The organism is Dyadobacter flavalbus, from assembly GCF_006149045.1.
In the GTDB taxonomy this organism is placed as follows: domain Bacteria; phylum Bacteroidota; class Bacteroidia; order Cytophagales; family Spirosomataceae; genus Dyadobacter; species Dyadobacter flavalbus.
Window position 1 is genome coordinate 1 of record NZ_VBSN01000029.1, and the last position, 57671, is coordinate 57671.

Here is a 57671-nt window from a genome sequence, read left to right on the forward strand (position 1 = left end):
GCAATTTCTTAATACCAATATACTACCTGAGTTATTGAGGGGTCAATCTGCTCTCATCCTTTTATCACTTTATCTTACAAATCTAACTTTTATACTTTCGACTAAGTTAAGTTTGTAAACATAGGAGCGGTTAAGGTCTGGGAATAGTAACAAATCAGATGTTGATGGAGGTGTCTTACAACAAAACAATATCCATATCGCTGTTTGTAATGTAGGGAATGTAACAGAGACACTAAATAAGTTAAAAGATAGCCAAGCTACTTTCAGAGGAAAAGTGAAGTTTATACTGGCAACAGATGGTAAGGAATTTCAAGCTGAAGATTTAATAAGTGGTGAAACCGTTGCGTGTGATTATCCTAGTTTTCATGATCACTTCGGTTTTTTTCTACCGCTGGCTGGGATAAGCACGGTTAAACAAATTCGTGAAAATGCGTTTGATATTAAGGCGACTAGCCGCTTAAATAAGCTATATATTGAACTACTGAACCATAATCCGGATTGGGCTAAAGCAGAGCGTCGTCAGGATATGAACCATTTTCTTGCAAGACTTATTTTTTGTTTTTTTGCCGAAGACACTGGTATATTTAAAGAGGATGGCCTGTTCACATCTACTGTGCAGACAATGAGTGCCGCAGATGCTCTTGATATTCATGAAATTATCGGGGAAATTTTCCGGGCTATGGATACCAAAAAAGATGAGCGCTCGGAAAAACAAATAAAAAACTGGGCTGCAAAGTTTCCTTATGTGAATGGGCAGCTGTTTTCCGGATCGGTTGATGTTCCCAAATTCACCAAAATAGCACGTTCTTATTTGCTCCACGTAGGCAACCTTGACTGGAAAAAAATCAATCCTGATATTTTTGGTTCGATGATTCAGGCAGTCGCAGATGATGAAGAACGTAGGGATCTGGGAATGCATTACACGTCAGTACCAAATATTTTAAAAGTATTAAACCCCCTTTTTCTTGAAGATCTGCGCACTCAATTAAAAGAGTCTGGTGAGAACTCTCGGAAACTGTTGAAGTTGCGTAACCGTATTGCCCATATTAGGGTGTTTGATCCCGCATGCGGATCTGGGAATTTCCTAGTGATTGCATACAAACAAATGCGTGAAATTGAAGCTGAAATCAACGAGAGAAGGGGGGAGAAACATCGCGAGAGCGAAATTCCTCTTACCAACTTCAGGGGTATAGAGCTCAAAGGATTTTCGGCAGAAATCGCGAGATTAGCCCTTATTATCGCCGAGTACCAATGTGATGTGCTTTATCGAGGGCAAAAACTCGCATTGGCAGACTTTCTCCCTCTTAGTGCAGAAAACTGGATTTTCTGCGGTAACGCATTACGTGTGGACTGGCTTTCTGTTTTCCCTCCTTCTGGAACCGGGGTAAAGCTTTTTGCCTATGATCTGTTTTCCACACCGTTAGACCAAAGTGAAATAAGTTTCGACAACGAAGGTGGCGAAAGATATATATGTGGCAATCCACCCTATAAAGGCTCGTCAGAACAGACGAAGCAAATGAAAAACGATTTGGAGCTTCTATTGGGATCTCGGTTGCCAAACTACAAATCATTGGACTACGTCGCAGGATGGTTAATCAAAGCATCAGATTATTGTTTGTCTGCTCATGCCAAAGTTGCTTTCGTGACGACGAATTCTATTTGCCAAGGATCTCACGTACCTATACTTTGGCCTTATTTATTCATGAAAGGCCAAAAGATTTTTTTTGCTCATACTTCGTTTAAGTGGAAAAATCTTGCTGCAAAAAATGCGGGTGTTATTGTTATAATCTTAGGAATTACTAACACCAACACCGACACTAATTATCGTCAGTTATTTTCCGAGAATGACGACGGGACAACTTCTGAAAAAAAGTGTTCATACATTGGTCCGTATCTGGTTCCTGAGGTTAATGTCATAGTGCAAAAGAGTACTAGACCCATTGATACGCAATTGTTAGAAATGGACTATGGAAGTAAAGCAGCGGACGGAAAGAATCTTAATTTTGATTCAATCGAAGCAGATATCATCAGAAATGCTAATCCTCGAAGTAACAAATTTATTTTCCCATACATAAGTGCTGACGATGCAATTTCAGGAAGGAAGAGGTATTGCCTGTGGATTGAGGAGCAGAATTCTGAGGAAGCTTACGAAATTAAACCGATTCGTAATCGTATTGATTTAGTCCGGTCTTTTAGACTAAATAGTACGAAAAAATCAACGAGAGTATTGGCTCAAAAACCATATGCTTTCGCAGAGCAACGATTTATAAGAGATAAACAAATTTTGGTGGTACCAAGTGTTTCTTCTCAGAACAGAAATTATCTTCCAATAACTTTAATACCGGAAAATACAGTCGTGACAAATGCCGCGTTTGCTTTCTACGGGGTACCGCTTTGGTGTATGGCGCTAATCGCGTCAAAAGTGCATATCGCTTGTGAACATTACCACGCAGGTGCACAAACCCAAAATGCCTGATTTAAATGCTGCATACAATTTCGATGCAGATTGGAGAAGCTATGCCAATACTCCCGGCCACGGCATGCAATTGACCGAAGGTGGAGAGCATCAAAAAGTGTGGGAGATTCATGCCGCTTCCCGGATGACGTCAGGATCTTTCACTGCTTTGATCGGCCTGAAATCCGGATACATCTTTCGAAAAGTACCTTCCCATTCGTTGTTCAATACTTTTGTTCGGACTTGAAGCAGCAAGTGTGCACCTTTTTTAGTCCACTGCATCGACTGTTTTTTAGAAAACCGTTTGGCAATTACATAATTGACTGTGGATTCCACAAAGCTGGTTGAAATAACTTCGCCGTAATTGTACCGCTCGGAGTAATTGACGATAAAATTTATATTGTTTGAAATGTATTTGTCGAAGTCGGTAACATATGTTTGGAACGGTTTAATCTTGTCATATTTTTTCTTTTGCGTCTTGTCTCCCAGGTGATCGATAAGGTGGAAGTCAAGGTCATCACAATGCTCAATTGCCCTTACAGCATTACCGTGCCATAAATTCCATTTTATACGGGTCAATAAATGTTGAAAAGATTTTCCTCTTTTTTCATCAACCTTTATCAACCCAAGTGCGCACTGGTGCAGAACTGTCAGTTTCATCGTAATATGAAACCAATCCAGAATGTGTGTGGATTCTGCATTAAGGTAGGTTTGTAGATTTCGTAAGTTATCAGCGCCATCTGAAAAGAATTCAAGCTGCTGGTGGGGCTGCATTCCTTGTGATACAAGATGGTTATAAAACCGGCGTTTGGATTTTAAATCATATGATCCCACGAATGCAAAGCATTTGGCTGGTTTTTCAGCCGGAATCGACTTGCCAGCGATAACTTCGAATATGCTTTTTTTATCTTTCCAGTCCCGGACATACCCGCCATCAATCCCAACAACCATTGTTCTTTCCGGCCTTGGCAACGCCTGCCGCTGGTTAATACTACCACAATCGCACATCCACTGCTCTTCTCCAATTTCTTGCTCCTGGGCTAAGGCCAAGTCATATAGATGGTTCTGGATCGTTGTTGCGTTAATCGTTTCTGCAACCGGCAGGACTTCTTTCAATAAATTCGCCGTTTTTTCAAAAGGGATTAAGCAGGCCCATTTTGTTTCAAGAAACAAAAGCTCAGGGGTAGTATGGTTTGGAAGTAGTTCATTTAGAGGGCTGAACGTTTTTTTATCTTCGCCATAATACCTGGGGCTTTCAAAAGTGATATCACCAAAAAGTGTTTTGAGTTTAACGGTATAGTTTCCTTTTTTACGAAGCTTTTGCAGCCCCTTGTTTTTGATAAAAGCTCCCAGTTGCTTTTCCACGATAGATTGCTGCAGATTTTTCAATAGCTGCTTTGATTCACAAAGGTTCATTCCAATGTTTTCAAAAGTGTCAAATGGCTTATCAAAGGTGAAAATCTCGTCAGTGCAAGCAGTTTCATTTTTCCCGGGTTCACATACTAATTGGAGTTTGAATTTCATGATTATTAAGGTTATCAGGAAATGTAATCTTTGACTTTTCTTACCGTATTGATAGAGGTATCACAAATTTTAGCGGTTTTACGCGCACTGATACCTAAACGTAGATTCCGAACCACCGAGGGATATTTTTTTAAAAAGACTACCTTATCCTCGCTGGATCCGTCAGGCCTGCCTAAGTGTTTACCTTTCCGACGTGCTTCGTCCATTCCTGACAGGATGCGTTCCCGCAATGTTTCCCTTTCCATCCGCGCAAATTCTGCCAGCAGCGTAAACATAAATTGGGCAATGGGGTTTCTCTTGCCATTTTTTAATGTTTCAATTCCAAAGTTTTGAACATACACAGTGATTTGAAGTTTAGTCAGCTCCTCCAATACATTTAAAACTTCAACCGTCGAGCGTCCCAAACGGGAAACTTCCTGAACCAGGACCGTATTGATCTCACGATTACGAGCCATGGTGAGCAGCTCCTGCAGCCCATCACGCTCCTGGTTATACTTTGCCCCGCTTACCTTTTCAGCTATTTCTGCAACAATCTGTAGGCTTTGATTTTGAGCCACCGCCCGTAAGTCTTCTATCTGCCGTTGGTAGTCCTGTTCTCTTTTTGATACCCGGACGAAAATCACTCCCTTTTCCATCACACCAAGTTACAAACTATAATCAAATTAACCACTAGGTTTTATTGATACAGAAAGTGCTACTCATCATCATCAAAATAAGCATCGTAACCGCCCAAGGTTCTCCAGAATTTACCGTCACCCTTATTTTGATACAGTTTGGCTAAGGCCTGATTCATTTTTTTCTTGTCGAAGACTTCACTGCGGTGTTTGAGATACCACCAAGGCGCATTATCCAGGTCAAGGTCCGGAAGTTCTCCGTTCTCAACACTTTCCAGTACGTTTGATAAGGTTTCCTGGATCCAACTGAACTGGCCTATCAAAGCATGCTGATAAGCATAAGGCCCGCCGACATCTTCCGGTGGGCAAGCCCTTCGTCCAGCTGTACAAATTGGGTGTCGGTATCCGGGTGTGATATTCTCAACCTTCTCGACACGGATTTCGTGTTTCCAGTAATCGCCAAAATCATAAACATATGAAAACTTATCACCAGCCCTCAAACCTAAATTTCCAATGTAAATCTCACTGGGATCATCCCGATAATACCCCCCGCCGTCATAAGCAATTCCATAATCCACTCCCCAGATATGAAAAACATGTAAATGCTGGTTTTCCCAACCCATCATCATCTGTATCAAATGATGGAGCTCAGCAATGTGTGTATTGCCGTCAATGATAAAGCGCCGGTAGATCATCGGCGAAATATTCAGGATGTGTACCTTCAAATGATACACGGCAGTTCGAGGATCAACAACAACTGGCTGGACGACATTTTTTGATTTCATGAGAAGATGGGGCCGCCTAGGTTTTCAAATCTTTCTCAAGTTATCAAACAATTAAATGCCCCACACTTTTTGATGCTCTCCAAGGTCTCTACAAAGGCAGGATTTACATTGCCGCCAACCATTCCGCAGGTAATCCCAAGCCAAAAGGCGCAGATTATCAGGCACATGCCTTTTACAGCGACGATCATGGCAAGACATTCAAACTAAGTGAAACAATTTCTTTTGAAGGTTCCAATGAATCCACAGCGGCAGAAATTTCAGGAGGCAGGGTCATGTTCAATGCGAGAAATCAGCAGGGCGATGTTCGCGCACGCATCGTGGCGGTGAGCAGTGATGGTGGGGTAAAATGGGATACTACTTATTTTGACCACAACCTGCCCGATCCTGTTTGCGAGGGAAGCATTCTGACCATTGGTAAAAACAAAACACACAATATCCTCGCATTCTCCAACGCAGCCGACACCAGAAACCGCGATAACCTCACATTAAGGATCAGCTTTGATGACGGAAAAACGTGGACGAAACAGTATCTCGTGGACAAAAGTAAGAATGGCGAAAAAGACTACACGGCCTACTCGGATCTGGTGCAGACAGGGAGGCATAGTGTTGGGGTTTTATATGAACTGAATGGGTATCAATCCATAGTGTTTAAAGAAATCATTTGGAAATATTAGATTAGCAAAGCATCGCATTAACCCGGAGATTAAATTGCACCGACGAGCCGGTCCTAGTCTAGGCAACATACGCTTTATAAAGCACTTAAAGAACTAGGTAGAATTTATAAAACGATTTATGTAGTCCAATATGGACGGACCTGCTATCCGGAAATCAGTTGAAAAGATTATAAGTAAAGTCGAAACAGTAATAAGCTCGTCAAAGCGATTTTAGTAATAATCAGCAGTTGATCGGGGCCACTTACCGGGAACAGCTTGCTGCAAAAGGTTGATTGCCAATTCTATTAACTGTTAGAACCTGCTTCATTTATCTGGTAGGTTAGCTATGCGATGCAGCAGGCGACCTACCAGATTGTGTTACCTATCCCGATGTCTTTTCTACCATACTCATTTTTCAGCTATAACGGTGATTCGTTGAGGGTGGCATTTAGGAAATATACTCGTGGCACTACCTTCGAAACCCCGGCTTTTTAAATTATAAACCTGTATCACTAACAGCCACGTCTTTGCCCACTATGTGATTACTTACCAGAATGAAACTTAGACCTGCCAGCGACAGGACAATGCCGGCAAAAAGTAAAGAAACGTTTTCGTTCAGCGTGGAGGCAATCAGTATCCACATAGCCCCGATTCCCATCGCCAATCCCGTAAATATCTTATAGAGAGCGATACTGGCTACGGGTTTGCGTTTTAGATTCAGGATTTGATAGGTGAAAGTCACTTCCATTAAGCCCAGAACCAGCAGGGAAAATCCCGTTATTTCCAAAAAATCGTTTAAATTTCTGGTAAAGAAGGCAACCGCCAGGCCATAGCCTATCCCCCCAAGACCCACGAGCCAACTGTAGGTGACAGAAATCATAGCACCTCGGCCTTTCATGGTAGCCAACAGGGTCAAAGCCCCCCCTAAAAACGAGCTAACTGCCACTACGTACTTAATGGTCGGCGAAGGCTGGTAGCTGAAGATTGCAATAAAAACCCCGGAAACAATCATGAAAATTCCGGTAAGTAAAGGGGCTGTTTTGGCATTCATAATTGTTTAATTTTAGGTTATTTTTCGGAAAAGAATTGAACTGGGTACGCTGATAGGAAGATGAATCGCCTGTATTAACCCTGTTACCAGGAACCAGTACCAGCGAAAATACAATACAATACAATACAATACAATACAATTTCTACTCCCTAGTATGCGCTAATAAATATTGAATATCCCTTTGGGTCCTCTCGCTATTGCTTCGCATTCGTATGAGTCCATTTTTCGAACGCCACCATAATACTGTTCGAGAAGTCGCTGGTACTATTAATACTTTTTTACCTTTGCGACCTGAGTATAGTGGAAATAATGCAGGTTACTAATTACAGTGAATCTACATTGATTTTCGTCAATGCTTGTTGTTGACCAAAATCAATGGAATTTCTTGCTTAGACGCATCGTTCCAAGGTATTCCTTCTTAGTAATTTTGTGTATCAGAATCGAAAGAAAAATGAACACAAAACAATCTATCGGAATTTCTGAGGACAAATAATCAATTAATTCCACGACATAAATCATTAAGACATGTATAAATCAGCAATTTTAGTAATACTTATTTTAGTAAATTTAGGAACAATGGATGTAAAAGCTCAGTCAATTGTAGATCCGGGAGTTTCAACTCATAATTATAAGCATCCGCAAAAAGCGGCCAAAGCGAAGGCTAACCAAAATGCAAGTCAGATAATCCGAGTTCCCAATCTGAAAACCATTGAAAGTGATTACAAAAGACATAACCAGGGAAGGTATGTGAATACAACACCTAAATATGCTCCGCGTCCTGCAGCTTTAATAGTTACAAGGAAATATCAAAAGGAAGGAGTTGATATTAATCCCCTGATTTCTCCAAGAAATTACAAAACACCAACTATTTCCGAGACAAAAAAGAAAAAATGAGGTTCTGGATTGCTACGATGGTCCATCTAATAACATCATTGCCTACTTTTGATTAGTAAATCTGGGCAGTAATGAGAGTGGCTGACTAGTCCTGAAGTAGCGTATAGGTCTTGAATAAATAAATGAGAAAACCGTTGCAAGACAACTTTTGCAACGGTTTTCTCATTTAGCGGTTACAAATTTGATTAGTTATCGCTCGCATATATTCGAAAGATAATAAAGCTTTCGCATACCTACCCGGGGTATTTTATCCTGACAACTGCACCAGGTCAGCTTCCTGCAATCGGTTTACTAAAGCGTCATCCTTGATTGTTTTCTGCGGTAATAAACCTATCTACTTATCTGTTCTGTTCTGAATCGGCTACCTACCCGGATGAGTTTTTTTGGATTATAATTTTGTATTTTGCTCGGCAAGATCGACCATCATATCAAAGATGATTGCCTTTTTAATCAGAAGTTTCCAACTGCTTTTCCAAAAAACTGACTTTCATACGAGCGCAAAGAGGTTTTGTTCTGGTGTTTTTTGGCATGTTTAATGGTATTTGAATTTTTCCAATTGCAGTTACTGTATTACGAAGCTATTGGTGAGCGTAATATGATTCACGGGTGAGGCAAGCCGTTTTTTTCTACCTCCTTTTCACTAATAAACTATTGTAAATTAACCAGTTAATTTACAATGTTAGCTTCCCGAATATGTTAATACCAAGCTTTAAGTGCTTAAATATTTTCTGCCTTGTGGTTTTAACTCAGATTAGGCTTATTATCTTTGATTATTGCATGTCTCAAATTTGATTGCCTATGTATGAGGTCTTTTTCCGCAAATTCAATGAGAAAGTTCAACTGACTGAATCAGAGATGAATTTTATTAAACAATATCTGACACCGAAAAAATTGCGTAAGCGTCAATACCTGCATCAGGAAGGGGACATCTGCAAGAACGTGGCTTTTATAGAAAAGGGGCTGATGCGTAGTTATGTTGTCGATTCTGACGGGCAAGAGCACATTATGGCATTTGCGCTGGAAGGATGGACCATGGGCGATTTGTATAGTTTCCTTAGTGAACAGATATCTTCACAGAACATCGATGCGCTGGAAGATTGTGAATTAGTGCTGTTCAGTAAGTCTGCACATGACGAGCTGCTCAGCACAATGCCTAAGTATGAAACTTACTTCCGAATATTAATGACGGATGCATATATGGCACTTCAAAAAAGAACATTAAATATTATCAGCCTTTCACTGGATGACCGTTACATGTTTTTTATTGAACAATTTCCCAATATCGTCCAGCGCGTTCCCCAGCACATGATCGCTTCTCACATGGGACTTTCTGCTGAAACCCTGAGCAGGATACGGAACAGGATCAATAAGAAGTAGCACCGGATACTAAGGGCGAACGTTGATGTGCCAGCTTCTACAAACTCTTGGTTTGACGTACATTCCACCGAAGTCAGAAGTCTGAAAGCGGATCCAGAATTTGAGAAAACGTACAATTAATAATACTCATAGAACTGAAATGGACAATATACACCTTCTTGTTATTTTGTATGCCGGAGTCGCACATGCGCTGGAAGCGGATCATATACTTGCCGTGTCAAATATCGTTTCTCGACGTAAAGCCGTTTTGCCTGCTCTCAAAGACGGCATTTTCTGGGGTTTGGGTCATACTTCTACAATTGTATTGATTGGGGTAATAGTATTGGTATTTAAGACGTCTATTTCAGAGAATACGTTTTCTTATTTCGAAGCCGGTGTGGGTTTAATGATGGTCATCGTAGCAGTTATGAGATTAACCAAGTTTTACAGTGAGAGGCAATTGACATATAGTGGGCAAATTATGCATGGTGCCGACGGGCCCGGAACTGAAGTATTCCTATCTTCCGGTATTGAAGATAGGAACTTGCATAAAGTTTCTTATGGGATAGGCCTTATACATGGTTTAGCAGGCAGTGGGGCTTTGGTTATGCTGGCTGTAACTCAATTTAATGAAGTAAACGCAGGAATGTTATACCTTTTATTATATGGATTAGGCTCTGTTGCCGGAATGGCATTGGTGTCGGGCTTATTTAGCATACCTTTTTCTAGAAGGCTGGTGAACAGTCCGATATTGCGAACCATATTGGTGATAATATCTTCCGGTATTTGTATTTTTTACGGAGCTTATGTGGTTTATGAAAATTTGAAATAGGGTTAAGTTGATTTTTAAGTAACTATGATAAATAGCCAGTGCCAGGGTATTAAATGTGCATTTATACTTGAATGAAAATCAGCGTTACACTTCAGAAAACGAATAATGCCTTGGTGGTTGTGGGCAGAAGCATTACTTCGAGGGAGTTAAGCCTTGGAAAAAATACATTAGAAAAATGAAAGCCGGAGGAGTGAGTGGCACCCCTATAAAATAGTGCATTTTATTTGTAGCCCTTATTGTAAAAAATTGGATGTGAAGATTTCCTGTACGATTCCTAGTTCCTCTTTTTGTAGATGAAACTAGTTATTTAATTGATAATCATCTTGTTGGGATACGGCGAAAAGGCTACCATTAGCTTCAAATGGTTATTAATCAATGACCTAATTCAAAAAGTAAAGTTCTTACTTTAATCAGCTTTTTTTTCTGAAAGTTTCAATCTATTGGCCGCCTTGACAATCATAAAAATCACCAATACAATAATAATGATCTGAATTAGAACCTGGATAAAGTTACCATATTTAATTGCAACCTCGGGAGTTTCGCCAACCGCTTCCTTTAAAACTATTTTAAGCTGCGTAAAATCTACTCCTCCAATCGGGACACCAAGAATAGAATGCAGCACCGATTACAACACCGACGGCAAGATCAAGTACATTACCCTGCGCAATGAAAGTTTTGAATTCTTTTAGCATAGAATTTCTTTTTAGGCACGTTTTGAATAAAATTAAAATAATTCTATTCAAAAGAAGACAAAAAACCTCCACTAAGCCCTTGAGCAAACTGCTTCTTGCTGGCTTGGCTTTTGTTATAGACCACAATCGCCGCTAATTTTATATTAAAATATTTTGCAATTTTCGCAATAATCGAGGCATTCAACTGATCATCGAGATTAAACTGTTTGCTGCAACATGCTTATTATCAAAGAATAAGCATGTTTAGACTCTCAATCAATCGAATTAGGCTATTGATTGAATACCACGATCATAAGACATTGTTAGACATAGGATCAATGTAATAGTCATGAGTATTATATGGAATTAAAATACATTAATAAAATACAAGATTCCCACAGCAAACAAATTTAAATTGGTTCTGGTATTTGCCATTTTGACCTCGCCTTTATAGTTGACTTTATTATGGTAATAGTACCCAAACATTTTCATTTGCTGACTGGCAATTGGTTGATATTCTATTCCCGCAAGTAGTCCGATATTTTCTCTGAAATTACGACCTATAACGCTGTTATTCTTCGTTTGGCTAGCGGCTTCAAATATCCCTTTGCCAGTAATAAACCATTTATCTACAAATTCGTAATCCACCCTCAAAATGGCGCTTTTGTAATTCAAATCATTTGCGAAAACCGGCTTTAAGCCGGAATTCATTCTAAGCCTATAATTATTAACAGAAGGTGAGGCGATGTTGGGGTGGTCTAATGCCAGATTAGCAGTTTGCAAATCAAGATACACTTCAAATCTATCTACTACCAGTTTATTCCCTAATGCTATTGAGTGGTTCCATTGCCCTGAGGCAAATTTAGATATATCGTAGCTCCAGAATGTCTGAAATTTATTATCGAACATTTTGCCTCGCCAGGTCGTGTAGACGCCCATTGGCGATTTTGAGGGCTTGTTGCCGTTGGTTGAATATCCTGCAATTGCATGTGCCTGAGTAAAATCTTCATTATAAGTATTGTGCAATTGCAGGTAAGCTGCATGATTTTCGTTTATCTGATATCCAAGTTTCATACCCATCATAAAGATATTTGCTTGAAAGTTCACAAACTCGGAGTATTGGTATTCAAATGTAGGATTCTTTTCAAACTCCCAACTGCCAACAAAGGCCGCCTGTTTCCCAACTTGGATGGACCACTTTTTTTCTTTCCCAAAAGCGTAATTGACAGAAGCGATGTCTATCGAGCCTGGTGAATTGTCAAGACTTTTTGGCGCCTGCGATCTGTTTAAGCGCCATCTTACCCGGAAGTCAAGATTAGGAACGATAGTACCTAGCACTTCAAAGCGAGCTTCGTTCTGCTTTAGCGCAGACTGCATTGAGCCATTCGGTATTTCCAGTGAACTCCGTAAAAGGAAATTCATATGAATACCTGCCAAGGCATCTGGCATGTTCTTAACTACTGTTGTAGGCAATTGAGTGGTATCTGCTGATAATGAGGAGCCCTCGATAATCTGTGCTATAGAAATAGCGTGTATGGAAACTAGCGAAGCTGTTATAACACCTTTCAAAATTTTATTCATACAATCCAAGTTTTGAAGCCATCTCGTAAATATCTATTTGAGTATTTACGCGGTAAAAGGTAATGGAACTTTTTCATTATTTACTATGGCGCATGAGACAATAATTCGGTCTGAGGGCATAAGTATCAATTCGCTGGGTCAAACATCCTGGAGATATCTATTCTGCTTGTCATTGTCTTCTTGTGCAATCAGTACCGTTATCCGGAAATTTTATCCAAGGTTAAATTCAGCAATGCAAACATGGTTTCCGTATTTTGAATAGTCAATAGGTCCTTCTCATTGTCTGCATGGTCTGGTATCTGTAGAATCATTTGGTTAATTTTGCGAAAGTGCAAATAAAACTGTTTTCTTGTACTAACATAGTTAAAGTATTATTTCCAAAATCCAGCGAAAATTGATCCTTTTGTTAAAAATTAATTGAGTCTTTGAATGTGCTAAGCTGTTGATACTCGAAAAACTTCAATTTGGTAATAATCCTAATTTATATAATATATTTCCACTTATAAAAGAAGTGCATTGAATATTAAACCAAGACTTCTGCTTAACAATGTTAGCTAAAATGGGCCGTCTTCCAATTGTTAATTATTGTTAATATTATATAAATACGAACCTTAAAATAGGAAAGTGATGTACTAATATTGTGCCAATATTAGGGTGAAAAAATTCAATACAAACAGGTGAACCTTAATCTTTTTTCTTTTATGACCAGTTCTCATTAAAATTTGGATTTTGTTTAAAAAAGTCGTAAAATGCACTTTTAAGACTTTTTTTATAATTAATCATCAGATGATACTATTGTTTGTTAAGGCTGCTTTATAGGGTCGGTGGGCACGGAAGGTAGCTGCGATCTAGTTCAAATATTTAAATAAAACGAATAAAGCCTAAAACTCTATGCATTTAAACCCAGTTGAGATCGAGAAACTTATGCTCCATGTGGCCGGAGACCTTGCAGCTAAGCGTCTAGCCCGAGGAGTTAAATTAAACTATCCGGAATCTATCGCTTATATCTGTACAATATTGATGGAAGAAGCGCGCGATGGGAAGAAAACTGTGGCACAGCTCATGGAATACGGTGCGAAGCTATTGAAAAAGAATCAGGTGATGGAGGGCGTTTCGGATATGGTGCACATGGTTCAGATCGAAGCCACTTTTCCTGATGGGGTAAAATTGATCACGGTTGACCATCCTATTCGATAAGTGTAAATCAAATATCAAACTAATTAACTTACAGATGATACCAGGTGAATATATTTTAAAGAAGGGTGAAATCAAGGCTAACGAGGGAATGAGAACGACTCGCATAGAGGTAGCCAATACCGGCGACCGTCCCATCCAGGTAGGCTCGCATTATCATTTTTTTGAAACCAATAAAGCCCTTGACTTTAACCGTAGGGAGGCCATTGGTATGCGTCTGAATATTCCAGCAAGTACTGCGGTACGGTTTGAACCGGGAGAAAAGAAAACTGTAATCCTCGTAGAAATAGCAGGAAATAAGATCATCAGAGGTTTTAATAACCTGACAGAAGGGGATGTTACTAAGGAAAGTGTAAGAGAAGAAGCTATTCTAAAAGCAGAGCGCCTTGGTTACAAGGGAGCAAGTGTCAAGAAATAAAGTTTTGATAATTAAATAAGATACTATGGCAAACTGGAATAGACGCGAATGGATTAAAGTAGTTGGCCTTTCAACCGCTGGCCTTGCTATGTTGGGATTAGAGGTAACAGGGAAAGATTCTGCATCGGTTAAATACATTGATGGTGAATTACATATCCCCAGAGACCGGTATGCAGCACTTTTTGGCCCTACAACCGGCGACAAAGTACGACTGGCGGATACCGAACTTTTCATAGAAATAGAAAAGGACTTCAATACTTACGGTGAAGAAAACAAATTTGGAGGCGGGAAAACCATTCGTGATGGGATGGGGCAGTCAACTTCCGCAACTCAGGATGAAGTATTGGATTTGTGTCTGACCAATGCAATTATTATCGACCATTGGGGTATCGTCAAAGCCGATATTGGTATAAAGAATGGTAAAATAGTTGGTATTGGAAAAGCAGGGAATCCAGATACCCAAGCCGGAGTAACAAAAGGAATGATTATTGGTGCCTCTACGGAGGTGCATGGATGTGCCGGAAAAATCGTTACTGCCGGAGCAATAGATACGCACATCCACTTTATTGCTCCACAGCAGATCGATGTTGCCCTTTTCAGCGGGACCACCACTATGATTGGTGGAGGAACAGGACCAGCTGATGGAACACTCGCTACGACTGTAACGCCTGGTAAGTACTGGATTGAGAGAATGCTTGAAGCATCCGAAACTATACCAATGAACCTGGGCTTTTTTGGGAAGGGAAATTCATCCTCATTTAAGGCTGTATCTGAACAGGTTGAAGCTGGCGCGCTCGGGCTTAAATTGCATGAGGACTGGGGTTCTACACCATCTACCATTGATATTGCCTTACAGGTTGCTGACAAGTATGACGTTCAGGTTGCGATTCACTCAGATACGCTGAATGAAGCAGGCTTTTTGGAAGATACCGTCAAGGCAATTAATGGACGAACGATACATACTTTTCATACCGAGGGAGCCGGTGGTGGCCATGCGCCCGATATTATAAAAATAGCCATGTATCCCAACGTACTACCTGCCTCTACCAATCCTACAAAGCCTTATACAATAAATACCGTTGACGAGCATTTAGACATGTTAATGTCTGTGCATCACCTGGATAAGAGCATACCCGAAGACGTTGCCTTTGCTGATTCCCGTATCAGGCCACAGACCATTGCGGCGGAAGATGTACTGCAGGACATGGGCGTATTTAGTATCATGTCATCAGATAGCCAGGCTATGGGACGGGTAGGGGAAGTGATCATGCGTACCTGGCAAACTGCGCACAAAATGAAAATACAGCGAGGAGCATTGACAGAGGATAATGGCAAAGAAGCCGATAATTATCGTGTGAAGCGCTATATTTCAAAGTATACCATCAACCCTGCCAAGGCGCACGGTATTTCTCAGTATGTCGGCTCAGTAGAGATAGGTAAATATGCAGACCTAGTTCTATGGGAGACCAGCTTATTTGGTGTCAAGCCAGACATGATTATCAAAGGTGGACTTATTGTTGGGGCGAAAATGGGAGATCCTAATGGTTCTATTTCATTGCCTCAGCCGGTAATTTATCGTCGTATGTTCGGTTATTACGGCAATGCAATTCAGAATTGTAGTTTTAACTTTGTATCTGCCATCTCTCTTAAAAATGGCAATATCAAAAGATTGAAGCTTAATAAAAAGTCACTTCCCGTAGTGAATTGCCGGAATATTGGCAAGAAAGATATGGTACATAATGATGCAATGCCAAATATTGAAGTAAATCCAGAAACTTATACAGTTACTGCTGATGGCAAGGAGCTTACATGTGAACCATTGAGTGTGGTACCAATGGCGCAAAGGTATTTTTTGTTTTAAGCTATCCTAAAAAAAGCATTACCGGTCCGGGCGGCAGCCAGCTTCGGTAATGCTTTATTAATGCTATGATTTTTACAAGCCAAATAGTGGGGAATGCGGCCAATTTATTTCTTGATAACAGGGAATTGGATATACTGGATCTGGACTGGTTTGATACAGGAAAAACAACACTTCGCAAAAAAACAAGAAGTGGTAAGGACATAGCAATAAGGAAGAATTTGATACCCCTCGTAGACGGGGATATTATTTATATGGATCAGCAGATAGCCATAGCAATTAATATTCTCCCTTGCTCCTGTATCGTCTTTAAACCTGGCAACTTTAAAGAAATGGCAACGATCTGTTTTGAGATCGGCAACAAGCATATTCCGCTTTTTATCAGCGAAGATGCTGAAATTATTGTGGAATTCGAACAACCATTGTTTAGACTGCTTGAACGGTCTGGCTTCAAGCCTGTCAAGGAAAACAGAAAACTTTTAAAAACCCATGCTCTGGCTGTCCAAAGACACGAGAAAAGTTATAATCGACCCATCAATATAAAATAAGGTACGAATGCAGCCATTGTTGACCCTTTTGCAAATTAACGATTCCATGTTTCCCATTGGTAGTTTCACTCACTCCTATGGTCTGGAATCCTATGTTAGTCAGGGTATTGTAAAGGATACGCCATCGGCAAAAGTGTATGCTCAGAATATGCTACGATATAGTATTCACTATAATGACGCAGCTTTTCTTCAAATGACGTGGAAACTGTTAGAGGGAAAAAAATCGGCATTACACTTTCAAAGGTTAGACGAGCTCATATCCGCTTTAAAATCTCCTCTTGAAATAAGGTTGGCGAGCAGAAAATTGGCGATCCGTTTTCTGAAGCTAACCAAAGAGTTATATCCAGTAACCAGGTGTAGCAACTATCTAAGCAAAATACAGCAGGGTAATATGCAGGGACATTATCCCGTAGCATTTGCCTTGTATGCACATGCCAGCGGAATATCCCTTAAAGATGCACTCACTGCATTTTATTATAATACATTGAATGGAATTGTTACCAACTGCGCCAAATTGATACCAATAGGCCAGGGAGATGCTCAGAAGATTCTTTTTGATTTGCAGGCAACGATTAACGAACTTGTTCAGAAGCAGGAAATGCTTGATGACTCGCTCGTTGGTTTATGTTGCATTGGTCAGGATATTCGCTGTATGCAACACGAAAAACAGTATTCCAGACTTTACATTTCCTGATAAAAATAGAGATAGATTTTATGGTAAATAGACACGTGAGAATAGGAATTGCCGGGCCGGTAGGATCTGGCAAAACAGCATTGATTGAACGACTTACCCGGATCATGCAAAAAGATTATAGTATCTGCGTTGTTACCAATGATATCTATACCCGCGAAGATGCCGAGTTTCTAATAAAGAATTCAAGCTTACCTGCAGACCGGATTGCAGGTGTGGAAACGGGCGGATGCCCGCATACGGCGATTCGGGAAGATGCGTCCATGAACCTGGAGGCGGTGGAAGAGTTGGTTGAACGCCATCCTGATACACAAATTGTTTTTGTTGAAAGTGGTGGAGATAATTTATCTGCTACTTTCAGTCCAGATCTTGCGGATGTGACCATTTTTGTCATTGATGTGGCGGAAGGAGATAAAATACCGCGTAAAGGCGGCCCTGGAATAACACGTTCGGACCTACTTATTATCAACAAGATTGACTTGGCTCCGTATGTTAACGCAGACCTGGATATGATGGAGCGAGATTCTAAAAGAATGCGTGGTGAACGCCCATTTATTTTCACAAATCTAATGAAATTGCAAGGTGTTGATAAAGTAATCAACTGGATTAAGACCTACGCACTGCTAGAAAGAGACGTCGAAAATGCTTAAAAGTACGATTAGGATAAACGCGGAAAGTGAAGGAGAGCATACGTTGTTGAAAGACAGCTTCCATAGTGCCCCATATAAAGTAATTCATTATGGAACCCGGCATCTGCATAAGCATCTGGAATTAATCATGATGAGTGCTTCGCCAGGGATTATGGATGAAGACGAAATATCCATTACCGTAGATGTTCATGAGAAGGCACATCTTAAGCTTTTTACCCAATCGTTTAGCAAATTACATCCGATGAAAAAAGGAGCCGTTCAGAAGACGGCTGTAAACGTTAAAAAGCACGGTGTTTTTAAATACATACCGCATCCGGTGACACCTTTTTCCAATGCAAAGTTCAAAACTGTAAACGAGATTCATTTAGATAAAAGTGCGACGCTTATATGGGGTGATATAATTGCCTCTGGACGCGTATATTCCGGTGAATCCTTTCAATTTACCAGTATTCACAGTATTACAAAGATATTTAGGGATAAAAAACTAGTATTGCTGGATAATCAATTGCTTGAACCAGCCTGGCAGCCGGTTTCTTCCATTTTGTTCTATGAAGATTATACTCATCAAGCCACCCTGATATTTGTCTCACCTTATGCTCGGGAATTAAAAAGTGAACTGGATGAAATTTTAATTGGCCAGTACGAACAAATTACCTTTGGATTTACAGAATGTGCTGCTGATGCTATTATGCTCCGGGCAATGGGCAATGAGGGAACGCTGTTACATGACTGGCTCACCACGATGGGGCAGCTTTGCTGGGAGTTTACCATGCACAAAAGCCAGGATGTTTTGACCGTAGTTGATCCCGAAAAACAGTCGGAAGCTCTACCACCGGTTATTTCAGACAGCGAAATTAGGAAGACGACAGATGCAATACAAAAGAACGCTGCATATATAGGTGTCGACGGTAAGAAAACGATAATAAAATTTCGAAAAAAAAAAGCAATCGAAGCAACATGCGCAAAGGCAGAAGTTTAGCCCAAGGTATGTAAGTATTTAAAGAGAAACCCTTGGTGTAAAAGAAAATGCATGAAATTTCAATAGTTAGGAATGTGTTTCAGACACTTGAACAAACTTATCCGGAAAAATTTGACCGCATCGTTAAAGTACAGGTTCAGGCAGGCCTATTGAGCAATGTCCAACCCATATTAATCCAAAATGCATTTGAGGCACTTATCCAGGAAGAGCCGTCTTTGTCTGACGTGGAACTGGAAGTACTGCTTTTACCGATCATTGCCCATTGTGATGCTTGTGACAAAGATTTTGAAGTAAAAAAGCATAGGTTCATTTGTGTCTGTGGGCTGCCATCAAAAAAAATTATCCAGGGGGAGGAGCTGCAAATCAGCGAGGTCCAATTTTCTGGCCAGTAAAAACTTTTAAGCTAAAAATTATAACAATGAATACGCCTATAAATCCAAAAAGTAATAGAATGCCCGTAGGGTCAGTGCAATGCGATAATACAACCCTAAACTTGCTTAAGGCCAATGATTTCGTTGCGAAGGCCATACGTGAAAGGTTACCCGATATGTTGGTAATCAATGTATGTTCATCTCCGGGTAGCGGTAAAACTAGCCTAATGCAGGAAACTGGTAGAAGACTGCGTGACAAGATTAATATGGCAGTCCTGGTTGGGGACCCGGAAACAGATCGTGATGCAATTCGAATGAAAGAAGTAGGTATTAATGCCCTTCAGATCGTAACGGGCGGTATGTGCCACATTGAAGCCCAGATGATCCTTCAGGCACTGGATCACATTGATTTGACTGGGGTAGATTTACTCTTCATTGAAAATGTTGGAAACCTTGTATGTCCGGCTGCATTTGATTTGGGGGAAGATATCCGCGTTACCCTGCTTGCGGCAACAGAGGGAGACGATAAACCTAAAAAATATCCCCGTATGTTCCTGACAAGTGAACTAATGGTAATTTCAAAGTCGGACTTGCTTCCTTATGTTCCTTTCTCGGTTGAAGCTGTGACCAAGGATGCCAGAGAAGTTAACCCAACCATTGAAGTGATATCAATCAGTAGTTTGAAAGGGGACGGAATGGATGAATGGTGCGAATGGCTAGTGACCAAGGTGAACGAAAAAAAAACGAGCCAGGTAGCCATATAGCCCGTCTGACTATGATGAGAGAACCTATTAAAATAACCCGCTCCCTGGGAAACGGTGTAGAGTTGGGGCAAAGAATAATAGATTTTCTAGAAGTGGAGTGGTATGAAACAACCAAGTCGCGAATTAGAAAAAAAACGATGGGGGGAATAGATGTTCTGGTAGACAAAGCTGACAGAACCACCTTTCAGAATGGCGATTTACTGTTTGTGTCGGAAGAACAGGCAATTATTCTAAAAATAAAGCCCTGTGACTGCATTGTACTTCGTCCTACTAATTTAATAAGCGTTGGTATAATTTGTTTCGAGATTGGAAACAAGCATATTCCTATATTCATGACGGAACAAAAAGAAGTATGTGTAGCGTATGATGCCAATTTATTTGTTATGTTGGATAGTGCAGGTTTTCAGCCATGCATTCAAGAAAGGATACTATTTCCGTTTCAAATGACTAAGGCTTTTGGAAACAAAAGTATGCGTTAACCAGTCTAAATAATCTCCATTATAAGATTCCAGCTTTCAGCGCAATCTTTGTAAAAATGTTCAGAGCACATTTATAATATTGTTTACGGCTTTATCTGCTTTTTTTGTTTCATGCGATATGAAGCCGCAGGCAGATCGCACACTTAACAATATGGATGTAAGATAAAGAAGTGGCGCTGAACACGGCGGAAAATCGTGTGGTTGTACTATTCCGAACATACCTTGGCCGGAATTTAGCATACAATTTGTACAAATCCTGAAGCCTTTATTTCAGTCGATAGACCCTCGCATTGCCCGTAAAGAGCTTCCGACTCCGTAACTCTGGGAAACCTCTACCAATATGGAGAGTGCAGTAGCCCTTAAGTTAGGTTTTGGTCATTATGGCATCCGGCCAAACTGATGCCATAGAGTTGCTCGGAATCAATGTGTTTGCCTAATCTGCACAAACCAATGAGCAACTCTTTAATGAGGTGAAACTTTGTTGACCGTTCTCAGTGAAAGACCAAAAGATAGGCATTCCAGATAAATTCAAAAGTAAGATATTTCCAAGGTTCATTTCAATAAATAACATCACACCAGGAAAAAATAATAATTATTATAAAAATCAAAATTGCTTTTATAACTAGATGAAAATAAGGATTTTACTATTGTTGGCGGTTTTTGGTGTGACAAAGTCATTTTCCCAATTTACGATCAAAGGAAAGGTAACTGACTCGGGTAGCAAACTTCCTATCACAGATGCCAGCATTATTAGCAGTAAATCGACAGGGACTCGCAGCAATTCGAACGGTCTATTTGAGCTTCAATCAAACGAGAAGATAGGAGAGATAAGGGTAAGTAGTTTAGGTTACGCGACACAGGTTGTCGAAATCACCAATAGTAATCAGTTTATTGAGGTTTTGTTGGTAGAATCCGCCGGTCAGGAATTAGGCGAAGTTAACATCACTTCCAAATACTACAAAGAGTATAATCTTAATACGGTTTCGAGCGCATTGCGCCTGCAAAGTCCGTTGATCAATCTTTCCCAAAACATTCAGGAAGTTGGCAGCGAGTTGATCTATGACCAAGCTGTGTTTAATATGACTGACGGCGTTTCACGAAATGTCAGCGGAGTGGTTCGACAGGAAGTGTCCAATAACCTGGGACCTTTTATGTTCATGCGTGGCGGACTGGTTTCCACGCTTCGGAACGGAATTGATCTTACGCCCATTTACCGTGGCCCGGTTCCCGAAGACGCCGCCATCATCGACCGTGTGGAGTTTATCAAAGGTCCTTCCGGCTTTATGAATAACATTGGCGATCCGGCGGGTACTTTCAATGTCATGACCAAGCAGCCTACCGGCAAGCCGCATTATACGATCAATGCGATGCTGGGCAACTGGGATTTTTACCGGGTGTCGGCCGACCTCGACGGGCTGCTGGACAAAAAAGGCAAGGTACAATACCGGTTCAATGTGATGGGTATGGCTTCCAATTCATTTGTCAAAACCGATTTTAACAAACGCCTGCTCGTAGCCCCCGTCATCAAATATGTCGCCAGTGACAAGACCACGGTGTCTGCTGAATATATGTACCAACAGTTCAGCTATGCGATGATGAGCCCGATCGTGATGACTCCGGTTGGATTCGGGACGTTACCGAATGATTTTACCATTAATGAAAAGAGCCTTGATCCTTATAATGTTTCGGATCACACCGGTTTTGTGACATTTAACCATGCGTTTAATAAAAACTGGAGTGTGACCGCTAGGGGGGCCTTTATGAGAAATCAGAAAGAGGGGATTTACATGTGGGTAACGGGTGCCAATTCCGCAAACCCCAACATCCTGCTCCGCAACCCGAAATACGACCTGGACCAGGCGACCGTTTTCTCTCAGCAGGCATTTGTAAATGGTAAACTTAGAACCGGTGCGATCGACCACCAGATACTGGCTGGCGTGGATTTAAACCAGAAGAAATTCACTGCCGACAGCTACGTTTCCTACGATACGCAGACAAACGATAACGGAACACTTATCTTAACATATTATCCGCTCGACATTACAAATCCGGTGCATGGTGCCCAAATACCGGATTACCAAACACCCGGAGGGATTCACAACGGTAATACCAGTCAGAAGATCCATTACTACTCCGTGTACGCCATGGACGAGCTGGTTTTTTTTCAAAACAAATTGCGACTGACACTGGGTGCCCGGTTTACCTCCGTCAAAACTAACAACATGGTGTTAAAAGTGGAAACAGGTTCTGAGGATCAAAAGGTAACACCCCGCATCGGTCTCAGTTACAGCCTCAAACCCGATTTTTCCGTTTATGCACTTTATGATAGGACCATCGTACCGCAAACCGGAGCGACAAGCACTGGTGGGGTGATCAAACCGCTTACAGGTGTGAACAATGAGATCGGGGTCAAAAAGAATTGGTTCGACAACCGCTGGAATACAACATTGGCGGTTTACAAGATCAAACGGTCCAATATCGTTTCCTCAGATCCCGACAATCCATCATACCGGATACAGGTGGGAGAAACGAGTTCGCAAGGTATTGATGTGGATGTCAAAGGGGAAATCGCCCGCGGTCTGAATGTTGTGGTTAACTATGCCTTTAGTGACGCGGAAGTGGAGCATGACGTAAATACAGCCCTGATCGGTCAGCGCACACCGATGTATGTCAAGCATATTCAAAATACCTGGCTGAATTATGAGTTGCCTTCCAATATCCTGAACGGTGTTTCGGTTTCGCTGGGTTACCAGTATCAGGCGGGCAGGGGAGAAAGATATGTAACGGCCGCGCCGCAGCCTGTTCCTGATTTTTTTCGTCTGGATGCGGGCACGGGTTACCGAATAAAAAAAATGAAAATCAATCTCATTATCAATAATTTATTAAACAAACACCTGATCGCTACGCCCTGGTACAGAGGAAATCTATACTACTGGGTGCCGCAGGCTTCGATCAATGGTCGGCTTAGTGTGAGCTATTCATTTTAATTGTCCATTGATATTTTAATACTCCAATTTTTATGCTGAAAGCAGAAAACCTGACCAAACAATTTGGCACGCATACCGCATTGAATAACCTCAATCTGGAAATCAAAAAAGGCGATATCTACTGTCTGCTAGGTTCAAACGGTGCTGGAAAATCGACCACCATCAATATTTTTCTGGGCTTTATCCCTGCCAACAGCGGCCGCGCATTAATTGACGGACATGAAGTGACGGTCAACAACCATACAACCCGCGATCTGGTGGCCTATATCCCCGAAGTGGTTAATCTGTATGGTACCCTGACCGGCATGGAAAACCTTGAATTTTTCAGCGGCCTTTCCGGGTACAACTATTCGAAAGAGGAACTTACCAGCTTTATGGAAACGGCCGGTCTGCAACATTCGGCGATCAATAAACGTGTCTCTTCTTATTCGAAGGGTATGCGGCAAAAGGTCGGTATCGCTATTGCACTGGTCAAAAAAGCCAAAGCGCTTTTCCTTGACGAGCCCACTTCCGGCTTGGATCCGCACGCCAGTAATGAGTTTTCGCAGATCATCACCCGTCTCAGCGATCAAGGAGTAAGTACATTAATGGCCACCCACGATATTCTGATGGCCAAAAATCTCGGTAACAGGATTGGGATCATGCACCAGGGCACATTGCATCACGACCTGCTTTCCGAGGAAATTTCACATTCCGACCTGACTAGGATTTACATTGACATTGTAAAACAAGACGTGTAGATGATCCGCTTACTTATTCAAAAAGAATTAAAGGAAATGTTCCGGACTTCGAGGGTCGTCTGGATGCTCGCGGCAATCCTTACGCTGACGATTCTGGCGCTCTACAATGGTTATTCTTCCTACCTAAGCTGTAGCCTCCTGCTGAGCGAGTCGCAGGAGGTTACGTATAATCAATTCATTTCCCAGGGCGACAAAAATCCGCATCTGGGTGCACATTTCGGGTTTTATGCCTACAAACCCACGGCTGATATGGCCATGATCGAGAATGGGATCGAGGATTATACTGGTAACTCTTTTTATTTGGAACCGCATAAACGGGGCGTAGTCAAGTTCAAGGAGATCAGCGACGCAACAGGGTTGAGAAGTTTCGGTTTTTTGAATATCGGCTACTTGGTGCAGTTCATTTTACCCCTTTTTATCTTTCTGATCTGCCACAATATTTTTTCCAAAGAATGGGAAAACGGCACGATCAAGCTGCTGCTCAGCTCCAAGGCAACCACCGCTCAGATTTTCGCAGGGAAGCTTTGTGCGTGTCTGGTACTGATACTTTCCATGATCTTTTTCATCGCGTTGATCTGTCTGATACTTTTATGGAAAGCAAACGATCAGGCAGGTTTTGCCCGAATACTGCCAGCTTACTGTATTTATATTTCAGGTCTTATCCTTTTTTCTACGCTGATCATGACCATAGGCGTCAGCGTTTCCCTGCTGACCAAAAGCTCGACCCTATCGCTGATCCTGCTCTCAGGCTTCTGGCTGATTGGTGTGTTTCTGCTACCCAGACTATCGGGGGAGATTTCCAAAAACCTGCATCCTGCTATTACCTCGCTGGAATTTGAAAACAAGACTTTCGATGAAAAACAATATGGCGTAGGTGATGAAGGGCACAAGGATGTGCGCCGCGAAGAGCTGCTTCAAAGCACGATGAAGCAATACTATGTAAGCAAAATCGAAGATCTGCCAGTCTATTTCATTCCGATCACGATTGAGTTTTTCGAAGAATCGGACGGTGTTGTCATGGACAGGGCGTATCAGGCTGTGGATAATAACGAGAGCTTGCAGGACGGTTTTGTGCTGGCCAGCGCCTGGCTTTCGCCCTTTCTGGCGTTCCGCGATTTTTCTATGCGCATCACGGCGACTGATATGAGCACGCATAATGATTTTTCACAAAAAGCAGAGCTGCACCGGCGAAAGGTTGGAGTCATCGTGGATGAATTTTACCAAAAAAACACGGTAGCCGGCAATGATTTCTGGAAAACGGTGCCGCAGTTTTCCTACAATGCCCCCGGCATTGGCTGGCGGCTCGGGAACGCAGTCCATTCTATGGTCATTCTCTTCGGCTGGACTATTTTCTCAGTATTTCTCATGGCTTTCAGTTGCCGGAAAATGACTGTTTAAGGTTGCCAAACCCGCATCGCCCGATTTAAAATCACTTTCATGAAATTACCGGTTATCCATATATTATTTAGACACGAAATCAAGATCCTTGCTCGAAACAAGGTTTTTGTCTCCCTTTTTACCCTGATCATTCTGATGCTGATTTCTTCGCTCTGGATCGGCAGCAGTATGCTTCACAAGCAGGAGGAAACAATCATTAAGATCCGGCAGTCGGAGGCGGAAATGACCGACAGCCTGAAAACCCGGATCAAAAGAGTTGAAGCCAACCAGATGACCTATCCTGGCTTTATCTGGGACGATCCTACTTTTGCCTACAACGTCGCGCGAAATGAAGGACCGAAATATGCGGTTAAACATCCATTTCCACTACAGGCACTGAATGTGGGACAAAGTGATGTGCAGCCATTTTATTACAAGGTTTATATCAATAAAAAGCAATATCTGACCTACGAGTCCGAAATCGAAAACAGTTTTTTACAGTTCATCGGCAATTTCGACTTCGCATTTGTGGTTATTTATCTTTTTCCGCTGCTGATCATTGTATTTAGCTACAATGTGTTGTCCTCTGAAAAGGAGCAGGGAACGTGGGTGCTGCTTAAAACCAGTAACCAGTCCATTGCCCAAATGATCCTCTGGCGCATAGGAATACGGTATGCCCTTTTCACGCTGTTCTTTTGGGCGGTTGTAACACCATTTCTGATCAGCCAAATCGGAACCGGATTTTTGGGCACGGGCAACTGGTTTTGGCTGGTAGCATTTGTCTCGCTGTATTTCGCATTTTGGTTTGGGATGTCGTTTCTGGTCAACAGCTTTTCGATGAGTTCCAATGTGAATGCAATGGTGCTCATATTTATCTGGCTTTTCACCGGAGTTATCGTTCCTAATCTTTTGCAGATTGGCCTTAATAAAGCATATCCCATCCCCAGCCGCATTGACATGCTCACCGAAGAGCGGAATGCGATAAATCAATACTTTGAAAAGGATGGACGGGATCTGACCAAAGATGTGTTTAGCAGTCCGCGCACGATGATCCGGCAAGCCTCCATTATTACGCCCGGAATGGTGTATGGTTACGGAGTGATCGTTTACAAGAGTCAGGAAATCAAGGATGTGGCTACCAATGTTGCGGAGGGCAAACTTTATGGCCAGATCCGCAAACAGCAGCAGGCAATCGGCCGTCTGAAAGTGCTAAGCCCGGCCCTGATGATGCAGGAAGAATTGTCAGCTTTAACCGGCACACATTGGGAGCAGTTTAACCGCTTCAGTATGGATGTTGATAGCTTCCGGAAAGAGACACAGCGATTTTATTATCCCAAAATGGCCCATGAAAATACTTACCGGACTTTCAATTTACAAAATGTAGATGCTATCCCTCAGTCTGCCTCCCGAGACTATCACGGTTATTCGTCGATAGACCTCAAGCAGACATTTGTTACATACGTTGCACTGATTTTAGTAGCCCTTTTAATGGCATACCAAAGGTTATTGAAAGCCGAAAAATAGAATTGCAGCCTCAACAAAGTTTGATCTGTCTCATAAATAACTGATTGTCCATAGTCAATGTAGGGGCTCCTGCCTGGCAGGCGGCCCTGGTTGCCTTGGATAGTCTCGAACTCAAATGGAATGGCAAATATTCCTATGCCATCAAAAGCTGGAGAGAAAACTGGGATGAGTTGACCGCCTTTTTTGATTTTCCCTTGGAGATCAGACAAATCATTTATACTACCAACTTGATTGAAACCTTAATGGGAAAATAAGAAAGTATATGAGAAACAAACTTTCCTTCCCTACTGATGAAGCGGTGATGAAATCGGTTTACCTAGCACTCAGGGAAGCTTCAAAGAAATGGACAATGCCCATCAGAAACTGGGGCATGATCTTGAGCCAATTTTAACTATTTTTGAAACCAGGGTCAGGCTGTAAGCCTTGCCCGACCCCGATTGAAAAGTTTACACAATTAATGCGATAGTCCCTTGTGCATATGAAGGCAGTAAATCCTTTACACTTACCCGCACTGCCCTGGTCGAATTCCTGGGCGAGCAGCACATGGCAGAGCACGTTTTGGTTCCTGCTGACGGTCAGGTCTACACGTTCTAATTTTACTGTCTTTGCTTTTGACAAATGATTTTTTCCTCAATATCTTTAAAATGAAGTTACCTTTACCCTGTCTCATATTTATATTGCTTGTCGTCGGATGCACTAAAAGTGTTTCACCGGATGAATACAACGCCAAAGCCGCCGATCCACAAATTTTTCATGAAACGGCCACGCATCTCACCGATGTGATTATTCATGATATTTTCAAAGCACCTGTTGCAAGCCGGATTTATAGCTACTCTTTTCTTGCAGCCTACGAAGCACTCGTGCCTGGACACCAAGATTATCAATCCCTTGGCGGGCAGCTGGTCAAGTTTACAGCCCCACCCAAACCTGATTCTGCTTTGGCTTATTGCTATCCGCTAGCAAGTATTAAAGCTTTCACCACAGTAGGGCGCACACTTACTTTCTCTGGTAACATGTGGGATGAATACGAGAAAGGCCTATTTGAAAAATATCGCAAAATGGGCATACCAGAGGATGTTTTTGAACGCTCTACTGCATATGGGGATTCAGTGGCTAAGCACGTGCTCGCATATTCTGCAAAGGACAATTATAAAGAGATTCGCGGGTATCGCTATACCGTTACCAATGAGCCGGGAACATGGGTGCCTACGCCGCCTGCTTATGCGGATGCATGTGAGCCTATGTGGAATACCGTACGGACTTTCGCGCTGGACTCGGTGACGCAGTTCCGCTGCCCACCACCTGCTAAATATGATTTGGGTGAAAAAAGTAAATTCATGGCACTTACAATGGAAGTTTATAACATGAGCAAAACATTAACCTCCGATCAAAAAGCAACCGCTTACTTTTGGGACGATAATGCATTTGTAACTAATGTGGTGGGCCACGCCATGTTTGCAAACAAGAAAATGTCTCCAGCCGGGCATTGGCTGGCGATTATCAGGACGGTTGCAACAGATAAAAAGCTGGATTTGATATGCTCCACGGAAGCTTACACTTTGGGCGCACTATCTCTTTTTGACGCATTTTCTGCTTGCTGGGATGAGAAATTCAGAACAGTAAGGGTGAGGCCTGAAACGGTAATCAACAATAACTGGGACCCTGACTGGCGACCTCTCCTGGAAACACCTGCTTTCCCAGAATATGTAAGTGGGGGTAAACTAAAGAAAGGGAGAAAAACCGTCACGACTTTCGTGTAGCAATTTCATTTGTAAGTAGCCCGGAATAATGAATTCTAAGGCGTTAGATTCAAATCCATGATCGAGCTCAAATCAAACGTTTTATAATCCTTACCATCGGAGAAGTCGTATTCTCCCACCAGGTTAATATGTGCCCAGCTATGGGTAGAAGTTGCAAGGATTTTTTTCAACAGGATCTGCCTGTCTTGTTCGGACTCCACAGCTACCAGTTTTTCAGATAACAACAACAGATTATAAGTGTTCACCGCATTTGCTATCAACCTTTTACATCCTTCCGCTGTCAGTTGTTCTTTTCTGGTAGCCCAGATCAATTCCTGGTTGTTGCCTACGGTAATGGCCTTGGAAAAGTTATTACTGTTCTCAATTTTCGAAAGTGAGCCAGACACCGATTTTCGGATTAATTCATCATCCATGTATTGATAAATGTATACTGTTTTGTAGAGCCTTCCCAAATCTTTGAGGGCTTTGTAAAGCGGGTGTTGTTTAGAATAGGAATTTAAACGTCTAAACAACGTTGATGCCTTAGCGTAACCCAACTTGATAGTACAAACAAGTCTTAGAATTTCATCCCAATAATTTTCCAGGTGAACCAAGTTAACTTTAAGACCGGGAACAATTTTATAATTCAGTTCACGGTATGTCCTGGCTTCATCAATTGAATACAGCTGCTGGTGATGAAACCTTGCGAACCTTGGACGAAATTCAATACCCAAAAGACCTGTTACTGCGAATACGGGTTCACTGAACCCATGCGTGTCTGTTGAATGCGCATTTGGGATGATCACCTCATTGTGGGTCAAACCATCCAAAACATAATGTGATTCGGGTTCAGCTGCACTAAATACTGTTGAGTAAAATAACTGTCCAGCTTCGTCCAGAAAGGAATACATGGTCACACCCCTTCCATTACCGAAGTATTTAAATGACGGAGAAGCTACCAATGAAGCAACGGAAACATCAAACTTTTGGCCGTCACTGGAAGTATGAATAAAGTCAGCATCTTTTCTAAAATGCTCGGTAAGTGGTAAAGAGTTGCTAAATGCAAGTACTTTATCATTTGCCTGTAATACTGTCTCTGGCGAAAAATACTGGAGTGCCGTTGTCTCCAAAGAACTTGTACGTATTCCTTTTGACATGAAAGAGAATTTCCGGATACCGATATTGCAACCAAAGCCAAGAATCGCTGCAAAAAACAGTTTTTCTTCCGGACGTTTGGGTATGTGATCAATTCCACTATGAATAAATGTAGATATAAAGCCAGTCGCATTCTGGACGGTTGAGAGCACTTCCACCAATGGAATTACATATTCTTGTGGGTAGAGCGATTCCAGATCAACGACTTCTTCTAATCGTTTATCTTTCATCAGGTGCCAGTCACCAGCCGGATCAAAGTATACTTGTTTGTTGCTTCCTTTTTCTATACGCTCATTTGTCAATTTTATCTGGGCATTCAACTTTTCATTTAATTTGAGGAGAGTTTTTCGGGAATCTGCAAAAGCTGTTAATCCAGCTTGTTCCATGAGCTTTTCCTTTTCTTTGTTCCAAACCGTTGCCGGTATTTGATACTCATCAAAACTACGGTAATCATAGGATGAATCGATTGGAAGTACTCCGGATTTGATACTATCCCTGATTTCCTGAAACAGGAATACTTTATATAAACCTGTCCTTAATTTTCCTTCCGTAGTCAATACCCGCTGCTGTTGTTCCATTCCTAAAAAATCAGTTGGTACAGCTGCGCGTGAAATAATAGAACCATTTTTTTCCTGGTAGTACCGGACCGCAGAAAGGATATCTTTTCCTGATGAAGTCGAACTAGGGATCAATGCTTTTACGATATCACTGACTTTACCATTCAATTTCGATGCATTTTTTTCAAGTATCTGATAGAAATCCTCCCGGTCATTTATTTTTTGGTTGGCTTCCTTTAATGCTTTAAGGCGCTTCTGGTCTTCTTGTAAGAGTTTTTGAGATAGCCGTTTGTTTTTAAAAAGCTGTTCAATCAATGTAACTTTGGATAAGGCTTCTATTGTAGTGTCAGCAATAATTTGTTCAATGGCACCCAAAACATCAATGTGCGTGCTGCTCCGGTGGGCAACGCTGCTAACCAGTTGCGCAGTCTGCATCCTGTTTTGATAAAGCTGCTGCTTAACCAGGTTCTCACAGCCATTGACATAATTGGTGACCGCACTATTCAAAGTCAGGATAAGTGCATCTCCCAGCATATAATACTGGTGGATAATGAATGAAATCAAAAGAAGATAGCGGTTAGTGCTACGTGTAGCTATTTGCGTTACCTGATTATTGATAACGTATTCTGCGTAAAATTGAACAGTGGTGTCAGATAATTTTAAGCGTTTCACTATGGGTAATAGCTGCAAATACATGATCTTCAAACTTTCAAAGTTGGTTACTCGCTCACGAATCTGTTTGGTTTCCATGGATTGCGAGATCCGCTTAAAGAATGTAATCTCATATCGTTTTACTTTCAAATGCTTCCTGCTGTCCTGCTGATAAGAAGTGTGTTCGACAAGAAGCTGCTCTAAAAGCAAAATATCGGCGGTAGTCAGGTACTTATTTAAAATAGATTCTAGATTTTGCTCGAAACTGGTAAGCGCTTTGTCTAAAATCGTTTTCAGGCTTTGATATGTTGGAATTTCGATATGGTGTGATTGGAGAAAATCTACCATACCTTCAAATATCAGATATGGCCTGGTCTGTACATGGGCTAGTCTCTTTGTTTCTTCAATCAATGTTTCAGTCGAAGATTTGTCAAAAGGTGCAAAACCGAAATATCCCAGAATATCTTCCCGGTGCCTCAGAGATGTCCGTCCTTCATATTTTTCCATTTGTACAGCGTTGACATCAACAGAAATTCTTGCTGCTACAAAATCTACATCACTTTGGTGAAAACGGTTCGATCCAAAAAAACGGCTGACTACCCGGAAGTATCCTACCTGTAATAGAAAACCAACTTTGTTGGAAGGTGTTTGTAAAGTCTTGACATATTCAGCTGCCCACTGAGGGGCTTCTAAGAAAATTATTTTCTGGTCAACACTTAAAACAGGTGGATTGTCAAATCGTTGCCGTGCTTCGGAAGTCAGGTATTCTTTTCTTGGCATGAGACGATTTGTTTGTATAAAAAAACGTTGCTCAAAATGTACAACCTTGTCATGCTCATAAAGAGTAAGGAATGACCGAAAACCGGGTGAATTTTATCAATTTAGTAAAATAAACTTGTATACCAATCTAAGTACATTAAATTTGACCTATCACATGGATTAAAGTAGACAAAAAGTGAAAATTGGATATGCACGGGTATCGACCCAGGATCAAAATTTGGAAATGCAATTGGATGCTTTGCAAAATGCCGGGTGTGAAAAAGTATTCCAGGAAAAAGCTTCCGGAATAAAATCCGACAGGCCACAGCTGGCCGCCATGCAGCAGATCCTACGGGAGGGTGATGTCATCTACATTTATAAACTTGACCGGCTGGGGCGTTCTTTAAAACATTTGATTGAAATGACTTCTGATTTTGAGAAACGGGGAATCGGCCTGGTTTCCATTAATGATCATATCGATACAACTACTGCCCAAGGCAGGCTGATCTTTAATATTTTTGCCTCACTGGCAGAATTTGAAAGAGACCTGATCAGGGAGCGAACAAAATCTGGATTGGAAGCCGCCCGTGCTCGTGGACGGAAAGGAGGACGTAGCCGTGGCCTTTCAAAAGAGGCTGAAAAAAAGGCGATGCTTGCGCAAACGTTATATAATGAACGTAAGTTAGGAGTAAACGAAATTGCTGCCGACCTAGAAATTTCTAAAATGACACTTTATAAGTACCTGAGACACCGAGGGATTCAAATCAACGGAAAATAATCTATCATTCCAATATCTGTAAGTTTAACTTCTGTTGGGGAATGTTTCAACGTTTTATATTAAATCACTAATACTTTCAGCAACTTTTACCATTATGAGTACAATAAACTTGAAATCATTTAGACAATTCTTCCAATCCAGTTCAACCGGAGGGATTATCTTAATCGCATGCGTATTTATTTCTTTACTGATAGCAAACACAGGAGTAGGTCCTTACTTCGAAGACATCCTTTCCTATCAGGTAGGCATGAATTTCAGTAATGTTCACCTTAAGTATTCCATTTCTCTATGGATTAATGACGGATTGATGGCCATATTTTTCCTACTGGTCGGACTTGAAATTAAAAGAGAACTCATTGAAGGCGAATTATCCTCAATAAAAAAAGCGGCTCTCCCTATTTTTGCTGCCCTTGGAGGCGTCTTAGCTCCGGCGATTATCTATTATATGATCAATACTGGAACAAATACTGCAAGTGGATGGGGGATTCCCATGGCAACAGATATTGCTTTCGCTTTGGCAATTCTATCTCTGCTAGGCAATAAGGTTCCGACTTCTTTAAAAATATTCCTCTCTGCCTTGGCTATTGTTGATGATCTGATGGCTATTTTAGTAATAGCTATTTTCTATTCATCAGAACTTCATTATACGTATCTTCTTTATGCTGGTGGCATTTTTATTTTTCTTCTTATTATCAATAAATTAGGTGTAAAGAACCTGGTTGCCTATCTTGTTCCTGGCTTGTTTATCTGGTACTTTATTCACCATTCCGGAGTGCATGCTACCATTGCCGGCGTATTAACGGCCTTTGCCATTCCTACCACCCCGGATGCTAAGGAATCACCACTCGAAAGGCTTGAACACATCATAGCAAACCCAGTCAACTTTATTATTATGCCGTTGTTCGCACTGGCCAATACCAATATAAAATTTGAAGCGGGCATGATGGAAGGCCTTACTACCGTACTTGGCATGGGTATTATTTTAGGATTATTGATCGGCAAGCCATTAGGGATAACCTTGTTTTCATGGATCATTGTAAAGATAGGGGCTGCAAAACTGCCTAGTGGTGCTAACTGGAAGCATATTTTTGGTGTGGGAATACTTGGGGGGATTGGATTTACCATGTCTATTTTTATTGCCCTGCTCTCATTTGAAGGGGAACACTTGATTCTTTCCGAAGCAAAATTCTCGATCCTTACCGCTTCGGTTTTGGCAGGATGCATAGGTTTCTTTTTTCTTAGTCAGTTATCAAAAAATAGTGCCCCTAACTTTTCAAAGCAGAAATGAATTACAACTTAAAATAATGCAATTTAATATATTGTCAATTTTTATACTATAACTAGTACACATGCGATCGTATATACTAATTTTGGCTCTTTATCAAAATGTTAAATCACGTATCATCAAAAAATGCAAATCGAACCATTATGAAAAGGATCATCAAATTGGGATTAGGTTTTGTAACAGTACTCGGGACAGCAAATGTATTTGCACAACATGCGCCGGGTCTGGACGAACTTGTCTCGGCAGCACTTCAAAAAGACCATGGTCTGGCTGTGAAGCAGCTGGATATAGACCTGACCCATATAGATCAACGTAAATTAGCAGAAACATACCTTCCGCATCTGGACTTGTCAGGTAAATACGCCTTTCTGGCTTCGGGAATAAATCTGGATGCACCCGCAAACGTGGTGCCTGAGCTGGGTATCGCTCTGCCGGCGGTGGATGGATCGTTCACCAACCGGGCGAATCTGATTACTGGCGGCCTGAAAGCGGAAATGATTTTGTACTCTGGAGGAAAAGTCCCTGCGCTTAAGAAGGCGTTGAGTGAAAAGCAGAAAGCGCAAACCGCTTTGCTGGAAACAGACAGACAACAGATTATAGCAGATGTAAGTACGGCTTATGACCAGCTTGCCTTACTAAAACAGGTGAAAAAAGTACTCACCGAAAGCAGCAAAAGACTTGAAGTGAATACTGCAATTGCCGACAAGGCCTTTGAATACGGACTGATCACAAAATTTGAACACCAGAAAATAGATGTAAGCAAAGCGCAACTGGATGCTAAACAGCAACAGTACGAAGGAAAGCGCACCATGCTGATACAACTTCTTCATAAATACACCGGTATTGAAACGCAAAGATTGGAACTAATTGACCATGATCTGAGCCCATTTTATAGAAGTCAACCCGATGCAGGTATTCATGGACGGGCAGAACTCGCTGCACTGGACGCAGGCATTATGGCTCAGCAATATAAAATTGAAGCTGCAAAGAGCTGGTGGAAGCCTAAAGTGGCAGCGTCTACCTCCCTTGGTTATTTAAACCTGTATGGTATTCAGTTGAAAGCGAAAGAGCCTTTCCCGACAGGAAATACGATGGCGCTAAAAACGAACAAACTGGAGCTGCTCCCGAACTTTAATGTAGGCGTTGGCTTCAAATGGGATTTATTCGACGGGAATAAAGGAAAAAGAGAAGTACAGCAATCTAAAATTGAGCTGCAGAAAACAAGGTTGGAAAAAGAGGAGGCAGTTGAGAAACTGGAACTTAATCTGATTCGCCAGAAAACTGAACTGGCACAAGCTGAGGCTGAGATGAGCGCCCGCGATAAACAGCAACGAGTTGCTTTTGACGCGCTTACACAGGCTGGTAAAGAATTTAAGACAGGTTTAATTAAAACGTCGGATCTGGTTGGTGCTGAGACAGATTACCAGAATGCTGCCCTGGATTATTTACAGGCAGTATTCAACCAGAGACGTGCAGGTGTTGAGCTTCTTAAAGCGACGGGAAGCCTTACAACAGATGCTGTGAAATAAGATATCAAACCAAAAAAATTAGAAAGCATGAATACGAAGTCCATATTGCCCTATACACTTATAGTTAGCATGTTACTTGCCGGTGCAGGCTGTTCAGAAAAAACGGAGAAACCTGTTGAAGGAAAAGTAAAAAGAGAGACACTGGCATTTGCTCCAAAAGTTACGGGAAGAATCTTGAAAATATATGTTCAGGAAGGGGATTTGGTTCAAAAAGGTGATACACTCGCCATGCTGGATGTTCCTGAAGTGAATGCCAAATTGGCTCAGGCCAAAGGAGCGGTAAAAGCCACCGGAGCGCAGCGGTCATTGGCGCGCAATGGTGCCACAGAAAATCAGATCAAACAGTTACGGGCCAAACAGGCAGGTATTAAAGAACAATATCATTTTGCTGAAAAATCCTTTAGCAGAGCCAAGGCCATGTTCGCAGATAGTATGATGACACCCCAGGCCTACGACGAAATGGTAGCCAAGTTTCAGGGAGCGCGCGCTCAGCTTGATGCGGTGGATGCTGAACTGGCAGAGGCATTGAGAGGTGTAAGAACAGAAACACAAACTGCCTCGCAAGGCCAGGCCGATCAAGCTTTGGGTGTATTGCAGGAAGTAGAAGTCGCTTATTCTGAAAGATATATCATCGCAGCCAATGCTATGCAGATCGAAACCATCACATTGCGTCAGGGGGAACTGGCAACAGCTGGTTATCCTGTTTTCAGCGGTTATTTGCCGGGCACTACCTATTTCCGTTTCACTGTACCTGAAAGCCGCATCGCAGCTTATAAAAAGGGAGATGAGCTGACTGTACACGTGCCTTACAGCAAGGGTGAAATAAAAGCAACCATTCAGAATATCAAGCAGCTCAACCGCTATGCAGATGTGACCAGTGCCTATCCTGATTATCAGATCGAGGATGCTGTTTATGAGCTGAAAATACAGCCCAAGGATGTGCAGCAGGCAGAAAGCCTTTTGGCTAATGCAACAGTGGTTTTGTGATCTTAAACCTTAACACCCCATCCAATGAAGACTTTCAAAGAAATGGTGCGAAGAGAATTCAGGTTGTTTTTTGCAAACAAGACCTTGCTTTCCGTGATGATTTTTGCGCCGATTATATATGCAGTTCTGATAGGATTTGTATATAAAGAGGGAAAAGTGACCGAATTGCCGGTAATAGTAGTCGATCAGGATAATTCTCCACTGAGCAATAGACTGATAGATATGATTGAAGACAGTGAGAAGCTGCATGTGCAACAAGTCAAAAGAGAAAATACCGGCACGCAGCAGGAGCTGCTTAATTCTCAGGCCGTGCTGGTAGTAACAATTCCTGAACGTTTTGAAGCTGATATATTACAGAAACGCTATCCTGAAGTAAATACCTTCATCAATACAGCTAATCTGCTGACAGCCAACATGGCGTCGCAGGGGATTCAGTCGGTGTTGGGCACTTTCAGCGCGGGAATGGAAATTCAGGGGTTGATGAAAAAAGGAGTTCCACAGGCTGCAACGCAGTATGAACCTTTTAAATCCAACTATATCCGTCTCTTTAATCCGACAGGAAATTACTTCACTTTTATGTGGCCGGCGGTTCTGGCGGTGGTATTGCAGCAGGTATTACTATTGGCATTTGCGGTAAGTTTTGCGTCAGAATTGCAAAGTCGTACTTTTCAGACTGAGCTGATGAGCTATACGCGCAATTCCGCCCTGGCCATTTTTGTAAAAGCATTGCCAATCTGGCTGTTAACCGTAGGTGTCTTAGGATTCTATTATGTGATGCATGGGGTTTTTCATGCACCTATGCCGGTATCGCTTCAGCCTTTTATAATCACAACCTCCCTTTTTGTTCTCGCAATTACATTTATGGGTGTACTGTTCAGCGTTCTGATTCCTGACGCGCTCAAAGCGACACAGGTGCTGATGATGTTTTCAACTCCTGCCTTCCTGATAGGTGGCTTCAGCTGGCCTCTGTCGTCCATGCCACAAGGCGTACAGTTTATTGCCAATCTTATTCCGCTGACACCGTTTCTGAATGCGCACAAAATCCTGCTGATAGAACAAGGAGATTTGCAAAATGTCCTGCCCTTTATCAAACACCTTGGTATCCAGATCGCAGCTTACGGAGTATTGGCTATAGCAGCTTTACAGTATAAAATGAAAGTGTGGAGTAAAGTAGAAACGGAAGTGGTTAATGGTTAAAGGGGTAAGGGAGGCTGACTGCCGATTACCGACAGCCCTAAACAATATGATTATTCATCTTATAATGCGTGGGGCTAAGCCCGGTGACATTTTTAAAGATACGGGAGAAATAGGAAAGACTTTCGAAGCCGGTTTCAGAGGCGATTTCAGTGAGTGGGAATATACCAATAGTTAGGATTTAAAATCGATAATGGAAGCAAGTAAATGAAATTGCAGCTGACCTGGAAATTTCTAAAATGACACTCTATAAATATTTAAGACATAGAGGAGTTCAAATAAACGGTAAAGTATAATTTAAAGCTGGAATTTACTTCTTAAGATTAAACCTTAATTTAATTGTGAACTTTTCGGAAGGATAGTCTGAAGAAAGCTGTAATTTCTTACCGGTTAACTGACGGATCAGATCGTAATTAAGATCCTGGTTTTCTGAAAAAACTTTCACTCTTCCTATTGTACGACTTTCTCCCAAATGAAACTGGATTACCACAATACTGCTTTGCTCATGGTTGTATAACACTTGCGGATATTGAAGTATTGTCGTCAGCTGCCGGGTTATTTCATGAGATGAATTTGTGTAATCTTTTAGGTCATGGTTAACCCAAAACAAGGAAAGTATTGCAGTACAAAAAATGATAGCTTTCATGACAAAAGAAAGATTAATATGCTTTTCTTAGATTATCCGCAAATGCATCAGGAAGCAAACTAAGCTCGACCGCCTGGGCTGCTTTTTCAACATCATAATTCACCCGGATAAATTCAACTTTTATCCCATCAGGACTTGTCACAGTTGCCGGTTGGTTAATGGTAAGCATAACATAACAAGCCCGTGCATCGCCGTCCTTGGGTTTACCAACTGAGCCAGTATTAATCAAGTGGTGATAATGATTCTTGCCATTCTCACCAGAATTAATGATGCGGTGATAAGGCTTATGGGAATGGCCAAAGCATAAAATATCAGCCCTAAACTCTTTGACCATTTCTATTACATACGGCTCAGGTAGTTCTTTTAGAAGATATTCATTGATACTGAGGGGACTACCATGTACCAAAAGCATATTCAAAATATCATCATTGAGCTGAAATTCAAGTTTTAAATGCCTGGGAAGAGTCAGCAAATAATTCCGCTCTTTTTCCCCAACTAGTTTATAGGCATATTCTCTGCTTTCCTGACTGCTACAATCCCCTTCTAATGGAGGTATCTTGGAGACTTTCAGATCATGGTTTCCTGCAATGGTGGCAATTCCATGTTTGCGGATCAAACCAATTACTTGGTTAGGCCACACGTTGTAACCAACCAAATCGCCCAGGCAGTAAACCGCATCTGGTTTTTGTTTTTCCAAATCTTCTAACACTGCTTCAAAAGCAGGAAGATTGGCGTGGATATCAGATAGTAGTGCTATTCTCATTTTCCGGTTCGTAAAGATTCTGCATATGCATTTGGAAGAATGCTGTCTTCTACGGCTTTGGCTGCTTTTTCAACATCATATTCAAAGCGTACGAATTCAACCGTAATACTCTTTTTGTCTGTCACTGATGTATCCTGGTTGATGTTAAGAATCACATACCCACCCCTTGGATTCCCATCTTTGGGTTTGCCCACCGAGCCAATATTGATCGCATGACGGAAATAATCGCTGCCGTCTGTCTGAACTGAATCCAAAATCCTATGATACGGTTTGTGTGTATGACCAAAAAGCATCACATCTGCATTTGCCTGCTCCATGATCCGGATCATGCTTTTCTCTTCTCTGTCTTCAAATAAATATTCATTCACCTTGCGCGGACTTCCATGTACCAAAAGCACTGAAAGAGGTTTGTCATTTAATTGAAAGTCCAATCGTATGTGTGAAGGCAAAGTACGCAGATAAGCTCTCTGCTCGTCCTTGACGATCTCATTGGTGAAGGCTATCGAAACCTTTCCATTCTCTTTCTCATCATCTGTCTTGTAAGCACATCCGCAGTCGTCGCTGCTCCTTCCAATGCCAAAATCGTAATTCCCGGCAATGGTAGGGATACCCCGCTTTCTGATTTCATCTATTACTTCATTAGGCCAGATGTTGTAACCGACCAGATCACCTAGACAATAAATAGCGTCGGTTTCGCGGGTTTCAATGTCTTCAAAAAATGCCTTTAAGGCAGGCAAATTGGCATGAATGTCTGAAAAAAGGACAATTCTCATAAATTAGCAGTTTCAGTTTTATAATATTTATCACGGAGCCAAAAAGCAACGTTAACCAAGGCTATCAGTGCCGGAACTTCTATGAGCGGGCCGATTACCCCAACAAATGCCTGGCCTGAGTTGATCCCGAATACACCGATAGCCACTGCAATAGCAAGTTCAAAATTGTTGCCTGCCGCTGTGAAGGCGATCGAAGCATTTTGTGAGTAGTTGGCACCCAGCGATTTTGCCATAAAGAAGCTCACCAGGAACATGATTGCAAAATATATGACCAAGGGGATAGCGATTAAAAGAACATCACCCGGCAACTGAACAATAAGCTCCCCTTTCAGACTGAACATCAGCATGATCGTAGCTAAAAGTGCAATCAAAGTTATTGGGGATATCAAAGGGATAAATTTTTTCTCATACCAGTCTTCTCCTTTCAGGGCAGTCAGTCCAAAACGGCTGAGCATTCCGGCAGCGAAAGGAATTCCCAGGTAAATGCCTACACTTTTAGCAATTTCTGAAATAGTTATATCTACCGCTAATCCTTTTAACCCAACCAAAGGAGGCAATACAGTGATAAAAAAGTAGGCATAAAAGCTGTAAAGCAATACCTGAAACACACTATTTAGTGCCACAAGTCCGGCAGCATATTCCCGGCTTCCTTCTGCCAGTTCATTCCAGACCAAAACCATGGCGATACACCGGGCAAGACCGATCAAAATTAGCCCGATCATATAATCCGGATGATTTGGAAGGAAAACAACAGCCAGTATAAACATGAGAACCGGCCCGATGATCCAGTTCAGTACCAGGGAAGCAGTCATCACTTTGGTATTTCGGAATACTTCGCCCATTTTATTGTATTTCACCTTGGCAAGCGGTGGATACATCATCAGGATCAGGCCAATAGCAAGCGGGATATTGGTTGTTCCACTTGAAAATGTATTGATATAATCCGGCAATGAGGGAAGAAAATTGCCAAGGCCTACGCCAATGGCCATGGCCAGAAAAATCCATAACGTTAAGTAACGGTCCAGGAAGCCCAGCTTCTTACGACTAGCCGCCGGAGCGGCGGCTCCCGGAGCACAATTAGTAGCAGACATATTTATATTTAAAGATTCTCATTGACAAAATTTTCTGAATACGTTTTGACCATTTCACGCACAGTACGAAACTGCTCCGCTATTTGCTCTTCACTGCCGGTAGCTTTTCCGGGATCCGGAAAATTATGATGGAATTTCTTCGCATTTGTTGGAAAATACGGACACCGCTCTTTTGCATTATCACAGACTGTGATCACAAAATCAAAGTCAAAGTCTTTGTATTCATCGATGTTGTTAGAGGTGTGGACTGAGATATCAATCCCATCTTCGGCCATGATGGTAATTGCTTTGGGATTAACACCATGAGTTTCAACCCCTGCACTATATACGCTGGCTTTATCTCCTGCAAACTTTCTGAGATAACCTTCGGCTATCTGACTCCGACAGCTATTACCGGTGCAGAGCACTAATATTTTTTTCATTGTAGCTTAATCTATGCCTGTTACTTTACTTCTTCTTTCCAAAAGGTTGACACTACGCCATACCCCTTTCATTTTTCCAATATTCTCGCGGTACCCGATCACCCGGAAACCATTTTTCTCATGTAGCTTAATACTCGGAACATTTTCAGGAAATATACCTGCCTGAAGTGTCCAGTAGCCTCCTTTTTCGCTGTCCAGGATAAGGTGCTTTAAAAGTGTATCACCTATTTTTTGTCCCCGAAAACTACTCCCGATGTAAACACTCACTTCGGCCACTCCGGCATAAACACACCTTCCGGATACAGGTGTCAAGGCTGCCCAGCCAGCAATTTCACCGCTGTTTGCAAGTGCCACAAAACGGTGCTGTGCTACATGGGACTGATCCCAGGCCGACCACTCGGGTGCACTGGTTTCAAGTGTGGCTTCGCCGGTAGCGATACCCTGCACATAAATATCACGAACGGCAGGCCAGTCACCAGGTTCTAAATTTCGAATTGTGATCATATTGATGGGAACAAATCATTATCAGCATCCACCACCAGGCGTACAACTTTGATTTTCAGCTCCAACCACTTCAAGCATTTGCACTTGTTTTACATCAGCCACCGCGTTGTTTGCAGGTGTGCAGCATTCTTCACCTGTCGGTGTTGTGCCACAGCTTTGCCCCCTGGTTATTGCTTTACACTGTGTAAAGTCTGCTGAAAGATTTACAGTAAACGAATCTGTTTCCGAAATAAAATCTGATGGATACATTTGGCGAGTGTCAAATTTAGAATTGCCAAATTCGATTTTTACTACACCCAACGGATTAAGTGGCAGTGATTTTTCTACTAAATTAACAATTGAAAGCGCCTTGCTTACTTTCATAGCGCGGTCCGTCTCAGCTACTGATGGCTCCCAAAGCTGTACAATAATTTCTGTCCAGCCGTTCATGACTCCACCGCAATCGACAGATACAATCGGAGCCTGTTTAATTTCAGTAATGTGGTAAGATGCATCTACATACTGACCTTCTGCATATTGGAATTGGAGGATTTTATCCGGATTTTCCAAAAGTGTATTTTTGAAGGCTTGCCAGGTTAACGCACCCCGGTTCATTGGATTTAAGTTATTCATTGCTATATTACGATTGAACTAAACATAAGAAAATAAGTACAATTATTACTTAATTACAGCATTGCTGCGTAATCTCAGTTTCAAAAATTTCACCAAAAATCGCTTTGGCTTCCTGCCAAACAGTTTCATTAATACAGTAGCAAACACGGGGGGGATTGATTTCTCCATGAAGGATACCGATATTTTTTAGCTCTTTTAAATGCTGTGATACTGTTGCCTGAGCAAGTGGTAAAACTTCCACCAGATCACCGCAAACGCAGGATTTTTCTTTCAAAAGATGTTGAATGATGGCAATGCGCGCAGGATGCGCAAGCGCTTTGGCTAAATCAGCGATACGGTTTTGTTTATCCGTAAAAACTTGTGTCTTTGTAACTCCCATGCCCAAAGGTATAAATAGATTTATTCATTGCAATAAAACGATTAATATTTTAATGAAAATTCTCATCGTATATTTACGATTGAATCGATGCATTTTAAAATTAAAATCAATATGAAACTTTTAAATCTAATTGTGTGTTTGCTGTTGTTACCGACTGCCATTATTCATGCTGCTGAGCCCGGTAAAAAGGTAGCTATCAATCAAGCCTTGTTAACTTATATAAACAAAGTCAAATCAGATTTTTCCAGAATCCCTAAGGATAGAAAAGCAGAGTTAGACAAAATAGCCCTTTTTATACAGAATAAAGTGAATGCAGCCGAGCCGGTGCAACTCACATATATTTGCACACATAATTCCCGACGTAGCCATTTCGGTCAAATTTGGGCGGCGACAGCTGCTGCTTATTATGATATCCCAAAGGTTAAAACATTCTCGGGAGGAACTGAGTCCCGTGCCTTCAACGAAAGAGCTGTTGCTGCATGCACCCGGGCTGGATTTGAGATCACTAAAACATCCGAAGACAAAAACCCTCTTTATGAAGTGAGATACGCAGCCGACGCAGAACCATTAAAAGCATTCTCCAAAAAATATGATGATCCCAGTAACCCTCAAAACGATTTTTGCGCAATCATGACCTGCTCCCAGGCAGACAATGCTTGCCCTATTGTAAAAGGAGCTTCTTCGCGGGTGGCTATTCCTTATGACGACCCAAAAGAATTCGATGGAAAACCACAGGAAACGGCTAAATATGACGAACGCTGCCGGCAAATTGCAACGGAAACTTTTTACGTATTTTCGAAAGTCAAGGTAAAGGTTCAATAATCGTCATGTAGCATTTCGGACAACCTGATTTTCTTGTTTAGCATTCAGGAACCAGCCGCTTAGAATTGAATGTACCGAATTATGCCGGGAGAAAAAACCTACGTAAAAGTCATGACGGTTTTTCTCCCTTTCTTTAGTTTACCCCTAAGTGGCCACAGCGTTATCTCAGCTGCCTGTGGAACAGTTCTTACGCATTTGATCGGTGACAACGTAGCGTTCACTGATACAACGGAAAAGAAATATGGGCAAGGGATTAAGTCCTTCAAATCATTTAAGGAAGCTTATTGGAATGCCTCCATCAGCCGTATTTATGGCGGGATACATTTTCGTGACGGCGTTGAGCAAGGCACCTACCTGGGTGAGAAAGTAGGCGAAAATGTCTGGAAACGTGCGGTTACCAAAAAAAGTCGCCAGGTAATCGCCTCGAAATAATCTAGCAAAATCCTTGGGAGTAAATCAACAGAAATGCTCATGCTATATTGTGGCTGGTCCTGGCGAAAGAAATTTGTTACAATAAATATTTGAAGGACATTGCAGCAGCAATCTTGCTTCCGGAGCTTCTCAGCACAGATTGTAGCGTAAGTAACGATACGTTCTTTTATTTCGTCGTAGGTTGAGTAGTTCTTGTCAAAACTCCTGGTACAGGCAATACTTTTCTTATCTGATATTTCATCAAGTTCAAGAGTCCGAATCCCTGATAACTCCTTTTTTAGGCGCAGGCCAACAATGGACATATTTTTTTTGACCCATGCATCACTCATTAATGTAAAGTCTAGGGCTGTTCTTATGCCCTGAGCATTAAGCCTTTTAGCGTGCTGTCGGCCAATTCCCCAGACATCCTCTATCTTTAACCATTTTATTGCCTTCTGTAATTTTTCAACGGTGTCGATGATGTAGACACCACCCAATTCCGGGAATTTTTTTGCAATTCTATTGGCAACCTTAGCAAGTGCTTTGGTCGGAGCAAATCCCACTGAAACCGGGATTCCGGTGCATTTTTGCACCTTCTTTCTCATTTCGATACCAATTTTTTGGAGATCAAAATGTTTAAACCCGTCGAAGCTGAGAAATGCTTCGTCTATGCTGTAAACTTCCAGGTCTGGGCAGAAAGCGCCTAAAATTGTCATTACACGGGCGCTCATATCGCCATATAAAGCATAATTGGAAGAGAAGACTTGAACGCCATGTTTTTCAAACATCTTTTCATATTCGAAAGCCGGTGCGCCCATTGGAATATCTAATGCTTTTGCTTCATTGCTGCGAGCTACAACGCAGCCATCATTGTTTGATAAAACAACAATTGGAACACCGTTCAGCTCTGGCCTAAAAACACGTTCGCACGATGCATAAAAATTATTACAATCAATTAATGCGAACATTTTTTGCGTCTTTAATTATTTTGACAACAATCCCCCAAATGGCAAATTCATCATTAACTGCAATTCTGACTGAGCTATACTTCTCATTTGCAGGAACGAGCCAAAGCGAATTTTTATCTTTTCTAATTCGCTTTACAGTAAATTCGCCATTAATGTGAGCAACTGCAATGCAATTATTTTCAAATTCTAAACTCTTATCTATTATAAGGATATCTCCATCGCATATTCCTACATCTTGCATAGAATCACCCTTTACCTTTCCTAAAAATGTGCTAGAAGGATTTTTTATCAGCTCTTTGACCAAATCTATATTTACATCAATGAAGTCGGCTGCTGGGCTTGGAAAACCGGCTTTCAAGCCTTCAAAATATGGAAGGTAAAACTCAAATTGCATGTTCATGCAAGAGATGATTTCTAATGACCGCGAGTTGATAGTAGATTCTAGTTCCATTGCTAATGCTACTTTACTGTATTACTAATTATGTGTATTATTGGAATAATTCCAAAAGTATGGAAAAATGCCAACAATAAAACCGTGCCTTGATTTTGGCTTGTCGGAAATACTACATGTAAGGGCTGATTTTCCGGAGTTATCCACAGAAAATATAAAATAGGCTGTCGTAAATGCTACATGTAATGCCAGGGGCTTGTCGGGAATGCTACATCTAACCAATTTTGGTTGTCGAGAATACTACATGTAAATTCTGGCGGTTGTCGAGAATGCTACATGTAAGATAAAATTAGAGATCGGTTGTCGAGAATACTACATGTAAGAAATTTCAATTTATTGGGTTTCCAGCGAACTGAGAGGGGGGTATGTCCAGAATACTACATCATTATTATATACTGATTATAAAAATTATAAAAAGAAAAAAGAAAAGCGGTATTCGCTATCGCTCATGATTTAATTATTTGAACAAATGGGAGAAAGAAATGTGAAACTTTTTGAACTAATAACATAGTTGGTTGATTTTTCTTTCAGTAACGAAACTTACCAAAGGAATATATTTTTAAAAAAGCTAAAATTCACTATTACAATATATTGTATATTACATTTTATTGTATTATATTTAGTTGAATTTTAAAACTTGTATCATGGAAAGGAAAATAGACGCCGGAGGCCGATGCATTTTTGTTTTAAGTTGGATATCAGCCGGATTTTTAAGTTGCATGTGGATCAGTTTGCTAATACTGGATCTGTCTTACGATCCGATGTTGTTTTTAAAGGCTCATATTGTCGCTCTGGTGACATTTGCAATCAAATATGATATAGATTTCAACCTCAAACACGTAAAGCCCGGTGCAGACGATAAAATCGGCTGTAAATATTAAGATGATAATTGAGATCTCTGACTTTTAGAAGTTTTTAATGCTAAGCAGATTTCAATAAAATATTTTTCTAAAGGAGGTTTTTCTTACAAATGGGCGAAAACATACGCTAAGGAACTATGTTTTTAGTTTACCGATATAATTATACACAGTCCCGTAAGCAATTCCGAGCTGTTTGGAAATCTTGTTCATCGAAAGCCCTTGTTTTTGTAGTTTAAAAATTTCCTGTTGCTGTTGGATAGGCAATGGTGGCCGTGAAATACGTTTCCCCTGTGCTTTTGCCCTGGCCATGCCGGCTTTTACCCGCTGGCTGATCAGCGAGCTCTCAAATTGTGCCAGGGAAGCCATCACATGAAATATCAGCTCGCCGGTCGGCGTGGTAGTATCGATATTCTCCTGGTAGGAAATAAAATCAATACCCATACTTTGAAATTCCTTCATGGCATTGACCAGTGCCTGGGTTGAGCGGGCAAAGCGGTCATACCGCCAAACCAGGACTACATCCAGTTTTCTCTTCCTGGCTGCTTCCATCATCAATTTGTACTGGACCCTGTCCTGGCTTGTTCCGGAAGCGTGATCGATAAATTCTCCCATCACTTCGAAGCTACGCCTTTGGGCATAGTCCCGTAACTGCCCCAGTTGGGTCTGTGGGTCCTGTCCCTTGTCCAGGGTCGATACCCTTGCATATAGCGCAACCCGTTTGGGCTGATTATTCTTTTTCATTTAATTGCTTATCAAAAAGGAAATCCTTTACAAATATACTTTTTAACGCTTAAAAACAGGCTTTAAACCTACTTCAGACGGGGTGAATTTTGATACCCTTTTTGATAACCCATTTTCCTTATGGCATCGCTATTTTTAAACCAATCCCAGCGTGAGCGGTACGAGAAGGTACCGGCAGAAATATCGGAGTATGACCTGATGCAATTTTTTCAAATTACACAGCAAAACAAAATTTTTCTTAAATCGTTCAGGGGGGAGCATAACCGGTTAGGGATTGCATTTCAGATGTGCCTTATCCGGTTCATGGGCTTTCTTCCGGATAAATGGCAAGATCAGATTCCAGTAAATGTAGCTGCTACGATAAGTGGGCAATTGAACTCCGGTATCGAATTATTGGCGCTATACGGCCATAGGGATGCTACCAGAACAGAACATTTGGGTATAATACTAAAATATTTAAAGTTCCGCCGGTGGCAACCCCTGGATGAAATATGGCTTTTGCCATGGCTGCTCAATAAAGGGATGGAACATGACAACGAGCCGATATTGCTGCAGCAAGTATGTTTAAAACTGGGACAGGAGAAAATTTTAAGGCCGTCCATTGGGACATTGGAAAGGGTTGTCGGGAGCCTGGATGAACAGCTGCACCAGGAAACTTATCGTAGGCTTGGTTTGCTACTGACCGAAGAGATGAAGACCAGGCTGACTCAAATAGTAGAGCTGGATGGTACTCGCGGTATCACTTTGCACCGGTGGCTTTGCCAGGTTCCCACCAGCAATACGCCCAGGGCTATTAACCAGACCTTGGAAAAGATCAATTTTTTAAAATCATTAAACGTCCATCAGTGGGACTTATCGGTGATAAGCCTGAACCGTAGAAAAAGACTGGCCCAAATTGCCAGGAATGTTTCTAATAAGTATTTGCTGAGAATGAGCGCTACCAGGCGGTACCCGATTTTAATTTGCTTCCTGTATGAGAGCCTGATAGATACCAATGACAAAGTGCTGGAAATGTTTGATGATTATTGGGAGCATATTGTCAATGGCTCAAAAAAGGAGCTGGACGCATATCAGCAAACCTTGTTTAAATCACAGAACGAGGCGATGAAAACCCTGTCCCAGGCTGTTAGCATTATCATCAATGATACTATTACGGACGATCAGCTGCGGACATATATTTTTGAAATATACCCAAAGGAAATGCTCAGGGAGGCACTATTAGTAACCGGATCTGCTCTTCGCCCTGCCAGACAGACCTATTTATATTATCTGAACAATTATTATGCAACCTTAAAACAATTTACCCCTAACCTGCTTAAAACCATTGACTTTCAAATTGCCCATTCCAAAGACGGCTTTTTGAACGTGCTTGATATCCTGACCGAGCTGCAAACCGGCAAAAGAAGAAAATTGCCTGATGACGCGCCGGTTGATTTTATAACGCCTTCCTGGAACAAACTGGTTTTTGAAAATGATCAGCAGCTGCCGGAAATTTCTCCGCAACGCCAGCCTTACGAATTATGTGCCATGGCCAACTTGCGGGACCGGCTCCGTTCGGGAGATGTATTTGTTAATATCTCCCGAAAATATGGCGATTTCAATTCGCTGCTTCTTTCAAATGCCCAGTGGGAACTGCTACGACAGGATTTTTGCAGTCAAATGTCAATGCCTGCTGTGCCCACCGAGCGTATCGATCACCGCTTACAGGAACTGGAATCACTGTTAAAACCGCTGGATGAGCTCCTGAATGCGGGCGGGGAAATCCGGCTTGAAGAAGGCATCCTGGTAGTTCCGGCATTGCCCGCAGAAGATGTCCCGCTTTCAGCAAAAGCACTCCGGGAGCAAATCAATCAACGGCTCCCGAAAGTCAACATCACAGATATAATTAAAGAAGTGGATGCATGGGTGAATTTTTCCGAGCATCTTCACGGATTGGAAAACGAGCCGCGTAACCAGGAGCACCAGTCCCTTTTATATGCTGCTGTTTTTGCCGCCGGGTGCAATATTCCTTTAACGGATTTAGCCCGCTCATGCGAGATTGATTATCAATCACTTTGGTGGACAAGCAATAACTATCTCTCAGAAGATAATCTTAAAAAAGCCAACGATACACTTGTTAACTTTCACTACCAGCAATGGCTGAGCGGCTATTGGGGCGGGGGCACACTTTCATCCTCGGACGGGCAGCGCTTCCCGACCAGTGGCAAAGTCCGGAATGCGAAGGCGCTCCCCAATTACTTTGGGTACGGGAAGGGAATTACCTTTTATACGCATACCTCTGATCAGTACAGCCAGTATGGCAGCCGGAGCATTTCGTCCACCGAAAGGGACGCTACTTATGTACTGGACGAAATCATAGGTAACCAAACCGATTTGACAATACTCGAACACACCACTGATACGTCGGGCTACTCGGACTTGATATTTGCCCTCTTTGACTTATTAGGAATGGATTTTTGTCCAAGGATCCGGGACATAAAAGATCAGCGGCTGTGTAAAATCAAGGATAGGGAATGGGAATACCCTGCTTTGAAATTCACCGGTCGCGTTAATCCCGACTATCTCAAACAACATTTTGATGAACTACTCAAAGTCGCTGCTTCTATTAAATCAGGACGGGTAACTGCTTCATTGTTAATATCCAAACTCCAATCTTACCCACGCCAAAATAACCTGATGTACGTTTTGCAGGCCTATGGGCAACTGATAAAAACCATTTTTATCCTTAAATACCTGCTTAGTATGCCTTTGCGAAGAAAGATAAACACACAGCTGATCAAAGGGGAGCAGCTGCACAACCTAAGGCTTTACCTGTGGTTTGGCGGTGATGGGGTTGTACGCCGAAAACAGCAAGAACAACAGCAAAAAGTAGTCAGGAGCCTGAACCTGATCACCAATATTGTCCTGGTCTGGAACACGGTTTATATACAAGAAGTTATCAAACAATTACACCAGGAAGGATACCAGATTGATGAAAATGACTTCGAGTTTATCTCTCCTGCGCCTTTTGCTCATATCAACCGGCTGGGTAAATACTCCTTTAATGCCGACCCGGATCTTAGAGGGAATGGTTTGCGGCCATTGAGAAAGCCAAAACTAAATAGTTAGTTGCTTAGCGTATATTTCCGCCCATTTGTAAGAAAAACCTCTAAAGCATGATCCTTCTGTACGCAAATCTTAGCGTCATGTTTGGACGGGTTTTAGACGGAAATGCAGTGTATAGGTTGTCCGAAATACTACATGTAAGCTTTTAAGAAGATGATGTCCATTGCTCCTAAGCGAGCACCGGCTCCTGATGTGATCCATATTAACCACAATGTCAGAAGAAGAATGGGTTGTCCGAAATACTACATGTAACCCGTTTTATAAGATGCTAACCTTTGATCCTTAGCGAGAAACGTTTCATTGTTTTTACTTGAAAAATTTAAATCTGGTTATTGATCCGGCCAGCTGTTTCATTTTAATTTATCACCTATCCTAATTTTAGGAGGGTTGTCGCAAATACTACATGTAATTCATTTTCAAAGTCGGATTTCTGGCGGCTTTTGGAAGGTTAATACATGATGATCGCCGTGATATAGCTGTTTATTGACGCAAAACTTCATTTTTTTGAAGCACTTGGTCCGAAGCCCTTCAATGCAATACCCGTTGTCGGGAATACTACATGTAATCTTTCTTAAAAAGCCTAAGCATTTGCTAATCAACTTCCCTAGCTCCCGGCCTGATCAGTGAATCAGCGCCTAAGAAAATTTTAATCCTGGTCAAAAATCTTCAATTTCTCTAAGGTTTTCAGCTGGCCACACCTGGTGCCGGCGCACAAAACACTAGCAAATTAAGTAGGGTAGGGGAGATTATAAAGTGCCCCAAACCTGACAGGGTATTGGGGCGCGAAAAATTAAACCTCTTAAAATTTAACATTCGTAAGTCAAAATTAAGTCTTTATTTGACTATAAAAAAGGTCTTTTTAAAGGTCTTTGACTTCTTTGCATCGTCAGTACAGGTAATGCTTACTGATGTCTGCCCAAGGGTTATGGGAATGAATCGAATATATAGTTTGTCTTTGGCAAAATTCGATGTTGTCACGTTGAGCCAGTCATTCGCTCTTATTTCTTGCGACCGGTATACCAAGCTAGCGTCAGTACCTTCATCGACTTGATAGGTTATTTTATAATTTACATTTTTGCTGAAAGTAAGCTGTTTTAAGTACAGTTCAAGGAAGGTAACTCTACTTTTGCTAATTGTGTCTGTTGGTATTACGACATAGCTTGTATCCCGGCCCAGCTTCGCATCCATTGCCCGAAAAGAAAAGTTGTATTCAGGAAAGCCTGGCGTTGCACCGTAATCTTCCATTGGCGTTAGGCTTAATTGTCCTTCGCATCCTGTCAGTATCGCTATCCCGAAGAACATTGCGAACATATATTTTAAATTTTTCATAGCTCGAATTATTGTTTACACTATCTATTGAAACGGTAACCGATTCCCAGCTGGGTGTGGAATATCTTTGTACTTGACTTAGGGAGCCAGCGCTGTTTTGCCTGGATTGTAAAGTGTTCTATTTCAATTTCTATTCCGACCATTCCACCAATCAGAAATTTATTCTTGTTGTTTATGTGGTAATTACCGGCTACGCTAACATTGTTATTAACACTTTCATAACCAGCAAGTAACTGGGGAATGGCATTGAGATAAAAGACTCTTCTTTTGCTTTTGATAAGCTTGAAGCCATGTCCAAATTGAACACTGTAATGACGTACCGGGATTGTTCCAGTATTAAGTCCATCAGGGCTGAACACATACGTCTTCTGCAAGTAGTCTAAGTTCCACCTCCAAGAATTTTCAAATTTGTTATATCTACCTGTGCCAAGTGATACCCAAAAACCTGAGTTGTCATTTTTAAGGTTATGATCAATGCCATCAACAGTACCTGCTGCAATGTCAAAGAATCTACTGCCTTTAACATGTACCTGGGAAAAAGCATAAGTAACCGAAAGGCACAAAAATAATATTGTGAATTTTATCAATTTCATGATCATAGATTTTTTACCTGAAGTAATGTCTGATTGTCCAACTGGAACTTTACATGGCGGCCACCGGCTTTTTCATAGACTTCAATTTCTAGTATTTTACCATCCGCGAGTGTGTAATAGGGGAATGAGATGACTTTGTCAATGTCTGAGTAGCCGTTTAGCTGGTCAGGAGTAATTGGATAAGACATTAAAGTTTTAATTTCTTCCTCTTGTACAGCCATTCTCTTGACGTAGTTTTTATCTCTGACAAACACTTTGATAAAATCAATTTTATAAGGCATATAGCTTTTGTTCCGGAGTTGAAGCTTCATGAACAGTACATTATTATTGTCAAGGTATAAACCCTTTACGAGAGCTTCAAAATTGTCCTTTTTGGCCCCCACATGCCGGATGAAATTCTTCTTATCTACAACTTTTTGAGAGGAAGCCTTCAATGCTTCTTCTACATAATTGCCTTCCGCAAGTACATAAGTATTTGGAGAACTATTCGAACCAGCACCTATTCCTAATGCCTTCGTAGCTTCATAATCAGCGATTATATTGTTTGAAATATTAATGTTGAACACCGCTGGGTTTTCATTGTAACGCACTAAAAAACTGTAAAGTCCTCCATCCTCTGTTAGAACTGTCATATTTGTTTCTTCCACAAAGCCCTTTACATCACTTTTAACACGAAGAACATTGAGCACAGCTTCCGGAACTGTAGCAATTACAACGTCACTTCCGGCATCGAAATCTTTTATTTTACTAGGAAACACTATGTGAGTAGTCTTGTTAAATGATAGCTCGACAGGGTAGCTCCCTCTTACCGATGCTTTTGCAATCGGCAAGATGAAAGGGTGGGGGTCAATTACTATTGGTTTTAAGTTACTCTTTTTTGATAAACTGTTTGGTATCAGTGAATCTAGTGAATCGCTCACTATCTGCGCATTATCCTGAGCAATTACGCTTTTACTCAAAACTAGCATGAGTACAATTGAAAGTATTTTTTTCATGACTATTGATTTCTATTTTGCTAAATTTTTGATGTTTTTTTACTCAATGATCTCAGAATCAGTTTCTTCTTCCGTCTCAGATTCTTCGTTGTTTTTACCCGCCCTTAACAGAATTTGGTAGTTGGGTCTTACCTGAGCCTTTGGCTGCTGCATCTTTCTTTGAAGCACATTTCTACCTGTTTGCATCACCATATTAACGCCCTGACTGGCGAGCTGACCTCCAACTTGTTGTGCGACCGACCCGCCCATTACATATGAAGGAGACATCATTTGCGTCGAGCTTTGTGCAAGTGAGTTATTTACTTGTTGCTTAATTCTCATATCAGGAACGTACAAACCCTTGCGGCCATCCAAATCATAAGCTACAAGGCTTACATTGTAGATGAAGTTATTTACTCTAATTGTGCTAACGGATATATCTATACGATCTCCGGTAATTCGGGCGATTCCGTATACCAAAGTATTTTGTGGCAGGATTAATGGTTCTCCTTCTATCATAATTTTGGTTTCATCCTGCATCCGGATAGAAACTGATGAACCATTCGTTACTGTAATCCCATCTCCGTCACCATGTACTACGGCCCGGATAGATCCTTTAACTTTTGATGGTCGATTGTTTTTCACCTTACTGCCGTTCAATCCGTAAAATCCATTTCCACCTTCTCTCCCATTTGTTCCGATTGAAGAAGTGTTAACTTCTACACTATATTCATCACTGCTTTGAGTATTCTGTCCTTTATTTCTTCCAGTAGAATAATTTCTTGGAACTGCGTTTTGGGAAACATTCATAGGCCGCTGCACCGGCTGGTTTTGTTGGTTCATTTGCTTATCTAGCATGGCCAGCAGTTTGTCATTTGCTTTAAGTCGTTGTTCTTCTTCTCTGATCGCTCGTGCCTTCTCAGCTCTTTCTTCTCGCTCAGCAGCAGGATTGTTATACATATTGTTAACTGTCCGGTTAACATCTCGATTGTAGGCTTTTTGCTGCGCGATACTGCTTTGTCTCACCTTGTTTTTTCTTTGCTGGCTGGTCAATTTCATGTCTTCTGAACTCAAAGTGCCAGCCCCTTTATTTTCTGCCCCTATTGATTTTGCAAAATTTTCGACATCACTTTTGGTGTTCGGTTCCAATCCACTGACGTTATTATTGTCACCTGCCATCATGCGGGAATTGATGTTCGCATTGTCATCTAGCGTTATTCCCAGGCCAGAAACCGGCTGCATATCTCCCGGTAAACTGGCTGCTGCATCATACTTCTGGTCTTTCTTCAACTCTTTAACTTTTGCATCCGGTATGGCCAGATCCAGACCTACTTCTTTGTTTACTTCTTGTTTGGGACCTCCAATCCATCCTTGCTGGTTGCCGACAATACCTATTCCAACTAGAAAAGGAAGGGGTAGGAGTATCATGAATAAGTGCTTCGATGGCTTCGAAAGAGCCTTAGCTTTTTCAGCCTTTATTTCGGTAGTTGCTGCCATTTTAGTGTTTGATTATTACTGATAAAATAGAATATAAGAAGTAGCAGAAGGAGGTAACCCACAAGAAAATGACAATTCCACTTGTCGTTTTTTTTCCAATTATGTCCTGCCAAGAATTTAGCTTGTTTCCTGTTATCTGGAATTGGGCATCTATCTTTTCACGGATAGTCGAACCTAACTGATAACCAGATAGCTGTTTCTCGTCTGCCGGTGTTTTATCTTTTCTTTTAAAATTGTTGAGAATCATTGTTCAACCAGGGTTAATTTTTGAAGACATTTTTTTACCTGACAGCTCCCACATTTTCTTCCTTAGGATCACTTCTGTGAGTAATTGTAAAGTTTCTTAAAAGGAAACCTTGGGGATTCACCTCTGATCGTGTAACGTCAACCAAGGTTGCTTCTGAGGCCAATATGCGGGTACTTCTATTGGTTGCTCTTTCTTGGGTTATTTTAAAAATTGTCCTTACCGTGTAAGGATATTTTTTCAAGTCTACATCGACGCTTTCAACTGTAACTTTCTGATTTGTATTTGATTGAATCAACTTTTGATAAAATTGATCTTCCTTTAATCTGTCAAAAGTTCGCTTTGCAGATTCGTCTGCTAGAAAGGAAGCTTTAACAAAGTTCGCTTCAATTGACCTTGCGTCAGGCGGACAAGTGAAAAACAGCTCGTGAAAGCGAGTTACATGGAATTTTGCTTCTGCAGGTCGGTTTTCTAATACATTTGCGCTAAACGCTTCTAGTGCAACACCTCTGTTAATCACGTATATCCGATTACTTGAATCATGAACTTGTTTAAAAGCGAGCACTACCGAAACAATGCAAATTAATATGCAACCAACGATCACTGTAATTACCAGTAGTCTGTTCCGTTGATGCCCCTTCTCCATATTTAATAGCTCATTCATTTTTTTATTTTTTTGATGTTTGGAATGATGATCTCAGTTCTATTTTTTGTCTCGTCGTACACCTGTATAGTGACACCTCGGTTATGCACATAGAACACTGCTGTTTCGTCTGCGTAATATTTGTAGCACCAGGCTAAACATCCGATAGTCAAGGTGAAAGCAAGAATTGTAATAATTATCGCTTCCAGTTGTACTCGGAGATACGATTGGTATAATGATGGTTTTTTCATTAGCTAACTGTTGCTGTTTTTGGTGCTGGCTTGGCCGAAAAAGATCCGGATCTTCCTGATGGATAGCCGCCACCATTTTGGCTACCACTATCATTATGTTTTGATCCCATTATATTACCCATACCGCGTGTTGCTCCTGCTTGCTGTACAACTGGTCCCATTGGTCCAGCTCCACCCATACTAGCAGCACCCATTGAACCACCGCCCATTCTCATACCTCCGAACCGTTTTGCAGCCATGCCACCAGCAGCAGCTTTTCCAGTAAGTCCCTGAATCATCCCGGATGATCCACCGACAACCATTATCATGTTTGTAATGGATGGTATTTGTGTGTAGAGTACCAAAAGGATAATAAGGACTCCGGTGTAAACTAGGCCAAAGGCAAATGGATCTTGTCCTGGAAGCGTGGACGACATATCACCAGAAATCATCATTTCATCCAGAAACCCCATGTTTAGAGTGACAGCGATATTTTGATATATTCCAGCCACCATCGGCAAAAGGGCATAGTTAATGTATTTGCCAAACCATTCAATTACGTTGTTGGATAAACCATCGAAAATGGCAAAAGCAATGGCTAATGGAGCAATAACTCTTAGTATTATACGATAGATTGCTGAGATCAAATACAGGATTATGTATGCAATATCTCCCAGCAATGCGAGTATGGCTTGTGTGAAATCATATAAAGCTGATTTGAAATCATCTGCCATTTTTCCAGTTGCAATATTAAAAGCCTTGCTGACTGATTTAAACATATCGTCTTCCGGCTCCCCAAATTCCATGTTATATGCATCTTCATTTTCTTCTATTTGCTGCCACTTCTTTTTAACAGCTTGTTCCCTTTTTTTCTGTAATTCAGCAACTCTTTGCTTAACTGACTCACTGTCCGCTTGTGCAGCAACAGCAACTTTCTTAAACGTTGCATCTATTAAATTAGTAATCTCTGGAATCAAGCCTATTAAGATCATTAAGGCAAATGGCCTGAGTAGGGGGATAAAATTGATTCCTTCGTTCCTTACAATCTGACCGGATATTTTTGAACCAATGTAAAATAGGCCAGCGATTCCAGCAATTCCCCTGGATGCGGCCATTAGCTCAGTACCAATAGCACTACCGTAAGTATTGTCAGCTACCTGCTTCGTATACATTAAATCTATTACTCTCAATAGATCGGCGCTGCCGAAACTGTCAGCCAGTAGCATAAATGTGCTCATGATGATCAATGTTAATGGTGTATGTTAGAGAAGGGGCTATTCTTTCTCTTTAATTTTTGTCGTGGACTGCCCTTTATATTTCTCTGCAATCGCGGCTTCGGCTGCGGTCATTTTCTCATTCATTTCTTTTGTGTACTGATCTCTGAGCGGAGCTACCGTTTCCTGCACAAGCATGTTGCGCTGCATATCAATTCCTTTCTCGTAAGCTTCCCAAAGTGGCCCGCATATTTCCTCCATTTGGTATTCCCAATCTGCCATAGCTTTCTTGAAATCATCTTTCCCTTTGTCTTCATATTGAGTAGTCACCGTTACCCCGGACGTTGAATCATAATGCATCGTCGTCCCGAAAAATGTACCGTTTCCAGTTGGAGTAGGAACCATTGGACAGGCTCCCTCTCTCATTTTTATTGCATAGAAGCCGTTCTCAGTTGTTTTTGGTATTCGCATGTTTGCAAGCGATTGAGCCTCTAATTCGGCAATTTGAAGTTTATTATTAAACTCCTGATAAAGTTGCTGTTGAATCATGGCAGCCTCCTGAGCCATCTTTTTTTCAATGTCAAAATCGACTTCTTCATTATCATATTCGTTTCCGAATGTATAACCTGGGAACTCATCAACACCGGAAAAGCCACTTCCACCTTCTCCTGATACATTACTGGCAATCTTGTAAAGACGCGCAGTGGCACTTTTATCGTCCATACCGAATGCCCTTCGTTGTGAGATATAGTTTATCTTTCCGACGTAT

At 41.5% G+C, this 57671-nt stretch carries 53 protein-coding genes and 4 pseudogenes (1 of these 57 running past the window's edge); 31 read left to right on the top strand and 26 right to left on the bottom strand.

What is annotated here, in order from left to right; translation table 11 throughout:
• Nucleotides 1-154: 154 nt before the first annotated feature.
• Both FEM33_RS26995 and FEM33_RS27000 read left to right on the top strand, forming a co-directional pair.
• Nucleotides 155-475: pseudogene (locus tag FEM33_RS26995) on the top strand (type IIL restriction-modification enzyme MmeI); the annotation flags it as partial.
• 51 nt (nucleotides 476-526) lie between these two features.
• A complete protein-coding gene (locus FEM33_RS27000) occupies nucleotides 527-2476 on the top strand; it encodes a class I SAM-dependent DNA methyltransferase (RefSeq protein ID WP_374756424.1) in 1950 nt (649 codons plus the stop codon).
• Nucleotides 2477-2584: 108 nt separating this feature from the next.
• Here FEM33_RS27000 and FEM33_RS09865 read toward each other — a convergent pair whose 3' ends face one another.
• Genes FEM33_RS09865 through FEM33_RS09875 form a run of 3 tightly spaced genes read right to left on the bottom strand, consistent with a single transcriptional unit; the run spans nucleotide 2585 to nucleotide 5378 of the window.
• Nucleotides 2585-3979 carry an ISKra4 family transposase gene (locus FEM33_RS09865; protein ID WP_139011905.1) on the bottom strand — a complete coding sequence of 465 codons (1395 nt, stop codon included), beginning with the start codon at nucleotides 3977-3979 and terminating at the stop codon, nucleotides 2585-2587.
• 14 nt (nucleotides 3980-3993) lie between these two features.
• Nucleotides 3994-4614, bottom strand: a complete 621-nt coding sequence (locus FEM33_RS09870; protein ID WP_139011906.1) for a recombinase family protein — start codon at nucleotides 4612-4614, stop codon at nucleotides 3994-3996.
• 59 nt (nucleotides 4615-4673) lie between these two features.
• Nucleotides 4674-5378 carry a plasmid pRiA4b ORF-3 family protein gene (locus FEM33_RS09875; protein ID WP_139011907.1) on the bottom strand — a complete coding sequence of 235 codons (705 nt, stop codon included), beginning with the start codon at nucleotides 5376-5378 and terminating at the stop codon, nucleotides 4674-4676.
• 101 nt (nucleotides 5379-5479) lie between these two features.
• On the opposite strand from FEM33_RS09875, the gene FEM33_RS09880 reads away from it, so the two are divergent.
• Both FEM33_RS09880 and FEM33_RS27005 read left to right on the top strand, forming a co-directional pair.
• Nucleotides 5480-6052: a sialidase family protein gene (locus FEM33_RS09880; protein WP_262711982.1), complete on the top strand. Its 573-nt coding sequence runs from the start codon at nucleotides 5480-5482 to the stop codon at nucleotides 6050-6052.
• 66 nt (nucleotides 6053-6118) lie between these two features.
• Nucleotides 6119-6214: pseudogene (locus FEM33_RS27005) on the top strand (hypothetical protein); the annotation flags it as partial.
• A gap of 313 nt (nucleotides 6215-6527) precedes the next feature.
• On the opposite strand, the gene FEM33_RS09890 reads toward FEM33_RS27005, so the two are convergent.
• Complete coding sequence (locus FEM33_RS09890) at nucleotides 6528-7082, bottom strand: hypothetical protein (RefSeq protein WP_139011909.1); 555 nt, start codon at nucleotides 7080-7082, stop codon at nucleotides 6528-6530.
• 525 nt (nucleotides 7083-7607) lie between these two features.
• On the opposite strand from FEM33_RS09890, the gene FEM33_RS09895 reads away from it, so the two are divergent.
• The 3 genes from FEM33_RS09895 to FEM33_RS09905 all read left to right on the top strand — a co-directional run bounded on the left by FEM33_RS09895 (nucleotide 7608) and on the right by FEM33_RS09905 (nucleotide 10164).
• The gene (locus tag FEM33_RS09895; protein WP_139011910.1) at nucleotides 7608-7976 is read left to right on the top strand and encodes a hypothetical protein; all 369 of its coding nucleotides are present in this window, start codon (nucleotides 7608-7610) and stop codon (nucleotides 7974-7976) included.
• Nucleotides 7977-8867: 891 nt separating this feature from the next.
• Nucleotides 8868-9353, top strand: coding sequence for a Crp/Fnr family transcriptional regulator (locus FEM33_RS09900; RefSeq protein ID WP_229214176.1), 486 nt, complete (start codon nucleotides 8868-8870; stop codon nucleotides 9351-9353).
• Nucleotides 9354-9492: 139 nt separating this feature from the next.
• Nucleotides 9493-10164 (top strand): urease accessory protein, encoded by a 672-nt coding sequence (locus tag FEM33_RS09905; RefSeq protein WP_139011912.1) that lies wholly within the window; start codon nucleotides 9493-9495, stop codon nucleotides 10162-10164.
• Between the two features lie 406 nt (nucleotides 10165-10570).
• Here FEM33_RS09905 and FEM33_RS09910 read toward each other — a convergent pair.
• Together FEM33_RS09910 and FEM33_RS09915 are read right to left on the bottom strand one after the other, a co-directional pair.
• A pseudogene (locus FEM33_RS09910) lies at nucleotides 10571-10856 on the bottom strand (MscL family protein).
• A gap of 345 nt (nucleotides 10857-11201) precedes the next feature.
• Nucleotides 11202-12416 (bottom strand): porin, encoded by a 1215-nt coding sequence (locus FEM33_RS09915; protein ID WP_139011913.1) that lies wholly within the window; start codon nucleotides 12414-12416, stop codon nucleotides 11202-11204.
• A gap of 891 nt (nucleotides 12417-13307) precedes the next feature.
• Between FEM33_RS09915 and ureA the strand changes: the two genes are divergently transcribed.
• From ureA to FEM33_RS09995, 16 genes and pseudogenes are all read left to right on the top strand, one after another.
• Nucleotides 13308-13613 (top strand): urease subunit gamma, encoded by a 306-nt coding sequence (gene ureA, locus FEM33_RS09920; RefSeq protein WP_139011914.1) that lies wholly within the window; start codon nucleotides 13308-13310, stop codon nucleotides 13611-13613.
• A 34-nt stretch (nucleotides 13614-13647) separates the two neighbouring features.
• Nucleotides 13648-14028 (top strand): urease subunit beta, encoded by a 381-nt coding sequence (gene ureB, locus FEM33_RS09925; RefSeq protein ID WP_139011915.1) that lies wholly within the window; start codon nucleotides 13648-13650, stop codon nucleotides 14026-14028.
• A gap of 25 nt (nucleotides 14029-14053) precedes the next feature.
• Nucleotides 14054-15889 (top strand): urease subunit alpha, encoded by a 1836-nt coding sequence (gene ureC, locus FEM33_RS09930; protein WP_139011916.1) that lies wholly within the window; start codon nucleotides 14054-14056, stop codon nucleotides 15887-15889.
• A 65-nt stretch (nucleotides 15890-15954) separates the two neighbouring features.
• Complete coding sequence (locus FEM33_RS09935; RefSeq protein ID WP_139011917.1) at nucleotides 15955-16434, top strand: urease accessory protein UreE; 480 nt, start codon at nucleotides 15955-15957, stop codon at nucleotides 16432-16434.
• Nucleotides 16435-16441: 7 nt separating this feature from the next.
• Entirely contained in the window at nucleotides 16442-17128 is a 687-nt protein-coding gene (locus FEM33_RS09940; protein WP_139011918.1) for an urease accessory protein UreF, read from the top strand.
• 20 nt (nucleotides 17129-17148) lie between these two features.
• A complete protein-coding gene (gene ureG, locus FEM33_RS09945) occupies nucleotides 17149-17775 on the top strand; it encodes an urease accessory protein UreG (RefSeq protein WP_139011919.1) in 627 nt (208 codons plus the stop codon).
• The gene (locus FEM33_RS09950) at nucleotides 17768-18754 is read left to right on the top strand and encodes an urease accessory protein UreD (protein ID WP_139011920.1); all 987 of its coding nucleotides are present in this window, start codon (nucleotides 17768-17770) and stop codon (nucleotides 18752-18754) included. The genes ureG and FEM33_RS09950 overlap by 8 nt, the downstream gene beginning before the upstream one ends.
• A gap of 47 nt (nucleotides 18755-18801) precedes the next feature.
• Nucleotides 18802-19146 carry a hydrogenase maturation nickel metallochaperone HypA/HybF gene (locus tag FEM33_RS09955; protein ID WP_139011921.1) on the top strand — a complete coding sequence of 115 codons (345 nt, stop codon included), beginning with the start codon at nucleotides 18802-18804 and terminating at the stop codon, nucleotides 19144-19146.
• Between the two features lie 26 nt (nucleotides 19147-19172).
• Nucleotides 19173-19889, top strand: a complete 717-nt coding sequence (gene hypB / locus FEM33_RS09960; RefSeq protein ID WP_229214177.1) for a hydrogenase nickel incorporation protein HypB — start codon at nucleotides 19173-19175, stop codon at nucleotides 19887-19889.
• Between the two features lie 11 nt (nucleotides 19890-19900).
• Nucleotides 19901-20368, top strand: a complete 468-nt coding sequence (locus FEM33_RS09965; protein ID WP_161597091.1) for an urease accessory protein UreE — start codon at nucleotides 19901-19903, stop codon at nucleotides 20366-20368.
• Between the two features lie 626 nt (nucleotides 20369-20994).
• Nucleotides 20995-23355 (top strand): TonB-dependent receptor domain-containing protein, encoded by a 2361-nt coding sequence (locus FEM33_RS09970; protein WP_139011923.1) that lies wholly within the window; start codon nucleotides 20995-20997, stop codon nucleotides 23353-23355.
• 32 nt (nucleotides 23356-23387) lie between these two features.
• Nucleotides 23388-24095 carry an ABC transporter ATP-binding protein gene (locus tag FEM33_RS09975; protein ID WP_139011924.1) on the top strand — a complete coding sequence of 236 codons (708 nt, stop codon included), beginning with the start codon at nucleotides 23388-23390 and terminating at the stop codon, nucleotides 24093-24095.
• Nucleotides 24096-25493 carry a DUF2705 family protein gene (locus tag FEM33_RS09980; protein ID WP_139011925.1) on the top strand — a complete coding sequence of 466 codons (1398 nt, stop codon included), beginning with the start codon at nucleotides 24096-24098 and terminating at the stop codon, nucleotides 25491-25493.
• A gap of 39 nt (nucleotides 25494-25532) precedes the next feature.
• Complete coding sequence (locus FEM33_RS09985; RefSeq protein ID WP_139011926.1) at nucleotides 25533-26996, top strand: DUF3526 domain-containing protein; 1464 nt, start codon at nucleotides 25533-25535, stop codon at nucleotides 26994-26996.
• A gap of 65 nt (nucleotides 26997-27061) precedes the next feature.
• Nucleotides 27062-27416: pseudogene (locus FEM33_RS27140) on the top strand (transposase); the annotation flags it as partial.
• A gap of 224 nt (nucleotides 27417-27640) precedes the next feature.
• On the top strand, nucleotides 27641-28756 hold the full coding sequence (locus FEM33_RS09995) for a phosphatase PAP2 family protein (protein WP_229214179.1): 1116 nt from the start codon (nucleotides 27641-27643) through the stop codon (nucleotides 28754-28756).
• Nucleotides 28757-28791: 35 nt separating this feature from the next.
• Here the strand turns inward: FEM33_RS09995 and FEM33_RS10000 are convergent, their stop codons facing one another.
• Complete coding sequence (locus tag FEM33_RS10000; RefSeq protein ID WP_139011927.1) at nucleotides 28792-31878, bottom strand: Tn3 family transposase; 3087 nt, start codon at nucleotides 31876-31878, stop codon at nucleotides 28792-28794.
• A 175-nt stretch (nucleotides 31879-32053) separates the two neighbouring features.
• Between FEM33_RS10000 and FEM33_RS10005 the strand changes: the two genes are divergently transcribed.
• The 5 genes from FEM33_RS10005 to FEM33_RS10025 all read left to right on the top strand — a co-directional run bounded on the left by FEM33_RS10005 (nucleotide 32054) and on the right by FEM33_RS10025 (nucleotide 37633).
• Nucleotides 32054-32635: a recombinase family protein gene (locus FEM33_RS10005; protein WP_139011928.1), complete on the top strand. Its 582-nt coding sequence runs from the start codon at nucleotides 32054-32056 to the stop codon at nucleotides 32633-32635.
• 94 nt (nucleotides 32636-32729) lie between these two features.
• Nucleotides 32730-33923 carry a Na+/H+ antiporter NhaA gene (gene nhaA, locus FEM33_RS10010; RefSeq protein WP_139011929.1) on the top strand — a complete coding sequence of 398 codons (1194 nt, stop codon included), beginning with the start codon at nucleotides 32730-32732 and terminating at the stop codon, nucleotides 33921-33923.
• Nucleotides 33924-34063: 140 nt separating this feature from the next.
• A complete protein-coding gene (locus FEM33_RS10015; protein WP_139011930.1) occupies nucleotides 34064-35449 on the top strand; it encodes a TolC family protein in 1386 nt (461 codons plus the stop codon).
• A 27-nt stretch (nucleotides 35450-35476) separates the two neighbouring features.
• A complete protein-coding gene (locus FEM33_RS10020) occupies nucleotides 35477-36436 on the top strand; it encodes an HlyD family secretion protein (RefSeq protein ID WP_229214180.1) in 960 nt (319 codons plus the stop codon).
• Between the two features lie 24 nt (nucleotides 36437-36460).
• Nucleotides 36461-37633 carry an ABC transporter permease gene (locus FEM33_RS10025; RefSeq protein WP_139011931.1) on the top strand — a complete coding sequence of 391 codons (1173 nt, stop codon included), beginning with the start codon at nucleotides 36461-36463 and terminating at the stop codon, nucleotides 37631-37633.
• A gap of 37 nt (nucleotides 37634-37670) precedes the next feature.
• On the opposite strand, the gene FEM33_RS27010 is transcribed toward FEM33_RS10025, so the two are convergent.
• From FEM33_RS27010 to FEM33_RS10070, 9 genes are all read right to left on the bottom strand, one after another.
• Nucleotides 37671-37811, bottom strand: coding sequence for a helix-turn-helix domain-containing protein (locus FEM33_RS27010; protein WP_139011966.1), 141 nt, complete (start codon nucleotides 37809-37811; stop codon nucleotides 37671-37673).
• Nucleotides 37812-37940: 129 nt separating this feature from the next.
• Nucleotides 37941-38276: a hypothetical protein gene (locus FEM33_RS10035; protein ID WP_139011932.1), complete on the bottom strand. Its 336-nt coding sequence runs from the start codon at nucleotides 38274-38276 to the stop codon at nucleotides 37941-37943.
• 13 nt (nucleotides 38277-38289) lie between these two features.
• Nucleotides 38290-39039 (bottom strand): metallophosphoesterase family protein, encoded by a 750-nt coding sequence (locus tag FEM33_RS10040; RefSeq protein WP_139011933.1) that lies wholly within the window; start codon nucleotides 39037-39039, stop codon nucleotides 38290-38292.
• On the bottom strand, nucleotides 39036-39812 hold the full coding sequence (locus FEM33_RS10045) for a metallophosphoesterase family protein (RefSeq protein ID WP_139011934.1): 777 nt from the start codon (nucleotides 39810-39812) through the stop codon (nucleotides 39036-39038). The genes FEM33_RS10040 and FEM33_RS10045 overlap by 4 nt, the downstream gene beginning before the upstream one ends.
• Nucleotides 39809-40903: an ACR3 family arsenite efflux transporter gene (arsB, locus tag FEM33_RS10050; RefSeq protein WP_139011935.1), complete on the bottom strand. Its 1095-nt coding sequence runs from the start codon at nucleotides 40901-40903 to the stop codon at nucleotides 39809-39811. The genes FEM33_RS10045 and arsB overlap by 4 nt, the downstream gene beginning before the upstream one ends.
• Nucleotides 40904-40911: 8 nt before the next feature.
• The gene (locus FEM33_RS10055) at nucleotides 40912-41325 is read right to left on the bottom strand and encodes an arsenate reductase ArsC (protein WP_139011936.1); all 414 of its coding nucleotides are present in this window, start codon (nucleotides 41323-41325) and stop codon (nucleotides 40912-40914) included.
• A 6-nt stretch (nucleotides 41326-41331) separates the two neighbouring features.
• Nucleotides 41332-41829 (bottom strand): GNAT family N-acetyltransferase, encoded by a 498-nt coding sequence (locus FEM33_RS10060; RefSeq protein ID WP_139011937.1) that lies wholly within the window; start codon nucleotides 41827-41829, stop codon nucleotides 41332-41334.
• 21 nt (nucleotides 41830-41850) lie between these two features.
• A complete protein-coding gene (locus FEM33_RS10065; protein WP_139011938.1) occupies nucleotides 41851-42441 on the bottom strand; it encodes a DUF6428 family protein in 591 nt (196 codons plus the stop codon).
• A gap of 49 nt (nucleotides 42442-42490) precedes the next feature.
• Nucleotides 42491-42820, bottom strand: coding sequence for an ArsR/SmtB family transcription factor (locus tag FEM33_RS10070; protein ID WP_139011939.1), 330 nt, complete (start codon nucleotides 42818-42820; stop codon nucleotides 42491-42493).
• Between the two features lie 111 nt (nucleotides 42821-42931).
• Here FEM33_RS10070 and FEM33_RS10075 point away from each other — a divergent pair, with 111 nt between their 5' ends.
• Together FEM33_RS10075 and FEM33_RS27155 are read left to right on the top strand one after the other, a co-directional pair.
• Nucleotides 42932-43642: an arsenate-mycothiol transferase ArsC gene (locus tag FEM33_RS10075; RefSeq protein WP_139011940.1), complete on the top strand. Its 711-nt coding sequence runs from the start codon at nucleotides 42932-42934 to the stop codon at nucleotides 43640-43642.
• Between the two features lie 111 nt (nucleotides 43643-43753).
• Entirely contained in the window at nucleotides 43754-44074 is a 321-nt protein-coding gene (locus FEM33_RS27155; protein WP_229214184.1) for a phosphatase PAP2 family protein, read from the top strand.
• Here FEM33_RS27155 and FEM33_RS10085 read toward each other — a convergent pair.
• The 3 genes from FEM33_RS10085 to FEM33_RS10095 form a co-directional block, all read right to left on the bottom strand.
• Nucleotides 43993-45021 carry a Y-family DNA polymerase gene (locus FEM33_RS10085; protein ID WP_139011941.1) on the bottom strand — a complete coding sequence of 343 codons (1029 nt, stop codon included), beginning with the start codon at nucleotides 45019-45021 and terminating at the stop codon, nucleotides 43993-43995. The genes FEM33_RS27155 and FEM33_RS10085 overlap by 82 nt on opposite strands.
• Nucleotides 45005-45472: a LexA family protein gene (locus tag FEM33_RS10090; protein WP_139011942.1), complete on the bottom strand. Its 468-nt coding sequence runs from the start codon at nucleotides 45470-45472 to the stop codon at nucleotides 45005-45007. The genes FEM33_RS10085 and FEM33_RS10090 overlap by 17 nt, the downstream gene beginning before the upstream one ends.
• Nucleotides 45473-46467: 995 nt before the next feature.
• Nucleotides 46468-47073 (bottom strand): recombinase family protein, encoded by a 606-nt coding sequence (locus FEM33_RS10095; protein WP_139011943.1) that lies wholly within the window; start codon nucleotides 47071-47073, stop codon nucleotides 46468-46470.
• A 120-nt stretch (nucleotides 47074-47193) separates the two neighbouring features.
• Between FEM33_RS10095 and FEM33_RS10100 the strand changes: the two genes are divergently transcribed.
• Entirely contained in the window at nucleotides 47194-50181 is a 2988-nt protein-coding gene (locus tag FEM33_RS10100) for a Tn3 family transposase (RefSeq protein ID WP_139011944.1), read from the top strand.
• Between the two features lie 831 nt (nucleotides 50182-51012).
• Here FEM33_RS10100 and FEM33_RS10105 read toward each other — a convergent pair.
• The 7 genes from FEM33_RS10105 to FEM33_RS10135 form a co-directional block, all read right to left on the bottom strand.
• Nucleotides 51013-51507 (bottom strand): hypothetical protein, encoded by a 495-nt coding sequence (locus FEM33_RS10105; protein WP_139011945.1) that lies wholly within the window; start codon nucleotides 51505-51507, stop codon nucleotides 51013-51015.
• 20 nt (nucleotides 51508-51527) lie between these two features.
• On the bottom strand, nucleotides 51528-52100 hold the full coding sequence (locus FEM33_RS10110; RefSeq protein WP_161597092.1) for a conjugal transfer protein TraO: 573 nt from the start codon (nucleotides 52098-52100) through the stop codon (nucleotides 51528-51530).
• A gap of 2 nt (nucleotides 52101-52102) precedes the next feature.
• Nucleotides 52103-53095 (bottom strand): conjugative transposon protein TraN, encoded by a 993-nt coding sequence (gene traN / locus FEM33_RS10115; RefSeq protein WP_139011947.1) that lies wholly within the window; start codon nucleotides 53093-53095, stop codon nucleotides 52103-52105.
• 39 nt (nucleotides 53096-53134) lie between these two features.
• Nucleotides 53135-54571, bottom strand: a complete 1437-nt coding sequence (traM, locus tag FEM33_RS10120; RefSeq protein ID WP_139011948.1) for a conjugative transposon protein TraM — start codon at nucleotides 54569-54571, stop codon at nucleotides 53135-53137.
• A gap of 281 nt (nucleotides 54572-54852) precedes the next feature.
• Entirely contained in the window at nucleotides 54853-55479 is a 627-nt protein-coding gene (traK, locus tag FEM33_RS10125; protein WP_138484432.1) for a conjugative transposon protein TraK, read from the bottom strand.
• Nucleotides 55480-55708: 229 nt separating this feature from the next.
• The gene (locus FEM33_RS10130; RefSeq protein WP_139011949.1) at nucleotides 55709-56926 is read right to left on the bottom strand and encodes a TraJ family protein; all 1218 of its coding nucleotides are present in this window, start codon (nucleotides 56924-56926) and stop codon (nucleotides 55709-55711) included.
• Between the two features lie 36 nt (nucleotides 56927-56962).
• Nucleotides 56963-57671 carry the 3' portion of a hypothetical protein gene (locus FEM33_RS10135; protein ID WP_139011950.1) on the bottom strand. 473 nt of this gene lie beyond the right edge of the window, so the window shows 709 of its 1182 coding nt (coding positions 474-1182); its start codon lies beyond the right edge, outside the window — the gene reads right to left on this strand; it ends in the stop codon at nucleotides 56963-56965.

What these genes read in the sequence shown, in the direction of transcription:
- FEM33_RS27000 (WP_374756424.1), top strand. Translation starts at nt 527, where the DNA reads ATGAACCATTTTCTTGCAAGACTTATTTTTTGTTTTTTTGCCGAAGAC.
- FEM33_RS09865 (WP_139011905.1), bottom strand. Translation starts at nt 3,979, where the DNA reads ATGAAATTCAAACTCCAATTAGTATGTGAACCCGGGAAAAATGAAACT.
- FEM33_RS09870 (WP_139011906.1), bottom strand. Translation starts at nt 4,614, where the DNA reads ATGGAAAAGGGAGTGATTTTCGTCCGGGTATCAAAAAGAGAACAGGAC.
- FEM33_RS09875 (WP_139011907.1), bottom strand. Translation starts at nt 5,378, where the DNA reads ATGAAATCAAAAAATGTCGTCCAGCCAGTTGTTGTTGATCCTCGAACT.
- FEM33_RS09890 (WP_139011909.1), bottom strand. Translation starts at nt 7,082, where the DNA reads ATGAATGCCAAAACAGCCCCTTTACTTACCGGAATTTTCATGATTGTT.
- FEM33_RS09895 (WP_139011910.1), top strand. Translation starts at nt 7,608, where the DNA reads ATGTATAAATCAGCAATTTTAGTAATACTTATTTTAGTAAATTTAGGA.
- FEM33_RS09905 (WP_139011912.1), top strand. Translation starts at nt 9,493, where the DNA reads ATGGACAATATACACCTTCTTGTTATTTTGTATGCCGGAGTCGCACAT.
- FEM33_RS09915 (WP_139011913.1), bottom strand. Translation starts at nt 12,416, where the DNA reads ATGAATAAAATTTTGAAAGGTGTTATAACAGCTTCGCTAGTTTCCATA.
- ureA (WP_139011914.1), top strand. Translation starts at nt 13,308, where the DNA reads ATGCATTTAAACCCAGTTGAGATCGAGAAACTTATGCTCCATGTGGCC.
- ureB (WP_139011915.1), top strand. Translation starts at nt 13,648, where the DNA reads ATGATACCAGGTGAATATATTTTAAAGAAGGGTGAAATCAAGGCTAAC.
- ureC (WP_139011916.1), top strand. Translation starts at nt 14,054, where the DNA reads ATGGCAAACTGGAATAGACGCGAATGGATTAAAGTAGTTGGCCTTTCA.
- FEM33_RS09935 (WP_139011917.1), top strand. Translation starts at nt 15,955, where the DNA reads ATGATTTTTACAAGCCAAATAGTGGGGAATGCGGCCAATTTATTTCTT.
- FEM33_RS09940 (WP_139011918.1), top strand. Translation starts at nt 16,442, where the DNA reads ATGCAGCCATTGTTGACCCTTTTGCAAATTAACGATTCCATGTTTCCC.
- ureG (WP_139011919.1), top strand. Translation starts at nt 17,149, where the DNA reads ATGGTAAATAGACACGTGAGAATAGGAATTGCCGGGCCGGTAGGATCT.
- FEM33_RS09950 (WP_139011920.1), top strand. Translation starts at nt 17,768, where the DNA reads ATGCTTAAAAGTACGATTAGGATAAACGCGGAAAGTGAAGGAGAGCAT.
- FEM33_RS09955 (WP_139011921.1), top strand. Translation starts at nt 18,802, where the DNA reads ATGCATGAAATTTCAATAGTTAGGAATGTGTTTCAGACACTTGAACAA.
- hypB (WP_229214177.1), top strand. Translation starts at nt 19,173, where the DNA reads ATGAATACGCCTATAAATCCAAAAAGTAATAGAATGCCCGTAGGGTCA.
- FEM33_RS09965 (WP_161597091.1), top strand. Translation starts at nt 19,901, where the DNA reads ATGATGAGAGAACCTATTAAAATAACCCGCTCCCTGGGAAACGGTGTA.
- FEM33_RS09970 (WP_139011923.1), top strand. Translation starts at nt 20,995, where the DNA reads ATGAAAATAAGGATTTTACTATTGTTGGCGGTTTTTGGTGTGACAAAG.
- FEM33_RS09975 (WP_139011924.1), top strand. Translation starts at nt 23,388, where the DNA reads ATGCTGAAAGCAGAAAACCTGACCAAACAATTTGGCACGCATACCGCA.
- FEM33_RS09980 (WP_139011925.1), top strand. Translation starts at nt 24,096, where the DNA reads ATGATCCGCTTACTTATTCAAAAAGAATTAAAGGAAATGTTCCGGACT.
- FEM33_RS09985 (WP_139011926.1), top strand. Translation starts at nt 25,533, where the DNA reads ATGAAATTACCGGTTATCCATATATTATTTAGACACGAAATCAAGATC.
- FEM33_RS09995 (WP_229214179.1), top strand. Translation starts at nt 27,641, where the DNA reads ATGAAGTTACCTTTACCCTGTCTCATATTTATATTGCTTGTCGTCGGA.
- FEM33_RS10000 (WP_139011927.1), bottom strand. Translation starts at nt 31,878, where the DNA reads ATGCCAAGAAAAGAATACCTGACTTCCGAAGCACGGCAACGATTTGAC.
- nhaA (WP_139011929.1), top strand. Translation starts at nt 32,730, where the DNA reads ATGAGTACAATAAACTTGAAATCATTTAGACAATTCTTCCAATCCAGT.
- FEM33_RS10015 (WP_139011930.1), top strand. Translation starts at nt 34,064, where the DNA reads ATGAAAAGGATCATCAAATTGGGATTAGGTTTTGTAACAGTACTCGGG.
- FEM33_RS10020 (WP_229214180.1), top strand. Translation starts at nt 35,477, where the DNA reads ATGAATACGAAGTCCATATTGCCCTATACACTTATAGTTAGCATGTTA.
- FEM33_RS10025 (WP_139011931.1), top strand. Translation starts at nt 36,461, where the DNA reads ATGAAGACTTTCAAAGAAATGGTGCGAAGAGAATTCAGGTTGTTTTTT.
- FEM33_RS10035 (WP_139011932.1), bottom strand. Translation starts at nt 38,276, where the DNA reads ATGAAAGCTATCATTTTTTGTACTGCAATACTTTCCTTGTTTTGGGTT.
- FEM33_RS10040 (WP_139011933.1), bottom strand. Translation starts at nt 39,039, where the DNA reads ATGAGAATAGCACTACTATCTGATATCCACGCCAATCTTCCTGCTTTT.
- FEM33_RS10045 (WP_139011934.1), bottom strand. Translation starts at nt 39,812, where the DNA reads ATGAGAATTGTCCTTTTTTCAGACATTCATGCCAATTTGCCTGCCTTA.
- arsB (WP_139011935.1), bottom strand. Translation starts at nt 40,903, where the DNA reads ATGTCTGCTACTAATTGTGCTCCGGGAGCCGCCGCTCCGGCGGCTAGT.
- FEM33_RS10055 (WP_139011936.1), bottom strand. Translation starts at nt 41,325, where the DNA reads ATGAAAAAAATATTAGTGCTCTGCACCGGTAATAGCTGTCGGAGTCAG.
- FEM33_RS10060 (WP_139011937.1), bottom strand. Translation starts at nt 41,829, where the DNA reads ATGATCACAATTCGAAATTTAGAACCTGGTGACTGGCCTGCCGTTCGT.
- FEM33_RS10065 (WP_139011938.1), bottom strand. Translation starts at nt 42,441, where the DNA reads ATGAATAACTTAAATCCAATGAACCGGGGTGCGTTAACCTGGCAAGCC.
- FEM33_RS10070 (WP_139011939.1), bottom strand. Translation starts at nt 42,820, where the DNA reads ATGGGAGTTACAAAGACACAAGTTTTTACGGATAAACAAAACCGTATC.
- FEM33_RS10075 (WP_139011940.1), top strand. Translation starts at nt 42,932, where the DNA reads ATGAAACTTTTAAATCTAATTGTGTGTTTGCTGTTGTTACCGACTGCC.
- FEM33_RS27155 (WP_229214184.1), top strand. Translation starts at nt 43,754, where the DNA reads ATGACGGTTTTTCTCCCTTTCTTTAGTTTACCCCTAAGTGGCCACAGC.
- FEM33_RS10085 (WP_139011941.1), bottom strand. Translation starts at nt 45,021, where the DNA reads ATGTTCGCATTAATTGATTGTAATAATTTTTATGCATCGTGCGAACGT.
- FEM33_RS10090 (WP_139011942.1), bottom strand. Translation starts at nt 45,472, where the DNA reads ATGGAACTAGAATCTACTATCAACTCGCGGTCATTAGAAATCATCTCT.
- FEM33_RS10095 (WP_139011943.1), bottom strand. Translation starts at nt 47,073, where the DNA reads ATGAAAAAGAATAATCAGCCCAAACGGGTTGCGCTATATGCAAGGGTA.
- FEM33_RS10100 (WP_139011944.1), top strand. Translation starts at nt 47,194, where the DNA reads ATGGCATCGCTATTTTTAAACCAATCCCAGCGTGAGCGGTACGAGAAG.
- FEM33_RS10105 (WP_139011945.1), bottom strand. Translation starts at nt 51,507, where the DNA reads ATGAAAAATTTAAAATATATGTTCGCAATGTTCTTCGGGATAGCGATA.
- FEM33_RS10110 (WP_161597092.1), bottom strand. Translation starts at nt 52,100, where the DNA reads ATGAAATTGATAAAATTCACAATATTATTTTTGTGCCTTTCGGTTACT.
- traN (WP_139011947.1), bottom strand. Translation starts at nt 53,095, where the DNA reads ATGAAAAAAATACTTTCAATTGTACTCATGCTAGTTTTGAGTAAAAGC.
- traM (WP_139011948.1), bottom strand. Translation starts at nt 54,571, where the DNA reads ATGGCAGCAACTACCGAAATAAAGGCTGAAAAAGCTAAGGCTCTTTCG.
- traK (WP_138484432.1), bottom strand. Translation starts at nt 55,479, where the DNA reads ATGAATGAGCTATTAAATATGGAGAAGGGGCATCAACGGAACAGACTA.
- FEM33_RS10130 (WP_139011949.1), bottom strand. Translation starts at nt 56,926, where the DNA reads ATGAGCACATTTATGCTACTGGCTGACAGTTTCGGCAGCGCCGATCTA.